Below are 57,671 nucleotides of genomic sequence, written 5' to 3'. Positions count from 1 at the left end.
ATTCATGTGGGTTATCAGCATCTAAAGTTGGCGGCTCCCATGTTTGACAAGGACTTATTGGCGGGCGTAGAGAAGATCATCAACCGTCCTATTGTGGATTGTGTGTCATTCTGATAAGGAGATAAGGGAATCTATGCGAAAGACCCCGCCGCCAAAATACTGGCAGCGGGGCCTTTATAGATAGGACGTAACGGTTCAGTAGGTTTGTGCATTTATTGCGCGTGACTGTGAAGGTACTGAACAGTTACGATAGGACAAGTATAAGATGGAGGAAATTAAGATGGTGAAGATGAAAGTTGGAGCAATAACCATTGGGCAGTCACCCAGGACGGATGTGGTTCAAGAATTGCTTCCGCTGATGGGTGAGCAGGTGGAACTAATTCAGGCAGGTGCATTAGATGGGCTCACTCGGGAGGATATCCAGGCATTTGCACCAGGACCAGAGGATTATACTTTAATCTCGCGACTTCGGGACGGAAGTTCGGTTATGTTTGCCGAACGACATATTCTGCCCCAGCTGCAGCAGTGTATCGATCGGTTGGAAGAGCAGGGCGTAAATTTGATTCTGTTTTTGTGCACGGGAGATTTTCCGGCTATGTTTCATTCGAAAGTGCCATTGATTTTTCCGTGCAAGGTGCTTAATGGGCTTGTGCCAGCCTTGTCTAATCGAGGAAAGATCGCTGTAGTGGTTCCAACACCGCAGCACGTGGATCAGACAGAGAAAAAGTGGAATCAGTATGTAAAGGAGAGTATTATTATTCCGGCTTCTCCCTACGGTAGCCAGGATGATTTGGATGCGGCGGCTAGAGCTGCAGCGAAAATGGATGTGGATCTGGTGGTAATGGACTGCATTGGCTATAATATCGGAATGAAAGAACGATTTCAGAAATTGTCTGGAAAACGGGTAATTTTATCCCGGACACTTGCAGTTCGGGTTATGATGGAGCTGTTGTCATAAGGGGGGAAATACGATGGAACTGGCGGAAATTGGAAAAAATATTTTAACAAACTGCATGAATGTCAAACCAGGAGAGAACGTACTGATAGTGACCGATGATGAGAAGTATGCCATTGGTCAGGCTTTGTATCAGGCAGCTAAACTTTTGAAAGCAGAAGCTATGTTAATGACCATGCCTGCTCGAGAGGTATCTGGTCAGGAACCACCCTCTGTAGTGGCAGCTGCCATGAAGGCGGCGGATGTGGTGATTTGCCCCATGAAAACATCGATTACGCATACACGCGCCAAAATTGAGGCAGCGGAAGCTGGAGCAAGGATTGCTACAATGCCGGGAATCACGGAGGAAATGTTTGCCATGGGTGCTATGACTGCAGATTACAGTCGTGTTATGGCACTTACAGAGCAAGTAACTGACTTGCTGACGAAGGCCAATACAGCCCGCATAGAGAAAGATGGACATGTTTTAACGCTGGATCTTCGGGGACGGCGTGGAGTATCTAGCTCTGGTGTCTATCGGGAAAAGGGGCAGGCGGGAAATCTTCCTTCCGGAGAGTCCTACATAGCTCCGATAGAGACAGGAGCAAATGGTACGATGGTAATTGATGGATCTATGGTTGGAATCGGTTTATTAGAACAGCCTTTGGAAGTGAAAGTGAAGGACGGGGTTCTTCAAAGCATCCAAGGAAAAGAAGCAGAGAAACTGGAGATTCTCTTGAGAAATAGGAACAATGCCACACTGTGTGAACTGGGCATTGGAACCAACTATGCGGCCAGACTGATCGGTGTTATTCTGGAGGATGAGAAAGCGTATCAGACTGTCCATATTGCTTTTGGTACTAATGTTGGATTTGGAGGAAATAATCAGGCAGATTGCCATATGGACGGAATTATTAAGAATCCTACATTATATTTGGATGACAAGCTAGTTATGTTAGATGGAGTTTTCCAGATTTAAGGAGAACTCCCAATTGCTGCTGGAGTACTTTCTTCATGAAATTATTTTCACGAAACAAGAGAGAAAGGACGTATAATATGAAAACATATAAAGTTGGTCTGATTCGGGTGCTGACCACAGAGGACGAGGAATTGCTGCAGCTGCATGGAAAGCTGATAGAATCGTATTTCCCTATGTTCCAGGTGGTGTCACGATGTATTCCGGATCAACCGGAGGGAATTCATGACGATGAAACATTCGCTGTAGGTGTACCTAAGGTGGTGAATCTTGCAGTGGAACTGTGGAAGGAAGGCTGTCAGGCTATTATTATCAGCTGTGCCGGTGACCCGGGAGTTCCGGAGGCAAGACAGGCCGTACCGATTCCGGTTATAGGAGCGGGATCCAGTACTGCAGCGTTGAGTCTGTTTTTTGGCAGTCATCCGGCTGTGTTGGGGATTACCGAAGATGTACCGTCAGGATATAAGCGGATATTCGGTGATCGGATTGTAGACAATGCAAAGGGAGCTGGGGTAGAAAATGTCCTGGATTTGATGACAGACAGAGGATATGAAGCCACCATGAAAGCAGCGGCTGCGCAGAAAGAGATGGGTGCCGATGTGATTGCCCTTAGCTGTACAGGAATGTCCAGTATCCGTATTGCTCCCTCCATCGAAAAGACAGTAGGAATTCCGGTTCTGGATCCTGTTTTGTGTGAGGGACTGCTGACATTGTTTGAGCTATTGAGAAGAGAAAATATGGAGGATTAGGAGTTAGAATTAGGAAGCTTCGTCTATACTAAAATATAGGCGGAGCTTTTTGTGTATAATGATTGTATCTTAAATGGAAGATCGATTATAATATAAATAGACAGAAAAACTGGCGGTTTATATAAATATTATGCTGGGTACACATACATTCCCAGCAGCTGCTGAACACAGTAAAAGGCAATGGAGGCACCGGATAACCATAGCTGCAACTGTGGTGCAGAAAGTGAATGAGTGAAATTATGAAACGAATTAACAATGTTATGCCAATTATTTCTGGACCCTGTTTTGGTTTTGCCGGAATTTTTGTACACGAATTACGGATCGTACTTGCTAAGCTTGTGCTTTCGGGTAAAAAGCAGGAAGTTGTGGAGGAATAGGATCATGTCAAAAGATGAGTATTTGATTACCGATGCGCCGCTGAAAGCGTTGACGGTTTTTGCAATGCCGATGATTCTCGGCAGTTTTTTTCAGCAGGTATACAATATGGCGGACTCCATTATCGTCGGCCAGTTTGTGGGTTCCTCCGCACTGGCGGCGGTTGGCGCCTGTGCAGCGCTGACGAATGTTTTCATTTGTGTGGCACTGGGGGCCGGTGCTGGTGCAGGTGTGCTTGTGAGCCGCTATTTCGGTGCCAAAGAGTATGGAAAAATGAAAACGATTGTGTCTACATCACTGATCAGCTTTTTGCTGCTGAGCATCATCCTTGGTGTCTTTGGCTTTTGTTTTTCCCATGCGATGATGAGCGGATTACAGACTCCTGCCGATATTCTGGAGGAAGCAGTGCTGTACCTGCGGGTCTATTTTGTGGGCTTTCCGTTTTTGTTCATGTACAATATTCTCTCTACTATGTTCACTTCCATCGGTGAATCAAAAATTCCGTTGGGACTGCTGATCTTTTCATCAATCCTGAATATTGTAATGGATCTTTGGATGGTAGCCGGTCTGGGACTTGGCGTGTTCGGTGCGGCGCTTGCAACTTTGATCGCACAGGGCATTTCGGCTGTGTTTTCACTTTTGATTTTCTTTTACCGGATGCGGCGGTATAAGAGTATCTTTGCCTGGTTTGAGGGACAGGAGCTGCGCTCGATGCTTCGGATTGCTGTTCCGTCGGTTCTTCAGCAGTCTACCGTATCCATCGGTATGATGATCGTACAGGCGGTGGTAAATCCTTTTGGCACACAGGCACTCGCCGGATACGCGGCAACGATGCGTGTGGAGAATGTTTTTTCCCTGATTTTTGTGTCCATCGGCAATGCGGTTTCCCCATTTGTTTCCCAGAATCTTGGCGCAAACAAAACCCAGCGCATCAAAAAAGGCTACCACGCAGCATTGGTGCTGGATGTGTGTTTTGCGGCGCTTGCTTTCCTTGTCATTGAAACGCTGCACACGCAGATTTCATCACTGTTCCTTGGAAAAGACGGAACCGCCCTGGCTTATCAGGTGTCGGGGGATTATATGAGATGGCTTGGTTACTTCTTTATTTTCATGGGAATTAAAATGGCGACCGATGGAGTCCTTCGCGGACTCGGAATCATGCGGCCATTCCTCGTTGCCAACATGGTAAATCTTGCGATCCGCCTGTCCGTGGCGTTGATCGGTGCACCGCGTTTTGGTATTAATTTTGTTTGGCTTGCCGTGCCGGCAGGATGGCTTGCCAACTTTCTGGTTTCCTATGCGGCACTGAGAAAATCCTGGCCGGCTGAGAAAGTGGAGCCGTCTCGATAAATTTGGATGTACGGAAACGAAATACATACGTTTGTCTTGTTTGATTTATGAATATCGATTTTGTTAAAAATATGTAATGATACCAGGGTCAAAAGGTCAGAAGTTCGACGCAAGCTTGCTTGCGGGAAAATTTTTGACCCCAACATCATGTAATTGCTTTAGGAGGAAAAAACGAATATAATAACATAAACTGACAGAAGGAGAAATTTGTGATGAAGAGACAGAAAGGTTTTACACTGGTTGAGCTTTTGATAGTGGTTGTTATTATTGGAATACTGGTATCAATTTCAATCCCGATTTTTACGGCACAGATGCACAAGGCAGAGGTGGCGGCAGACTGGGCGAATCTCAGGGCATATTATGCGGAAATACAGGCAGATTATATGTCTACCCAGCAACAGAATCCGAAAGTTAAAATTTCGGGTATAGATAAAGATTATGATTGGAATTCGGTGACTTTTTTAGATGGGCATAAGGCTGAGATGAAGGCTGGAATATGTGGAGTTTCTTTTGTTGAGAATAAAGGATATCAAATTGCGTATAATTGTAATAAAGGTCATGAAAAATGTTACTTAGGCTTAGGAGTGGAGTATACGAAACCGAAACAATGATATAGCTTGAGAATACATAAGGAATTTCCGGTTCTAATGCTGGACATCCACCCCAAAGTCAAGTATAATGAACTAGAACAGTTGTACGATTATAATAAACGGGTAATCAGAGCACAAGCGGACATCTGATTTCCCGTTTTTGTATTGCAATGTATCCGGAAGACAAACAGAAGGAGGTACCCTATCCGATGTCAAGAAAAAATCCGTTCGTCATGCCCATCCTCAAATGGGTAGGCGGCAAACGGCAGCTGCTGGACAGCATCAATCCGCTGATCCCGGAATGTTCGACCTATTATGAGCCGTTTATCGGGGGCGGTGCGGTGCTTTTTGGGAGACAGCCGAACAAGGCGGTGATCAATGACTCCAACGAAGAGCTGATCAATGTATACCGGATGATCAAGGAAGAGCCGGAAGCGTTGATTGCGGCGCTGAGCGCCCATAAGGAACAGAATTGCGAGGAGTATTATTATACGGTGCGGGCGTGGGATCGCGACAAGGAGACGTATCAGACGCGAACCAACGTCGAGCGGGCAGCGCGGATCATTTACCTGAACAAGACCTGCTACAACGGCCTGTTCCGCGTCAACAGCTCCGGCGAGTTCAATTCTCCGTGGGGCAGATATAAGAACCCGAATATCACGAACGAGGCGACGATCCATGCGCTGAATACGTATTTAAATAAAGCGAATATTACGATCAAATGCGGCGATTACCGCGAGGCGTTAAAGGGCATCCGGAAGGGCGCGTTCGTCTATTTTGACCCGCCTTATATGCCGATCAGCTCGTCGGCGTCATTCACGGGCTACACCGCGGGCGGCTTCGGGGAGGAAGAGCAGATCGCATTAAAAGAGCAGTGCGACATGTTGAATGCAAAGGGCATCAAGTTCCTGCTTTCCAATTCGTCCTGCGAATTTATCGAGGATTTATATAAAGATTACATCATCGACCACGTGGATGCCAAGCGCGCGATCAACGTGAAACCGGAGAAGCGCGGAGAGATTCAGGAAGTTCTGGTACGCAATTATGAGCTTGATTGATGATAAATGGAGAATTTTATTTGATAAATACCGAATTGAGCGGGAAATTGAGAAACATGGGCGGTTTTACATCACCGCCGACCAGATCCGCGAGGTCAAGGAACCGCGTCTGATGACGAAATTTGACACGCGGGAATCTCTGCCGCGGGTGTTTGGAAAGAAGATTTCGATTCTTCCGGTGTCGCGCGGCGGCTATGTGCTGGGCGAGTTTGACTTGTATCAGGATTTTCCGGAGATTCCGTCCGATATCAAGCGGGTGACGAGCGCGAAGATACCCGATTACTTTGAGTCGATCGACCTTCATGACATCCGCTCGGAAGCCAGCGCGATCAACGTTATGAGCATCACGGGGATTCTGGATGATTTTCTGGGCGAGGATCGCATGGTGCAGACGGTTTCGGGGCGGATGGGGTCTGGAAATTTTGAGTTTTATGTCAGCGACTATCAAAAATCAGAGCCGATTGAGAAAAAGCCGCTTATCCAGGTACATAATTCGCAGGTCGAGATCGACGGCGGATTTGAAAATGAGAATGTATTTACGCTGATCGAGGGAAAAAACGTCGTCCACAGCAATTTTCTGATCCGGCAGCTTTATTATCCGGCGAGACTCTGGGCGGAGAAGATACACAAGCCGATCCGTCCGGTGTTTATGGTGTATTCGAATAATATTTTCCGCCTTCTGGAATATGAATTTACGGACCTGCGCTACTACAATTCGCTGCGGCTGGTGCAGGAGCGAAATTACAGCTTAGAGGAAATCGAGATCACGCTGGATGATTTATACGATGTCTGGGCACGGACAAAGGTCAAGCCGGAACCGGCGGTTACCTTTATCCAGGCGGACAGCTTTTACAAGGTTATTTCACTGGTGGAACGGCTGAACGAGAATCCAATGACGGGCGGGGAGATCGCGCAGCTTTTTGGATTTAAGGAGCGACAGTCGGACTATTATTTCAACGCGTGCCGCTATCTGGGGCTGGCGGAGAAGCAGACGGATGAGGACGGCGTGAAAGTGCATATCACGGCGATAGGAAGACGGCTTTTGAAACTGCCGTATAGGGCGCGCCAGCTCGAATACGTCCGCCTGATTCTGGAACACCCGATTTTCCACGATTTATTTGAAGCTGCCCTTCAGATCGGAGATGTTCCGGACAAGGAGTATGTCGCAAAGAAAATGCGGGAATACCAGGTCTGCGGGGAGAATCTGATCGTGCGAAGGTCAAGTTCAGTGCGGGCATGGCTGTACTGGATTCTGACGCTGGTGAACGAAGGATAGGGAAATGGGAATTATTATATGTATCCGTTATCATGCTAAGGGGGTAATTTTGTCTCAGATGCGGCGGCGTCCGTGCATGTGATGCCTGACCGTTAGAAAAACAGACCATTTGGACAGAGAATAAAATATAGAAAGTTACAGGACAGCATATGGGCAGACAAGAGCAGACAAATCATCTTTTCAGCAATCGCGATCTGCGGATTCTTCTGGTTCCGCTGATCGTAGAGCAGATTTTAAACTCCCTGATGGGTACAGCGGACAGCATTATGGTCAGCAACGTGGGATCGGCGGCGATCTCGGCGGTTTCGTTGGTTGACTCCATCAATATTTTAGTGATACAGGCATTCTATGCGCTGGCGGCAGGCGGCACGATCGTCTGCTCCCAGTACATCGGACAGAAAGATAAGAAAAATGCGGAGGAATCCGCGAGACAGTTATCTTTTGTGGTGGCGTGCATCTCGTCGGCGGTCATGGCAGTCTGCCTTCTGACACGCGGACCGCTGCTGCGGCTGATTTTCGGCAGCGTCGAGGCGGATGTCATGGAGGCAGCGCAGATCTATTTCTTCTACACGGTGCTTTCGTTCCCATTTATCGCCCTCTATGATGCCGGTTCCTCGATCTACCGGGCGCAGGGAAATACAAGGCTTCCGATGACGATCGCGGTCGTCTCTAACGGGTTAAATATCGCCGGAAATGCGGTGCTTATCTGGGGCTTCCATCTTGGAGTTGCCGGTGCGGCGATTGCCACGCTTGGTTCCCGCGTTATCTCGGCAGTGGTGGTGTTCGCTTTTTTGCACAATTCCAGCCAGGAAATTGCGGTGCGTGACTATCTGCATATCCGTCCGGACGGACGCCGGATTATGCGGATTCTCTCATTGGGAATCCCAAACGGTATCGAAAATGCGATGTTCCAGTTTGGAAAGCTTGCGATTCAGTCAACCGTCTCGACCCTCGGGACGATCGCGATCGCAGCCCAGGCGATGACGAATATTCTGGAAAACTTAAACGGCATCGCGGCGATCGGTATCGGAATCGGCATGATGACGGTGGTCGGACAGTGTCTCGGCGCGGGGCGCAAGGATGAGGCGCTCTATTATATCAAAAAATTGACGGCAGTGGCGGAGATCGTCATCATCGCAAGCTGTGCGCTCGTATTTCTGGCGACGAAACCGGTCACGATTCTGGGCGGCATGGAGCCGGAGAGTGCGAAGATGTGTCTCTACATGGTCGGATGGATCACGGTGGTAAAGCCGATCGTCTGGACGCTCGCATTTATTCCGGCATATGGAATGCGGGCTGCCGGGGATGTGAGGTTTTCGATGATTCTCTCCTGCATCAGTATGTGGGCGTTCCGGGTGACGCTGTGCATTTATCTCTGCCGCGTCCACGGCTTCGGACCGATCGCGGTGTGGATCGGCATGTTTACAGACTGGACGATCCGGGGCATCGTATTCACATTCCGCTTTATGGGCCGGAGATGGCTCGCGCATAAAGTTGTGTAAAAAACAGAGGGAGCAAAATGAAAATGGAGTTACAAATACTGGATTGGATTCAGCAGATGCGGACACCGGTGGGCGATGTCTGGATGGTGTTTATTTCGCGGCTTGGAAATGCAGGAATGATTTGGATTCTGTTTACATGCCTGCTGCTTATGATTCCGCGGACGAGAAGATGGGGAGCTGCGCTGGCGGCAGCGCTCTGTCTGGATGCGATCATCTGCAATATCTTACTAAAGCCTATGGTTTGCCGGATCCGTCCGTGCGATGTGAATCAGACAGTTCAGCTGATCATTGCCCGCCCGGCGGACTATTCCTTCCCGTCGGGACATACGGCAGCTTCGTTTGCTGCGGTCGCGGCTCTGTACTTTGCCGGGGCGAAAAAATGGTGGAAAATCACGCTGCCTCTGGCGATCCTGATGGCGTTTTCAAGAATGTATTTATATGTGCATTACCCGACCGATGTTTTGGGCGGCATGATTGTGGGATGCGCGGCGGGGTATTTTGGAAACCGGCTGGCGGCGCATCTGATACGGTCCTGGAGACGGAAGATGAAAAAACCAGAGGACAGAAAAAATAGATAATTTTATGTAAGAGATGCCAGAAGTTACTGTTCACGCATACGTGTACAGTAATGCCAGAACACCTGTAATTGCCCCGTTTTTCTCTTGATATCCTTTATTTCCGATGGTATAATCTATAATCGAAATAATTTCTTTTATGATAGAAAAGGGATGATTATGATGGGGTTAGACCAGAATCAGTAATTTTATTCATTGTTAAAAGGTACGGCGTGATCTATCGACTCCAAAGCTTAGGATGATAGGAACTGCGTTTTTTGATGATGAGGTACCTGGAACGAGATCAGGGATAGCGTGATGGAGGAGAAAGACATGTTAAATTACAAGAAATATAAGAGAGTTCCGGTGGTAGATTACCCGGAGCGTGAGTGGCCGAATAAAGAGATTGAGAAAGCGCCGATCTGGTGCAGCGTTGACCTGCGCGACGGCAACCAGGCACTGGTTGAGCCGATGGTCGTAGAGGAGAAGATCGAGATGTTCAACCTCCTGGTAAAACTTGGATTTAAAGAGATCGAGATTGGCTTCCCGGCAGCTTCCCAGATTGAGTACGATTTTCTGCGCCAGTTAGTAGAGCGCAAGCTTATCCCGGACGACGTAGTTGTACAGGTTCTGACCCAGTGCCGCGAGCACCTGATCAAGAGAACCTTTGATGCCATCCAGGGTATTCCGAAGGCGATCGTACATATTTACAATTCAACTTCTACCTTACAGCGTGAGGTTGTATTCCATGCAGACCGCGAGGAAGTAAAGCAGATCGCGATCGATGGTACCCGCATGGTAAAGAAATATATGAAAGATTACGACGGAAAAGTAATCCTTGAGTACTCTCCGGAGAGCTTTACCGGAACCGAGCTTGATTTCGCATTGGATATCTGCACCGCTGTACAGGAAGAGTGGGGCGCTACACCGGACAATAAGATCATCATCAACCTTCCGGCAACGGTTGAGATGACGACTCCGAACGTATATGCAGACCAGATCGAGTGGATGAACAGGCATTTTAAGAACCGTGACAGCATTATTTTAAGTATCCATCCGCACAATGACCGTGGTACCGGCATTGCAGCGACCGAACTGGCGCTCTTAGCAGGTGCAGACCGTGTCGAGGGTACACTGCTTGGAAACGGCGAGCGTACTGGTAATATCGATGTATTAAATATCGCTTACAATATGTTCTCCCAGGGTATCAACCCGGAGTTAAATCTGGAAAATGTAAAGGAGATCACCGAGGTTTGTGAGCGCTGCACAAAGATGACCGTTGACCCGAGACATCCGTATGCAGGCAAGCTGGTATTTACCGCATTTTCCGGTTCCCATCAGGATGCGATCAGCAAGGGTATGCAGGCGCTTCAGAAGAGAACCGATGGCATCTGGGAGGTTCCGTACCTGCCGATCGATCCGAGTGATATCGGACGCGAGTACGAGCCGGTTGTCCGCATCAACAGCCAGTCCGGCAAGGGCGGCGTAGCCTTCGTCATGGATTCCTTCTACGGATTCCGTCTTCCGAAGGGAATGCACAAAGAGTTTGCTGACATTATCCAGAAGATTGCAGAGAAGCAGGGCGAGGTAGCTCCGGAGCAGATCATGGACGAGTTCCGTGCAAACTACCTGGACAGAAAAGAGCCGATGCACTTCAAAAAATGCCAGATCACAGACAAGGAGTACGAGGGCGGCGCATTCGCAACCGTTGCAACTCTTACCTTTACCGCTCATGACACCGAGCGCACCGTTGAGGGCGTAGGTAACGGACCGATCGATGCGGTACAGAGAGCGATCGAGGAGGCACTTGGCATCGAGATCCGTGTTCTGGACTACAACGAGCATGCACTTCGTTCCGGTTCCGGCGCACAGGCAGCGTCCTACATCCATCTGATGGATGTAAAGAGCGGCCGGGCACCTACGGTGTCGGCATCAGCTCCAACATTACGAGAGCATCTATCCGCGGTATCTTCAGTGCGGTAAACAGATTGTTCTACTAAAAAATAAAATGAATCAATTCAGAGTGACTGCTTGTGTGTGGACAGTCGCTGGTTTGGGCGGTATGCAGAAATGTGTGCCGCTCTTTTTCTGCCTGCCCATCTTTTTTAAAACAGGTTTCACCGGATACTCCGCATTCCAATATTGACAAGAACAAAATTCCGGTGTTACGATATAGAAAACTGAAAAACTGCGTGAAATGACGATATTCGACTGAAAATTTCATGCTTATGAAAAAGAGAAAGGAAGTCCGTGAAAATGATTCTAAGGGCGAAGTATTTAATTACCGGAGATGGCAGAACCTGTTTGCAGGATCAGGCGGTGTATCTGGATAAAGAGGGAAAAATCGGCTGGATAGGAGACGCTGCGGAAGCGGCGGGGCGCTACCCGGAAGAGATGGTAAAGGATTACGGCGAGGCGACGATCCTGCCGGGACTGTTTGATATGCATGTGCATTTCGGCTACTACTACAGCCAGCCGGATCTGGATAATTATGACGATTATATGGTGGCATACTATGCGCTGGAGCAGGCGAAACAGTCGCTGCGGCTCGGCATCACGACGGTGCGCGATCTGTCCTGCCCGCCCAATCTGATGAAGCAGCTGCGCCTGGCAGGCCAGAAGGGATATGTGACGGTCCCGCGGATCATCCATGCGGACGCAGGTATCTGCATGACCGGCGGCCACGGACATCAGGATGGGGTCGAGGAGGCGGACAGCCCGTGGGGCGTGCGCGCCGCTATCCGAAGACAGCTGCGTGCGGGAGCTGACTGGGTCAAGATCCTGACGAGCAACCGCGGCGATATCCCGGAATTTACGCAGGAAGAGCTGGATGCAGCGGTCGATGAGGCGCACCGCCAGGGGGTGAAGATCGCGGTTCATTCGGGTACACAGCCGTCGATTCAGATGTGTATTGACGCGGGATTTGACACGATCGAGCACGGAACCTTTTTAACAGAGGCGCAGGCGCGCCAGATGGCAGAAAAAGGAATCGCGTGGACGCCGACGATCACGGCGTACACGTATTTGTATGAGCAGACGAAGCAGATGATCGAGGCGGGTGTGGACATGGACAACCCGATCGCCGCCAGAGCCGTTCACGATCAGGCATTTTTCAAACCGGCGTTTGAGGCATACCGGGATAATTTTAAAAAGCTCTATGACACAGGGGTTACGGTGCTGGCAGGCAGCGATATGGTGCTTTACAAGGCACCGCCGCTTCCGATTCATCAGGAACTCGGCTATATGGTAGACTATGGAATCACGCCGATGGAGGCGATCCGCACGGCAACCTACAACGCGGCAAGCGTGCTTGGTATTGAGAACGAGACAGGCAGCCTGAAAGAAGGATTGGCTGGCGATTTGCTGATTGTAAAGGGTGATGTCTCAAAGAATATTCGTGCGCTGGATGATGTGCAGGAAGTGTATCTGGCAGGAGAAATAGTGTATACGGCGTAAAAGGTATGAAAAAGCTGTCTTTTTCAGAAATGCAGGAGTTTTTGTTTCCTGAGATGGGAAAACCAAAAAGAAAATAAAAACATCTTGAAATTCTAAAAGAGACAGCTTTTATTATGTTTCTATACCGCGCAGACTATTTAAAATACGACTTCATTCCCATGAACAAACGGATTCGGCGTGTGTACGGTCAGAATCTTAACGACACGGTTTGTGTTGTTGACCCAGTCATGCGGGGTCTGGGAGTGGATCTGGATGCTGTCGCCCGGATTCAGGCAGTATTCGCTGCCGTCCAGATATACGGTCAGGATACCCTCCAGAACGTAGATAAATTCTTCACCGTCGTGCTGATTCATCTCAAGCTGGTTTTCAGAGCTTGTGGTGGCAGACGGCATCAGGTGGAAGATACGCGGAAGACAGGCAAATCCCTGTGCATTTCCATTGACCAGGTACTGTACGATCTGGGGGTTGATCTGGGAACAGTGCATGGCAAAACTCCGGCTGACCGGGGATTTCTCCTGATCGGCGGAGGAGTCAAAGAACGAAGACAGACTGACTCCGAGGATCGTAGCAAGCTTTGCCAGAGAGTCGATTGCGATCGAAGAGAGACCGCGCTCCAACTGGGAAAGAAAGCCGATGGACAGACCGGACTCTTCGCTGAGCTGTTTCAGTGTGTATTTTTTTGCGGTACGGAAGGCTTTCACCTTGGCACCGATGGTAACATTATGATCCATAGATATATCCCCCTTGCGGCATCATTCTTTAATATAATATATCCACTATACAGGATTTTCGGTGGAACGTCAACCAAAGGGGGAGTTTTGGCGGGCAAATTTAATTCAAAATGGAACGTTTTTTTTTGAAAAGGCTGAAATGGGCGGCAGATTTGGAGAAGTGAACCAGTGAGCGGATAGAAGGGGGAGAAAATGGGATAGAGAAAACGGATGGACAGAAAATAAAAACAGGGGGAGAAACAGAATGAAGGAAATAGTACGCGCTTCGATCGAGGATTGTTCCCAGATCGAGCGCTTCCGTTTGGTGACCCGTCTGGGAAATGCGATTCTTTCCAACGGCGGGGAGGTATTCCGGGCGGAGCAGGCGATGGAGTATGCGGCGCGGGCGCTGCGTCTTGAAGCATTTAATGCGTATGTGATTGCGAATGGAATTTTTTCAAATGTGGTGATTGACGGGCGGTTTTATTCCAGCCGCATCTGTTATGTGCCGCTGGCACCTACGATTCTATGCCGGGTGGATGCCTTAAATGATCTGTCGAGAAAGATTGCGGCGGGTAAATGCGGTCCTTATGAGATGCGGATGCGCCTTGAGCAGATTGAACACATGAAAGTGCTCGAAAATCGGGGAAAGGTTCTGGCGGCAGGAATTGGAAGCGCTGGATTTTGTTACCTGTTCCAGGGCAGCCTGCGCGATACGGCGGCGGCATTTGTGGCGGGAGTGCTGCTGTATTTGTTCCTTTTATACGCAGCTCCGCGCTTTTCTTCGTCCCGGATGATGCAGACGATCATGACGAGCAGCGTGCTTGCATTGTGCTGTTGTTTGCTGTGCTGGATCGGGCTGGGAGAAAGCCTGGATCATGTCATGATCGGAGCTGTGTTCACGCTGGCGCCGGGTGTGCCGCTGACCAATTCGATCCGGAATTTTTTGGAAAATGATTATTTATCCGGTCTGATCCGTTTTGTAGACGCCTTTTTGACGGCGGGCTGTATTGCGATCGGAGTTGGTGTGGCACTGCGGTTCTGGATGTTTGCGATGGGAGGTATGCTCTGATGGAAATGGCAGGGGAAATTCTGGGGCAGCTTCTGGCGGCCTGTGTCGGAACTGCCGCCTTTTCGGCGCTGTTTGGAGTCCCGAAGAAGTATTGGCTGGACTGTGGTATCTGCGGGGCAGTCGGCTGGGGCGTGTATCTGGTGGTCATGGCAGCTTATCAGACGCCGATCATCGGGATCTTCGCGGCGAGCGCGGTTTTGACGATGCTGTCGCGCTGTCTGGCGATACAGCGGAAAGCGCCGACGATCCTCTTTCTGGTATGCGGCATCTTCCCGCTTGTGCCTGGAGCGGCGATCTACTATACCGCCTACAACTTCTTCATGGGGCAGGAAGCGCTGGCGCTCCAGTATGGCATGGATACAATCAAGATGGCGATCGCAATCGGGCTGGGGATCGGAGCGGCATATTCGCTTCCGGGACATCTGTTTGGATGGAAGCGGGAGATAGAGGTGTGGGAACCTGGGAAAGAAGGTAAAAAGTAGCCGCGGTTTACTTTTCCTTTAAAATATAGTAGAATACCCTCGTACTATTAAGGAAAATATGATCAGCTGCGGCAGGAGTGGGGTATTCTGCGGGCTTGGTGGAGGGGACAGACATCGATATGGACAGTAAATTTTATGAGCCAGAAGTTCTGAAACAGCTGCAGGGAGAGATTTTGTCGATTCTGGATGATTTTATCCGGATCTGTGAAGACTATCATCTGGAATATTTCGGGATAGCCGGAACGGGAATCGGTGCGCTGCGGCACAAGGGATTTATTCCCTGGGACGACGATATCGATATTGCGATGCCGCGGCGGGATTTTGAGCACCTGCTCCGGATCGTGGAAAAGAAGATGAGCGACCGGTATCTGGTTCTCAATGCGGAGCGATATCCCAATTATCCGCTGATGACGACCCGTCTGGTGAAGAAGGGGACGGTGTTTGTCGAGGAGGTTATGAAGGATGTGGACTGTCCGTTTGGTATCTTTCTGGATCTGTATGTGCTTGACAATGTGGCGGACAACCCGGTTCTATACCAGATTCAGTCGTGGACGGCATGGTTCTGGAGTAAGCTGATGATTCTGCGGGCGATTCCGCGTCCGACGCTGCAGCAGCGGGGCATCAAGGCGAAGCTTATCTGGGCGGTCTGCGGGATGGTCTACAAGGCGATGAAGCTGCTCCATATCTCGCCTCAGTGGCTGCGGATGCGCTGTGAGCGGGTCTGCCGCAAATACAATAAATACCGGACACGCCGGATGGCATTTCTGCCGGACACAAGCCCATACTGGAATGTCGTGGACCGGACACGCTGTTATCCGCTCCGGAAGCTGGAATTTGAGGGCAGACGCATGAATTTTCCGGGAAATATCGAGGAAATGCTGACAAATATGTACGGCGATTTCATGCAGCTTCCGCCGGTTGAGATGCGCAAAACACACACACCGAGCCGGCTGGAATTTTCAAAGGAAGAGATACTGTAGTGATAAAATATTTAGCGAACGCCCTGATTGGTGGAGACGGGCAGATTGAAAAACGAAATATGAGCTGGAATATGATAGGGAGCTTTCTCTATGCGCTGGCGTCCATGGTGCTGACGATCGCGGTCATCCAGATTGTCGGCGAGGATGAGGGCGGTATCTTCTCCTTTGCGTATTCTACATTTGGTCAGCATATGTTTATGGTGGCCTATTTTGGCATCCGCCCGTTCCAGATCACGGATACGAGGCGGCGGTTTACGTTTGGCGAATATCTGCGGCTGCGCCTGATGACCTGTGGTGCGGCGCTGGTGGCCGGGCTTTTTTATGTGACGGTGATCAACCGGGACTATGCCTTTGTCAAGGCGGCGACGGTATTTTTGATGGTAGCGTACAAGGTGATCGACGGTTTCGCGGACGCTTATGAGGCAGAATTTCAGCGTGACGGACGCCTGTATCTGACGGGCAAATCAAACGCATTCCGGACGGTTTTATCAGTCGGTGTCTTTTTGGGCTGTTTGAATGCGACCCATAACCTGGTCGGCTCCTGCCTGGCGGCAGTACTGGCGCAGCTGGCGGGCGTGTGCCTGTTTGATTTTTCGGTAATCGGTCATCTGCCGCAGGTGGACTGGGAAGTCCGCTCCGGACGTGTCGGGCTGTTGTTTAAAGAAAATGTAGTCCTGTTTTTATCGGTTATCCTGGATTTTTATATTTTTTCTGCCGCGAAATATGCGATCGAGGGCAATATGGCGGACAAGTATCAGGCGGTATTCGGTGCGATCTTCATGCCGACCAGCGTCATCAATCTGGTGGCAGGCTTCGTCATCCGCCCGTATATCACGAAACTCTCGGAACAGTGGGAGCGGAATGCGCTCCCGGAATTTGCCGGGACGATAGGCCGGCTGGCGGCAATCATCGCGGCGCTTACGGTGCTGGCAGTCGGGGGTGCCTGGATTCTCGGAATTCCGGTTCTCTCAATATTATATCCGAAAATTGCGTACATGCTGCGGGAATGCCGTCTGGCGCTGGTGTTTATCATTCTAGGCGGCGCGTTCAATGCGTATGTGAATCTGTTTTATTATGCACTCATCATTATGCAGGAGCAGAAACGTATTTTTCTGGGTTATGTCGGTGTGACGGCAGCGGCGCTCCTTATTTCTTCGCCCTGCGTACGCGCGGCAGGACTGCTGGGCGGATCGCTTTCGTATCTGCTTTTGATGGCGGCACTGACTGCCTGCTTTGGACTGACGTCGCTTGTGATGTACCGGAGACGGGCACGTGGGATATAGAACTTGTTTAGAATGTACTCTCGGAGTCTTTCTGCACTTGCTTTTGTGGCTGATTTTCCGCCAGCCGCACCCGAATTTCATCAACGTACGCACCGCGTACGCCTCAGAAATTTGGGCACAACTGACAAAAAATCATCTCACAAAATCGAGCACAGAAAGATTTCGAGAGTACATTAGATAGATTTGGAGGAAATGTATGATTAATTTTGCGGTAGGACCGGTTCAGATGGACGAGGAAATCCGGGCGATCGGGGCGGAAGAAGTACCATATTTCCGCACGCCGGAATTTTCTGCAATTATGAAGGAAAATGAGCGCCTGATGAAGCAGTTCACCGGGGCGCCTGAGGATGCACGGGCGGTTTTTCTGACAGGTTCGGGCACGGCGGCGATGGAAGCGGCAGTCATGAACCTTTTTACAGAGCGCGACCGCGTGCTGGTCGTAAACGGCGGCAGTTTTGGCGCGCGGTTTGCGAAAATTTGTGATATCCATGAAGTTCCTCACGAGGAGATCCGGCTGGAGAGCGGACGGGCGCTTCGGGCAGAAGACCTGGCGCCGTATGAGGGAAAAGAATTTACCGGATTTTTAGTCAATGTCCATGAGACTTCCACGGGCGTTCTCTATGATATGGAGCTGATTTCTGACTTTTGCAGACGAAACCAGCTGATTCTGGCGGTTGACGCGGTCAGCTCGTTTCTTGCCGATCCATTTAGGATGGAAAGATGGGGAGTTGATCTGGTGCTGACCGGCTCGCAGAAAGCACTGGCACTTCCGCCGGGACTCTCGATTCTGGTGCTGGGGGCGCGTGCGATCGCGAGAGTGCAGGAGACGGCGGTCCGTTCGATGTATTTTGATCTGCGCGACTATCTGAAAAATGGCGAGCGGGGGCAGACACCGTTTACACCAGCGGTCGGAGTGCTTTTACAGCTTCATAAACGGCTGACAATGATCGAGGAAAAAGGGCTTGCGACAGAACAGGCGCGGATCCGCTGTCAGGCGGAAGATTTCCGAAGCAAAATTAAAGATCTGCCGTTTGAGATTGTTTCCAATTCTCTCTCGGCTGCATTGACGCCGCTTCACCCGACGGGTGTGGATAAAGATGGAAAACCGGTCTCGGCGCATCGGATTTTTGAGATTTTGAAGGATGAATACGGCATCTGGATCTGTCCGAACGGCGGCGCGCTTGCCGACACGGTGTTCCGCGTCGGTCATATCGGCGCATTGACGCCGGAAGACAATGACAGCCTGATTGCGGCGTGGAAAGATATGCAAAGGAGGGGGCTTCTGTGAAAGTATTGATTCTGGCAGCGGGACGGGGAACCCGGATCTCACGTTATCTGTCGGGAAAACCAAAATGTACGGTGGATATCGGCGGCGGACAGTGCCTGATCGAGTACACGATCGACCTGCTTCATTCCCGCGGTATCCAGGACATCGGTATCGTGCTGGGCTATGAGGCGCAGGTGATCCGCGAGGTTTTGGCAGATAAGGGAGTATCCTTTTTTTACAACCCGTTTTACGATGTGACAAACAGCATTGCGTCTGCATGGTTTGCGAAGGAGTTCTTGATGGGGGACGATCTGCTGATCATGAACGGCGACGTATATCTGGAGGAAAAATTGCTTGACCGGATCCTCGCGCAGGGCAGGAGCCCGGTGATGTTTGCGGACGAGAGCCGCCGGGAGACAGCGGATTATAAGTTCTTCTATGAAGATGGAATTTTGAAAAAATATGGAAAAGAGCTGACCGGGGATGATGTGACGGGCGAGTACATCGGAATCGGACGGTTTTCAGCGGCATTTATGCCGGAATTTATCTGCCGGATGGAGGAGATGATCGACCGCCAGGAGCACGGCGTCTGGTGGGAAAATGTTGTTTACAGCATGACCGGGCAGCAGCCGGTCTATGTCGAGGACGTCAGCGGGCATTTCTGGGCGGAGGTTGATTATATTGAGGATTATGAGCGCATCCTGGAACATAGAGGTGTGGAGAAGATAGTGCGCTAGATTTGATTTGAAGCGTGGAACAGGCGAGACTTTGTGGCGCTTGGAACGGATGAAGTGAATTGAATTGTTTCGAACGTGATGGATTATGATGGATTTGCTTGTTGCTTACGGACAGATTTTTGAAACTGAAAGTGCTGTATAATGACGGAATTGCAGTGGATTTTGCCGATTCAAAGCAGGAAGAGAAATAAGGGAGAAGTACAGATGCAGTTTAACAGGCATTTTATGAATCGAATAGAGAAAAAAGATGTGCTCCGGCTGCTTCTGGCGCTTGTGGCAGTCCTTGTGATGGGCGTTCTGGGCGAGTTTGTCTGCAATCTCCCGGCGCTTCGGGCAAGTGGATGGACGCGGCAGGCGACGCGGACGCTTGCTCTGGACGAGGTGCAGGCGAGTGGATTTGAGCGGTTAGAGACAGAAAAAACAGAGGTGCTGCAGCTTTCGGATGCAAGCGGTTATCTCCACATTCCGCTGGACGGCAGCTATGTCAGCCAGTTTCTCTACCACTATGATTACGATGGTCTGTTAAATGCCACCGTCCGCCTCGGTTACCGCAACATCTACGGCGAGCAGCGGGAGCACGACGCAAAGATGGTCATGGACCGCAACTGCCGGGTGCTGAAATTTTCTTCGATTCCGGTGAATGGAAAGCTGGACTACGTGGATCTTCTGATCACGCGGGAGGATCTAGACGAAGAAGGGCTTTCCTACATGAATTTTGGCGGGATGCCGCTTGCACTGACCGGATTTGCGACGGTGGCGCGGGCAGGTATCAACTGGTACCGGCTGGGACTGTTCTGGTGTGCGGCGGCGGTTTTGATCGCACTTCTCTGTTTCCGGGATTTCGTGGCAAAGCGCATCGAGGTTGGATTTCTGCTGATCTCCCTGACGTTTGGAACAATATTTTCACTGTCGCTCCCGGCAAATAAGGTGAGCTGGGATGAGGAAGTGCATTTCGCGCAGGCGTTCTGGATGGCAAATTACCGGACGCCGGTGCAGGCGGAACCGGCGCTTATACAGGAGTTTACGGCGGGCGCAGATACCTGGCCGTACAATCAGCCGGAGAGTCGGGACGAGCAGGCGGCGCTCACTTCGTATCTGAATCAGAATGCGGGTTACCGGCACGGTGAACATCTCTGGAGTACGGATCTCAACAAAACGACGATGACCGGATATGTGGGCTCGGCGCTGGTGCTGAAAGCGGGTGGGCTGCTTCATATCCCATTTGGAATCCTGTATAGCTGGGGCGGCTGGGAAATCTCTATGTCTATGCGGCAGTTTTGTATTTTGCCATCAAAAAAACACCGGTCGGCAAGGCAATCCTGGCATTTCTGGCGCTGATGCCTGAGCCGATGATGCTGGCGGGGGCATATTCCTATGACCCGACCGTCACAGCGTTTTTGTGGCTGTCTTTTGCGGGCATTCTGGAAGCGGCGCTTGGCGGGCGGAAAATGGACTGGAAAGCGTATGCGCTCATCGTGCTTACCTTTGTCTGGGGCTGCCGCGTCAAGGCGGTATATGCGCCGCTCATTCTGCTGGGACTGATGATTCCGGCAGAAAAGTTCCGTTCTAAACGGGAAATGTACCTGATGAAGGGCGGATTTATCGTGATCTGCGGTCTGATGATGCTATCCTTCATCCTGCCGGTTCTGATCGCGCCGCGCGATATCGGGGATACGAGAGGCGACAACACCAGCGAGAAAGGGCAGATGGCATACATTCTGGGACAGCCGCTTGCCTATGCATGGGTGCTGATGTGCAACCTGTTCCGGACGCTTCCGTCCTATGTGCTGGGCGAAAATTCCCTGGGGCTTCTGGGACACACGGGAACGATGTCATTTCCGTGGGCGCTGTATGCTGGTTCGGCGGCCGTTATCCTCACAGCCGGGCAGTCATCCTGTGGAAAACGTCTGTCAAAAAAACAGAAGCTGTGGATATTTATACTCTGCGTGGGAACGGCGGTGCTGGTCTGGACTTCGATGTACATCGCATTTACCAGACCGGGTAATACCTATATCGACGGCGTACAGGGGCGCTATTATCTGCCATTTCTGCCGCTTGTCTGGCTGGGATTAAACCCGGAGCGGGTGATGGTGCGGATGGAGAATAAAAACTATCATGCGCTGGTGTTAGGGGCGGCGGCGCTGATTCTGGCGGCAACGGTTTATCTGGATATCTGGATGAAGTTCTGCCGATAAGCATAAGCAAGCCAGAAGCAGGAAAAGATGTTTGAAACGTTAAAATCGATCATAAGTCTGGTAAAAATAAATTCAAGCAGGTACCGCTCTTGAAAAACGAGAAGGCAGAAGTGCGGCATGAAAGAGCGAGAGAGAAAGGGAAACGAGATGCAGCAGGAAATCATTCATACATTTGCGGTCTGTGCATACAAGGATTCGCCGTATCTGGAAGAATGTCTGCGTTCGGTGACGAGCCAGACGGTCAAATCGGAGGTGATCTGCTGTACCTCGACGCCGAGCAGCTATATCCGGGAGCTGACAGCGCGGTATCAGGTGCCGCTCTATGTGCGGGACGGGGCGAGCAATATCCGTGAGGACTGGATGTTTGCCTATGGAAAAGCGCAGGGGCGTTTCGTCACGATCGCGCATCAGGACGACCGATACCGCAGCGATTATGCCGAAAAGCTTTTAAAAGCATGGAAGAAATATCCGGATCTGCTGCTGTTTGCGAGCGATTATCTCACGATCCGCATGACGGAGAAAGAGGGGGAAATGAAAGCCATTCCGGAGTCATTTAACATGGTCTGGCTGGTAAAAAAGATACTGCGCCTGCCGCTGCGTTTCCATTTTCTGGCGGACCGCACCTGGATCAAGTGGAGCAGTGTCTGGTTTGGCAATTCGATCTGCTGTCCGTCCTGCACGTACAATAAAGAACAGATTGGGGACGATATGTTCCATTCGGAGTATGATTTTGCGCTGGACTGGGACAACCTTTACGAGCTGGCGGGCAAAAAAGGGCGTTTTATCTGTTCGGAAAAACCGCTGATTGCCTACCGCGTCCATGCGGCGGCGACGACGAAAGCCTGCATCGAGGACAACCGGCGCCCGGCGGATGAGATGGCGATGTTCCGGAAAATGTGGCCGGACTGGATGGTAAAGATTCTGATGCATTTTTACAGAAAAGCCTATAAGGAGTACGAAAAATGAGAAAAGCCGATGTGATTATACCTACGTTCAAACCGGGGGATAAGCTGGAAAAACTTCTGCGGCGGCTGTTGGAACAGAGTGTGCCGGTGGACCGTGTGATCATCATGAATACGGAAGAAAAGTACTGGGATGCTGAGCGGTTTGAGTCCTTATTTGAGGGGGAAGATACGAAGCTGACCGTGTGCCATATCCGCCAGTCGGAATTTGACCATGGAAGGACGCGCCATGAGGGAATTTTGAAATCAGATGCGGATGTCTGCATCTGCATGACGCACGACTGCGTGCCGTATGACCGGAATCTGGTGAAAGAGCTTCTGGAGGCGCTGGATGCTTCGGAACGTGTGGCGGCAGCATATGCGAGACAGCTTCCGGCGGCGGACTGCGGTGTGATTGAACGGTATACGAGGGACTTTAATTATCCGGCGGTGAGCGTCTGAAAGGGAAAGAGGACGAGGACGAGCTGGGAATCAAGACGTATTTTTGTTCCAATGTCTGCGCGGCATACCGGCGGGATATTTACCTGAAGCTTGGCGGATTTACGAAGAAAACCATTTTCAACGAGGATATGATTTTTGCCGGACACGCGGTGGAAGCCGGGTATCAGATTGCCTACGCGGCGGACGCGCAGGTCATCCATTCCCACAATTATACGGCGATGCAGCAGCTGCACCGGAATTTCGACCTCGGCGTATCGCAGGCGGATCACCCCGAGGTGTTTGGGCGACTTCATTCGGAGGGCGAGGGAATCCGTCTGGTAAAGAAAACAGCAAAATGGCTGGTGGAAAATGGTCATGTGCTTCTTCTGCCGCAGCTTGTGATGGCGAGCGGAAGTAAATATGCCGGGTACTGGCTGGGAAAGCATTATAAAAAGCTGCCGGAGGGGCTGATTCGAAGCCTGACGATGAATCCGGCATACTGGGAAGGAGAAGCGGGCGATGGAAGATAAGGCGTTATTGTCCACAGAAGAAGCTTCTGGGGCGGAAAAAGCCGAACTTTTAATAGTCATACCGGCGTACAACGAAGCGAAAATATAGAGCGGGTTGTGAACCATCTGACTGCTAATTTTCCGCAGTATGATTATGTGGTCGTCAATGACGGATCGCGCGATGAGACGGCGGCGATCTGCCAGAGAAATGGATATAATCTGTTGAACCTTCCGGTCAATCTGGGACTGGCGGGGGCATTTCAGGCGGGACTTAAATATGCCGACAAGTACGGATATCAATATGCGGTCCAGCTCGATGGAGACGGACAGCACCGTCCGGAGTATCTGGAATCCATGATCAAGAAAATGGAAGAAGGTTACGATATCGTCATCGGTTCCCGGTTTGTCGGGGAGAAAAAGCCATTTACGATGCGGATGCTTGGAAGTAATCTGATCGAGATGGCGATCCGCTTCACAACGGGTGTCAATATCAAGGATCCGACCTCGGGAATGCGGATGTTCAGCAAGCGCATGATCCGCGAATTTGCATCGGGGCTTAACTACGGTCCGGAGCCGGACACCGTTTCCTACCTGATCCGCCAGGGCGCGCGGGTGGCGGAGGTGCCGGTCATCATGGATGAACGGATTCTGGGAGTCAGTTACCTGACACCGGTCAATGCGATGCGGTATATGCTTAAAATGCTGATTTCGATTCTGTTAATCCAGAATTTCAGAAAGAGGAGGTAGCGCCATGACGCCAACACTCAGAGTTGTCCTGATCGTCGTGTCGATCCTGACAACCTTTATGATTATGCGGAAGATCCGGCAGTCAAAACTCCAGATCGAGGATTCGATTTTCTGGCTGGGATTCTCGTCCATTCTCATTGTGTTCAGTATCTTTCCGGGGCTGCCGGATCTTTTGGCGGAGCTGGCGGGAACGTACACGACTGCCAATTTTATCTATCTGGCGGTTATTTTCCTCCTGATTGTGAAAATGTTCCATATGTCGATCAAACAGTCGCAGCTGGAGACGAAGATCAAGGATCTGGCGCAGAAGATTGCGCTGGATGAAAATGAGCGGGGGAAAGAGGCACAAACATCTGTAAAAAAGGTTGTCAGCCAGAAAAACGAATGATATAGTTAAAGATGGCACAGCCGAAAAGGATGATGCCAGTTACGTATTGAAAAATGAATTGAAATACCTGCATAAGAAGGAGATAGAAAAATGGGAAAGATTAAAGTAACACCATGTGACATCAAGGGACTTTATGTAATTGAACCGACTGTTTTCAAGGACGAGCGCGGTTATTTTATGGAGACATACAATCAGAACGATTTCCATGAGGCGGGACTCGACATGGTATTTGTACAGGACAACCAGTCCATGTCTGTCAAGGGCGTTCTGCGCGGACTTCATTACCAGAAACAGTATCCGCAGGGCAAGCTGGTGCGTGCAGTGCGCGGTACCGTATTTGATGTGGCGGTAGACCTTCGTACCGGTTCTGAGACCTACGGAAAATGGTTTGGCGTGGTTCTTTCCGCGGAGAACAAGAAGCAGTTCTACATTCCGGAAGGATTTGCACACGGCTTCCTGGTACTGTCCGATGAGGCAGAATTTGCATACAAATGTACCGATTTTTATCATCCTGGCGATGAGGGCGGTATGGCATGGAACGATCCGGAGATTGGCGTTGAGTGGCCGATCGAGGAAGGCATGGAGTTGATTATTTCGGAGAAAGACCAGAAATGGGGCGGCTTCCGGGATGCATTCAAATTTTAAGAATGGAGTTAGGATAGAATGCGGGAACTGATTTCCCTGTTTCGGGAACTGATAGGAAAAAGAAAATTGGTCACCGAGCTTGCCAAGGCGGATTTCCGCAAGCGCTTTGTCGGCTCGTACTTTGGAATTGTCTGGATGTTTATCCAGCCGATGGTTACGATCGCGATCTATGCGTTCATCTTCGGTGAACATGGCATGAAAAATGCGCCGCCGGTTCCGGGGGCGACCTATGTCATCTGGCTGACGCCGGGTATCATCCCGTGGTTTTATTTCAGCGAGATTTTAAATACGGGCACAAACTGCCTGCAGGAGTACCATTATCTGGTTAAAAAGGTAGTATTCCAGGTGGAGATGCTTCCGGTTATCAAGCTTATCTCCTGTTTCCTGGTACATGCCTGCTTCCTGATCATTATGGCGGGGCTGTACCTGATTGACGGGCGTATGCCGTCTGCAACCTGGATTCAGGTGTTATACTATTCCTTTGCGGCGTCGATGCTTGGACTGGCGTTTACCTATTTTACCAGCGCCGTGCAGGTATTCTTTAAAGATATGGCGCAGATCGTCGGCATCTGCCTCCAGTTCGGCATGTGGCTGACCCCGATCATGTACGACGAGGCAATCTTTACCAGCCGCGCATCCTGGCTGGAGTGGGTATTCAAGCTTAACCCATTCTACTACATCGCCGCAGGCTACCGCGACAGCATGCTTACGGGAAGCTGGTTCTTCGAGCGGCCGACGATGACGATTTATTTCTGGGTGGTAACATTTATTTTGATGATAATAGGACTGAAGGTATTCAAAAAACTTCGTCCCCATTTCTCAGACGTACTGTAGAAGGGAAGGGAGCTGCTGTAGATGGTGTTGATGGCTATTAGATTATCGAGATGCGAACAACGATAATCTGAGAAGCTGCCAGTGCCGCCTCCGGCAGCTCCCTTCTGCGACAACTTATCAATAGGAGTTTACATAAAATGGTTTTCAGCTCAATCATCTTCCTATGGGTTCTTCTCCCCTGCATCCTGCTCCTCTACTACGTGAGCCCCAAACCGTTCAAAAACTGCATCCTGACCGTATTCAGCCTCTTTTTCTATGCCTGGGGCGAACCGCGGTATGTGGTGCTCATGATTTCTTCGGTTTTGCTCAACTACGGTTTCGGGCGTCTGGTGGAGAAATTCGGGAAAAAGAGATGGCTTTTGGCGCTCTGCGTGACGCTCAATCTTCTGATCCTCGGCTATTTTAAATATTACAATTTCCTCGCCGAGGTGCTGAATCCGCTGCTTCGCGGGTTTGATATAGCGCTTCCGGCGATTCAGGTGACGCTGCCGATCGGAATTTCCTTCTATACCTTCCAGGCGCTTTCCTACGTGGTGGATGTGTACCGGGGCGAAAATCAGGCACAGAAAAATCCGCTCAACATGATGCTTTATATTTCCTTCTTCCCGCAGCTCATAGCGGGACCCATCGTGAAATACCATGACATCGAGGAGCAGATCGAAAACCGGACCGTCACGCTGGAGGGCTTTTCTTACGGCGTGAAACGCTTTATTTTCGGTCTGGGAAAGAAGGTAATCCTGGCAAATACCTTTGCCGAGGTGGTGGACGCGGTCTACGCGTATCAGGCGGCGGATGTGAGCCAGGCGATGCTCTGGCTGACGGCGCTTCTCTATATGCTGCAGATTTATTTCGATTTTTCTGGCTATTCGGACATGGCGATTGGGCTTGGAAAAATGTTTGGCTTTACATTTATTGAAAACTTCCGGCTGCCGTACACAGCGACTTCGATCCAGGATTTCTGGCGGAAATGGCATATTTCCCTCTCCAGCTGGTTTAAAGAGTACGTGTACATTCCGCTCGGCGGAAACAGGAGGGGCACGGCGCGGACGTATGTCAACCTTTGGACGGTCTTTCTGCTGACCGGCATCTGGCACGGAGCGGGCTGGACGTTCATTTTCTGGGGCATTTACCATGGCTTTTTCAACGTGCTGGAGCGCTGTTTTCTGGGAAAATGGCTGAAGCAGGAGAAATTCCGGCCGTTGGCGCATATCTATGCGGTGTTTGTCGTGCTGATCGGCTGGATTTTCTTCCGCGCGGACACGATCGGGCAGGCATTTTCCTTTATCCGGTATATGTTTGTGCCGCACAGCGCAGTCGTTTTGATGGAACGCTACATGAACCGGAAACTCTGGATGTTTCTGGCGGCGGCGCTGCTGGCATGCGGTCCGGTACAGTGGTTCTGGATGAAATGGAAAGGGCGCGTGCTGGCGCAGGATGGCTCGGTGACGGTCACAAGCTGGATCGGCTACATGGCGATCCTGTGGTTTTCCATTTTGCTGCTTGTCAACAATACATATAATCCATTTATTTATTTCCGTTTTTAAAAGCGCTGTAGAAAGTATGTTTGTCTGTGCGATGAGAACATAAAAATGAAAGCATGGGCGGCAGGGCGTGAAAGTACAGAAAGATGGATTCATGCAGGGAGAAGAAAACGAGAGATATGAATCGAGAGACAGGGACAAAAATACTTCTGATTGGTTCCTTTGCGGCGAGCCTGGTGCTGCCGACGCTTGTCTATCCGGCGGTCAGGAGCCATCTGGACCAGCAGAATTATGAAAACAGGGAATTGGCATCCTTTCCGGAACTGTCGGCTGCCAATTTTGACAATATTCCGACGGAATTTGAAGCGTATTACAACGACCATGTTCCGTTTAAAAATCTGTTTGTCAAGGCGAAGACAAAGCTGGATCTGGAGCTTTTAAATGAAAGCTCGATTTCGGATGTGACGGTCGGAAAAGAAAACTGGCTGTTTTACACCGTTTCGGAGGACGGCGAGGATGCGCTGGCGGATTATCAGCGGACAAATCTCTATACGGCGGATGAGAAAACAGCGCTGGCGGACGCGATTACCTCGGTAAACGAGAAAATGAAAGAGCGCGGCATCCGGTTTGTGATGTTTGAGGCACCCAACAAGGAAAGTGTCTATGCGGAATATATGCCGGATTCGGTCCGGGTATACGGAAGTGAGTCGCGTCTGGATGCGGCGCTCCCGGAGCTTGCGGCGCAGGGACTTCCGGTGTATGACATGAAGCCGGAGCTTCTGAAAGAGGCGGACACGTATCAGCTTTATTACAAATATGATACGCACTGGAACCAGATCGGCTCTTTTATCGGAAGCCAGCAGATTGCACAGACTTTGCTTGGAACCTCTACACCGCTCAGTGCAGTCTCGATTGAGGCGGCAGGACCGGCGTCCGGAGACCTGGCGCGGATGCTTAACATGGCAGCAGAGTACAGCGACGATACCGAATATGTGATTCAGAATTATCTGCCGGAGGTGACGGCTACGACGGTGGATATGAACGAGGACAACAGCTTTGCAGTATTTGAGTCGGATTCGCCGAATGATAAAACACTTCTGGTGGTAGGCGATTCCTTTAGCCAGAACCTTAAATATTTTATGCCGAAGCTATACCGGAAAACGGTGTTTGCGACCTTTGACACATACACGGAGGCGCTTCTGGATGAATACCAGCCGGATGATTTTGTCTATCTGACGGTCGAGCGCAACCAGGAGCTGTTTGAGGATGTGGAGACGGTTGTCTGGCGGGATGAGGTGCCGGAGAAGGACGGGTAAGGTGCCGGATGTCCGGGCGGAAGGGGGATGCAAAGTTTTTTTAAAACTAAATAAAAAGAATCACTCGTAAAGTGCTAGTTCGGGTGATTCTTTTTTTATGCCTCTTGATTCCATATTTTGTTGCGCGAGGGTTATTATAAAAAAATGGAAGAGGATGTAAAGAGGGAAATTTTGAAAAGCGAGGTAGAAGGCTTGAAAATCAGGGTGGATAGATTAAAATAAATGGATAATATATTATACAAAACAAATAAAAAATAGCATTAATGGATAATATATTATCCATGATTTAAATGGAAAAAATTAAAATAGAATTTCCCTAAAGTTTGTGTTTATGGGATAATAAAGGAGAAAGGATAGGGCGGATGGAGACAGGAAAGAAACTTCAGGTTATGTATGAAGACAGACTGGTAGGAACTCTTGCATTAACAGTGAATCACAAGGTGGCATTTGAGTATGATGATGCATGGCTGGAAGAGGGATTTTCGATCAGTCCGTTTTCACTGCCTTTGAAAAAGCAGGTGTTTATTCCAAATAAGGATTATTTTGAAGGTTTGTTTGGGGTGTTTGCGGATAGCCTGCCAGATGCGTGGGGGCGCCTGCTTTTGCGGCGTCTTTTGCTGGCGCATAAGCAGCAGCCAGACGATTGGACAGTGTTAGACCGGCTGGCGGTTGTGGGAAGATCTGGGATGGGGGCGTTGACCTATCGTCCGCAGCGGGAACTTTCGGTTGAGGAGAAAAATGATAATCTGGACGAACTTGCGGAGGCCTGCCAGAAAATATTAAATACCGAATACTCGGACAAATTGGATGAACTGTACCGGCTGGGCGGTACAAGCGGAGGTGCGCGCCCGAAAATTATGACGCAGATTCAGGGAGAGGACTGGCTGATTAAATTTCCGGCACATATAGATGGAAAAGATGCAGGGAAGATGGAGTATGACTATGCGTGCTGTGCAAAACAGTGCGGAATTGTCATGAGTGAATCGAGATTGTTTCCCTCAAGGCGATGCAAAGGATATTTTGGAACCAGACGATTTGATCGGGAAATAGAAAATGGGATGGTAAAGCGGGTTCATATGCTGACGGCAGCGGCGTTATTAGAACTGGATTTTGAACAGCCAAGTCTGGATTACCATCAATTGATGAAATTAACGAAAATATTGACGAACGGGAAGGCAGAAGATATAGAAAACATGTTCCGCCGTATGTGTTTTAATGTGTTTGCCCACAACCGGGATGATCATTCAAAGAATTTTACTTATATATATCGGGAGGAGGAAGAGCAATGGCGCCTGGGACCAGCGTATGATCTGACGTACAGCAACACATATTATGGGGAACATACGACCAGCGTAGATGGAAATGGACGAAATCCGGGTGAGAAGGAGCTGCTTGCAGTTGGGCTTGCAGCCGGAATGAAAAAAACGAGATGCATGGAAATGATAAAACAGATTCGTACATGTGTGCAGGACATGTTAGGTCATTATCTTTAGAGAGGCAGGAGAGCAATATGGAAGCACTTATCTGGGAAACTGCAGATGAACTGGATCAGAAACTGGCATCACGGCTGCGTAACATCCGGAAACGCCGCGCTATTTCACAGCAGAGACTGGCGGACATGAGTGGGGTGAGTTATGGCTCAATTAAGCGATTTGAGGCGACGGGGCAGATTTCCCTTTTGTCACTCACAAAAATCGCGATGGCACTGGATTTGGCGGAAGAGCTGCGGGGGCTTTTTACGCGGGTTCCGTACAAAAATATTGAGGAGGTAATCCGCGAATCCCGTTAAGCCACCGTTCACGCATTGTGTAGGCAGCACCCATCCGCGTAGCCCTGCCAGAACCGTTCGCAGGCGACCGCGCGAGACGCCCGAATAAGCCAAGGTACATTCTTTTTTAGGCGGGGTGCACAAATCCGCAAATCGCCGCCGGACGTTTTTGTTTATATTTCAAGTATGGCTGTTTTTGTAACTTTTGTACATAGTCAGGGTGTCAAAATTGGTACTTATTACATATATTAACTTATGTTTATATAATTGCAAATGACTTATAAGTTTATACACTTCCGGGGATGGTACTTTTTGTTTGACAGTGTTATATTATTGCCATCGAAAGAAACAAGAGATTTTCACAGACGGATATCGTAATAGTATCATAAGAATATTGCAATGGATTTCCGCCTATCATATGAAAAAATATAATTTTATTTGATGGAGGTAATTATCATGATGAAAGCAACAAGAACATTCAATAACGGTTTATATCAGGAGAATTTATATCAGGCATATTACAACACACCAGCAGAAAAGCATGTAGTTTCCGAGTCCTTAGAGCAGGAAGCAATGCCGGTACTGGTACATCGTTTAGCTGCACAGTTAGGTTATACCGAGTCTGAGGCAGAAGTAGAAAAAGAGTTTCTGTGCGAAATGTAATGGATAATCTGCTCGCAAGCTTATAACCATCCGGCAGAATTGGATGAGTTACCACCAACCTAAAGCATTTACGACAGAACAAGGCTTCTGAAGCCAGAAAAAGAAAACCGTCTGAGAAAGAATGAAAGATTCTTTTACAGACGGTTTTCTTTTTTTACCGAATCGCATTTTTCATGGATTTCACGTATTCTGCCACATACGGCACACGGGATATCGCTTTCTTCTTTTATCAGATTTACCATCGCGCGATATCGGTCGGGATCTCACTCCGGACGCCGGTGACACCTTGATTCATGGAGTGATTCCATGCGCTTTGCGAGATACCTGCATATCTCCGGCAACTAACGTATGCCCTACGTCGCAGAGTACTAGGCTGAAAATATATCCAGCTTTTGGCTGCGCCCTCAGCGGTCCATTTGGCAGCCTGCATCTCGACCCGGTTCTCAGCCTCCCGGACTCTCTGTGCGCGCATATGCTGCTTTGATCTCCGCTTCAACGGTTTTGGTGTGTTCGATTTTTCGTCAATATACTACGCATGGTATAAAATATCAAATATTTTTTGAAAAAAATTAATTTTTTTTAAAATTATGTGATTCTTTGGAAGTATGTTCCAACCTTGCCAGCAGCAAAATAGCGAAGAAAGTGATCATTCCGACGCCAGGAAAGACAGCCAGACACCGTTCAGCCCAAACAGGCGCGCCAGTGTGACAGCGCAGGGGATGATAGCGACGGCCCCGCGCAGCAGAGAACCGGCGATGGCTGGTTTTGGCTGCGCGACGGCGGAAAAATAGGCAACCAGCAGGATGTTGATGCCAGCAAAGAGAAAGCCCAGGAAATACAGCCGGAGTCCGCTGTAGGCGTAATGCAGAAGTTCGGCGTTCTGCTCTTGATTGAAGATCTGGATCAGTGGATCGGTCATGCTCCAGGTCAGCACCAGAATGAGCGCTTCCACGATCAGGCAGGCGATGACGCCCCAGGTCAGGAACTGGCGGCTCTGCGTGTGATCGCCTTTTCCGTAGCTTTCGCTGATGAGCGGCTGCGTGCCCTGCGCGAGTCCGTTGAACAGGCACATGGCAACGACGGAGAGATTGGCAGTGACGCCGTAAGCGGCGACACCGACATTTCCGGCGAGCCCCAGAAGCAGGAAATTAAAGACGATCGCGATCACGGCGGAGGATATTTCGCCGACAAAGGCGGATACGCCGAGCTGGCAGCAGGCGATCAGGTGGCGCAGGGATGGAGCGCGAAAACGGAATCCGACCTGATTGTGTTTTCCCAGGTAGTGCGTGCTGCAGATGCTCATCGTCACAAGCGGGCAGAATGCAGTCGCTAACGCCGCGCCGGTCAGTCCCAGACCTGCCGGAAACATGAAGATGTAGTCAAACACGATGTTGAACATACTTCCGGCGATGGAGCCGAGCATCGCGATCGCCGGAGCGCTGTCATTGCGTGCAAACGCCGTGAATGCGTAGTTGGACATAAAAAACGGCGAGGCAGCCAGAATAATGCGGAGATACTGCTTTCCGAGCGCGGTCAGCCCTGCGTCTGCGCCGAGAAGCTGCAAGATTTTATCCGGGATGAAGATGCCTGCCAGCACCAGCGGAATGCTGATGAGAATATCCCAGGTTACGGCGGAGAGAAAATAGAAGCTGGCGTTTTTGCCCTGCGCACGGTCGATGGCATAACGGGTCGCCGATCCGATCCCGATCATTGCTCCAATCGCATAGATCAGCCCGTAAACTGGTAAAATCAGGTTTAAAACCGCCAGACCATCTGCACCGGAGTAGACCGAGATAAAATAGGTGTCTGCGAGGATGTAGACGGAAATTCCCAGCATGCCCGCCATGCTTTGGAAAATGTATTTAAAAAATTTCTGTAACATAAAAAATCTCCCTTGTATGTATTCTCATAAACGGTAACGACCATTGTACCGAAGAATGAGAATAAATACAAGGGAGAATATGTTTTTTACAGCTTCTTGGCCCGCTCTTTAATATTCTGATGGAAGTTGATGATGTCATGCTCATACTCTTCATCCATCAGCGGCGAGGTAATCATAAAATCGGCAGTCGCTTTATTGTTGGCGATCGGGATATCGTAAACCTGGGCGATTCGAAGAAGCGCCTTGACATCCGGATCGTGCGGCTGGGCGGTCAGGGGATCAGAGAAGAAGATGATAAAATCAACCTGTCCCTCGACGACTTTTGCACCGATCTGCTGGTCGCCGCCCAGAGGACCGCTGTTATAGCCCTTGACCGGAAGCCCGGTATATTCTGTAATCATGCGGGCGGTTGTGCCGGTTCCGCATAAGAAATGTTTTTTGAGGATCTCTTTGTTCGCCTCACACCAGTCGATGAGTTCACGTTTTTTATTGTCGTGTGCGATGAGTGCAATATTTTTTTGTTTTCGAATTGTCATTGTTAAAAAATCCATAGAATCATCCTCCTTTGCCATGATTTTTGCATAGCATCTGGATATTGTCAAGAAAATACAAAACATTTCACAAAAAAATACGAATGTTTTTCGTGAGTACATAGAAAGAGGTGTGTTTTTCTGCGTACAGGAATTGCAAGAAACATAGAAAACATGCTATACTACGAGAATAGTGGAACAGGAGGAACGAAAAAGATATATGTCTGCTGAAAATACAACAAACACAGGGGCACAAGAGGCGGAGAACGCAGAGAAGTACGCGGTCGAAGTGAAAAATGTGACCAAGATATACAGGCTGTATGATAAACCGATCGACCGGCTGAAAGAATCGCTGAGCGTCAGCCATAAAGAATACCACAAGGATTTCTACGCGTTGAGCGATCTTTCCTTTACGGTTGAAAAAGGTCAGACGGTCGGAATCATCGGTACGAATGGTTCGGGTAAATCGACGATCCTTAAGATCATTACCGGCGTTCTCACTCCGACGACCGGCGAGGTGACGGTGCGCGGCAAAATTTCGGCGCTGCTGGAGCTGGGAGCCGGATTTAACCAGGACTACACCGGTATCGAAAATATCTATATGAACGGTACGATGATGGGATATACCAAAAAAGAGATGGATGCAAAGCTACCGGAGATTCTCGATTTTGCCGAGATTGGCGATTTCGTCTATCAGCCGGTCAAGACGTACTCGAGCGGTATGTTCGTGCGTCTGGCATTTGCGCTTGCGATCAACGTCGAGCCGGAGATCCTGATCGTTGATGAGGCGCTCTCGGTCGGGGACGTCTTTTTCCAGTCCAAGTGCTACCGCCGCATGGAGGAGATCCGCAAAAACGGCACGACTATCATCATGGTAACCCACGATATGGGAAGTATCATCAAATACTGCGATAAGGTAGTGCTGCTCAATAAGGGCGAATTTATCGCACAGGGTTCGGCGGGCAAGATGGTCGATCTCTACAAAAAGATTCTGGCAGGACAGATGGACGCGCTGCGCGCCGAGCTGGAAGTGATGAACGATTTTTCCGGGGACAAGGTAGTAAAAGCGGAGAAATCAGGAGCCGCAAGTGCGGAGAAGGGTGCATCTGGAAATGAGGATGGAAATAACGATGCCGGAAATGTAAACGGCTCCGAGGCAGTGGATGGCACCGCAGAAAATGGAGTCGCTTCAGCATCGGACGGCACCGGAAATCCGGCTGCTTTGAACGGAGAAACGGCGAAAAAGCCGGGCTTAATGCGCGACAAGCTGACGATCAACGCAAACCGCGAGGAGTACGGCGACGGCAGGGCGCAGATCTTCGATCTGGGACTGGTGGACGCGCGCGGCAATATCACTAACCTGCTCTTAAAAGGCGAAGAGTTTACCATCCGCGAGCGCATCCGTTTCAATGCACCGATTCAGGCACCGATCTTTACTTATACGATCAAGGATAAGAAAGGAACCGACCTGACCGGCACGAACACCCTGTTTGAGGGAACGGATGTCCATCCGGTCAAGGAGGGCGATATTTACGATGTCGCGTTTACGCAGAAGATGACCCTGCAGGGCGGCGAATACCTGCTGTCCATGAGCTGTACCGGATTTGAAGGCGGCGAGCACGTGGTTTACCACCGTCTCTACGATGTGGCAAATATTACCGTTATTTCCAATAAGAACACGGTCGGTGTCTACGACATGGAGCCGGATGTAGCGGTCAGGTTATCGCCGGCCGGAGAGGCAGCGAAGCAGGCGGAGTCGCTTAGTGCGGATGAGGCGGCACAGGAAGATCTGCAGGCATGATAAAAGGAGAAATAAGATGAAAAAAATCAATCAGGAGCTGATTGCTCTGTTTGATAAATACGGCAGTGACCGGCGCCAGGCGCTGCGGGAAAATAAGAAGCTTTCCTATCTGTACGCACTGGCAGATTTGCGGGAAAACCTGTTGGACTGGTGCCAATTTGACCCGGAACAGCAGGCACTGCAGATCGGGGCGGACGCGGGCGCGCTGACAGGGCTGCTTGCCAGACGTTTATCGTCGGTAACGGTGCTGGATGCTTCCGAAGAAAATCTGGAGGTAGTACGCCGCCGCTTCCAGACAGAGCCCGAGCTGGCGGCGAAGATCCGCTATGTCTGTGCGGATGTGGAGACGTATGCGAGGGAAGCGGAAAAGCGTGGCGGGACATATGGATATGTAGTGCTGATCGGGGATTTGACGGCGGCAGATAGGGCTGGACGCGCGGCGCAGATGACAGCCGCAAAACAGCTTCTTTCTGCTCATGGAACCTTGATTGCGGCGGCGTCCAACTGGTTTGGCGTGAAATACATGGCAGGCGCAGAGCGGGAGAAAGGTGCACTTTCCTGGAACGAAATGAAGCAGCTGCTTCCGGGCGGGGAATTTTACTATCCGATGCCGGATTACCGGACGGCGGGAGAGATTTTTTCAGATGCCTATCTGCCGAAAAAAGGCGATCTGACCGGTGTGTTACCGGTCTATGACTGTCCGCAGTATATGCTGATGGATATGGGGGCGGCGCTCGATGCAGCCTGCGAGGACGGACGGTTCCCGGAATTTGCGAATGCATTTCTGGTGTTTTGGCAGAGACAGGCTGCGCCGGAAGCTGAGAATGCTTCACAGGACGTTATCTATGTGAAATACAACCGCACCCGCGAAGACCGCTTCCAGATCCGGACAGAGATCCGTGAAAAGAATGGAACCCGCGAGGTCTGGAAGACGGCGCTCTATCCGGAGGGAAAGGCGCACATTCAGTCCTTCGAAGAAAAATATCAGGTGCTTGACCGTCAGAATCCGTCCCTGAAACTGGCAAAACCGGAGCTTCAGGACGAGGGGATGACAGCGGTCTTTCCGTATTTAGAGGGAAAAACGCGGGCGGAACTTCTGGGAGAAATTCTGACTGCCCAGGGCGCGGATGCGGAGGTTTCCGCGATCCGGGCTGCGATGGATGAGATCTACAACATCCGCCCGGAGGAACGCAAACCATTTGCGGTGACACCGGAATTTATCAAGGTATTTAATGCGCTGGGCGAGCTGGATTCCTATCGGGATAAAGAGACAGAAAATGGCGGCGGATGGGCTTCTTTAGGGGCAGTTCTTGCGGACGAGAGCTACAGCGCCTCCAACATTGACGCCCTTTTTGAAAATATGCTGGTGACGGCGGACGGAACCTATGCGATCGACTATGAGTGGGTCTTCTTATTCCCGGTTCCGGCTGGCTTTGTGAAATACAGGACACTGGTTTATTTCTACCGCCGTTATAAGAGTCTGTTGGGCGGTCAGGCCGAGCGGGAATTTATCGGACAGTTCCCGGAGTATGTGAAGGCGGATGAGAAGCTGCTTTCGCTTTACGAGGCGATGGAACGCGGCTTCCAGGAGTACGTGCACGGGGAAAACCAGCGCACCTACCAGGAAGATTACATGGTAAAGACGAAGACATTAGCCGATCTTTCCCATGTGGACGGAGAACTTGCAAGGGCAAACGAACGTCTGGATGCGCTCCGGGCAGAAAATTCGGAAAAAGATACGGCACTCCGCAAAGTGCAGGAGGTACAGCGCCTGACGAATAACCACGTGGCGAATCTGGACGTTATCATTTCTGATCTGCGCCATGAAAATGCAGAGCTTGGCAAGACGCTGACCTACTTAAATGGTCATGAGGCGGTCATTTTCAAGGTGCGCCGCAAGCTCGGACAGGCATTTAACCGGTGCTATCCAAAGGGCACGGTACGCCGCAAGAAGCTCGGCTACTGGAAACGCACAATTCTTCATCCGGGCAAAATGATGAAGATGTACACCACCGAGGAAGGAAAGAACCTTATCAAAGGTGATTTTGAGATAGGTGAGGAGTATCTGACTTACGGAAAAATCCACCTTCCGAAGGAAGAAAATCCGACGGTTTCCATCGTAATTCCGGTATACAACCAGATTCACTATACTTATCTATGCCTGCAGTCGATTCTGGAGCATACGAAGTATGTGAGCTATGAGGTTATCATCGCAGATGACGTTTCAACCGATGCCACCGAGCATCTGGCAGAGTTTGCCGATAACCTGGTGATCTGCCGTAACCAGACGAACCAGGGCTTCTTGCGCAACTGCAACCAGGCGGCGAAGGCGGCGCGCGGCAAATACGTGATGTTTTTAAACAACGATACCCAGGTAACAGAAGGCTGGCTAAGCTCCCTGGTAAATCTCATTGAATCTGACTCCACCATCGGTATGGTAGGGTCTAAGCTGGTATATCCGGATGGACGTTTACAGGAGGCAGGCGGCATCATCTGGAGCGATGGTTCCGGCTGGAATTACGGCCGCCTCGACGATCCGGACAAGGCAGAATATAACTACGTCAAGGATGTAGACTATATTTCCGGCGCAGCGATCCTTTTATCCACCGCACTCTGGAAGCAGATCGGCGGTTTCGACGAGCGGTTTGCCCCGGCGTACTGCGAAGATTCGGATCTGGCATTTGAGGTACGGAAAGCGGGCTACCGCGTCGTTTACCAGCCAAAATCCAAGGTCATCCATTTCGAAGGCATTTCCAACGGAACGGATGTCAACGGAACCGGTCTGAAACGGTATCAGGTGGAAAACAGCGAGAAGCTCAAAGAAAAATGGAAAGAAGAGTTTAAGAACCAGTGCGTCAACAACGGCAATCCGAATCCATTCCGCGCACGCGAGCGCAGCATGGGCAAAAAGATCATTGTCGTGATCGATCACTATGTGCCGACCTTTGACAAAGACGCTGGTTCCAAGACAACGTTCCAGTACCTGAAAATGTTCCTGAAAAAGGGGTATGTTGTTAAATTTATCGGAGATAATTACCTCCATGAGGAACCGTATACGTCTACGCTGCAGCAGATGGGAATCGAGGTCCTCTACGGACAGGAATACCTGACCGGTATCTGGGACTGGCTGGTGAAAAATGGAAAAGATATCCACGTGGCATATCTGAACCGTCCGCATATCGCGACAAAATATGTGGATTTTATCAAAGAACACACGGATATCAAGATGATTTATTACGGTCACGACCTTCATTTTATGCGTGAGTTCCGCGAGTATGAGCTGACCGGCGATGTGAAGAAGCGTCAGGAATCCGAATATTGGAAATCGATCGAGTTTTCACTCTTCCACAAAGTGGCGGTGTCTTATTATCCGTCCTACGTCGAAGAAGAGGCGATCCACGCCGTTGATGAGACGATTCCGGTCAAGGCGATCACGGCATATGTCTATGAGGAGTTTTTACAGAATCTGAACAAAGACTTCGCCAAACGGGAAGGACTCCTGTTTGTCGGCGGCTTTGCGCATCCGCCGAACGCAGACGCGGTGCTCTGGTTCGCGAAAGAAGTATTCCCGAAGATCCGGGAACAGATCAAGGTCAACTTCTACATCGTAGGTTCCAAAGTAACCGACGAGATCAAAGCATTGGAACAGCCTGGAAACGGCATCATCGTCAAAGGCTTTGTAAGTGAAGAAGAACTGGCAGACCTGTACCGGAACTGCCGGATTGTAGTGGTACCGCTCCGCTACGGCGCAGGTGTTAAGGGCAAGGTGGTAGAAGCCATCTATAACGGTGCCCCCATCGTCACTACCTCCGTCGGCAGCGAGGGAATCCCGGATGTAGAAAAAGTTCTCCTCGTCAAGGATCAGCCGGACGAATTTGCCGAGACAGTCGTAGAGCTCTACAAAGACGAAAAACGTCTGGAAGACCTGGCCGAAAAAACACAGGTATATATCCGCGAGCATTTCAGTATCGATGCGGCGTGGGATGTGATTAAGGAAGATTTTGAATAAAAAATAGTAAAAGATAGAAAATTATATATAATAAAGAAAACGATCAGGGGAATGTGCTTCTGATCGTTTTCTTGCGTAAGGGTAATTTAAAGTTATCCAAGGAAGGAAAGAGCCAGCTACGCCGGTATGCTGCAGGCTCTTTCCTGTACTACCGGGTAGAGCACTCTATATTACCGATCGTTCTTCCGCAGCGCTTCCACCCGTCCATACCTCCGATACATCAAAAGCTCAAATACCACCATACAAGCCCATCCAATCGTCGTACCAATCGCTACAGCCTGAATTCCCAGCCGTCCAAACAGCGCATAACTGATCACAACGCGGATCGGAATCTGCACCAGAGTCGCGAACAGGGTGATCAGCAGGTGCCCGATTCCCCGGTAATATCCCTGAAAGGTATTGGTGATACCACTGATGAAGTAAAAGCTAGCCATCGGCACCAGATAGGACATGCCCTGACGCAGCGCCTCCGTTTCATTCGGCTTCAAGAAAATGCCGAGCAGCGGGTGACGGCAGAACAGCACGACCACCGCTGTCAAAATAATATAAATTTCTGCAATCACCAGCATTTTCCGAAGCCCTTTCGGAATCCGGTCATACTCTTTCGCGCCGAGGTTCTGTGCGGAGAACGTCGTGATAGATGCCGCGAGGCTGTCGCCCGGGGCGAGCACGTAGCTGTCGATGATGGAGACGGCATTAAAAGCGGCAACTGCATCGACACCGAGCGCATTGACGCCGGACTGGACGAGCAGGCGGCCGACGTAGAGAATCGTCTGCTGGACGGCGGAAATGGAGCTGAAATCGATCGTTTTTTTGAGCATCGAGGTTTTCGGTTTCAGATCCCGGATGCCGAGCCGTAAGAGCGGCACCTTCGACCAGATATAGACAAAGAGGGCGAGCGCAGAGACTGCCTGCGAGATGATTGTAGCGATTGCCGCACCGGGAACACCGAGGCGGCAGATGCCAACCAGGAATACATCCAGAAATACATTGACAATGGTCGTCAGGATCAGGACATAGAGCGGCGCTCTGGAATCTCCGATCGCGCGCAGGGCGGCGGAGAAAATATTGTAAAAAAAGGTAAAAATAAGACCCAGCGAGATAATCTGCAAATACAAGGATGCCTGCGCCGATATCTCTTCCGGCGTCTGCGTCAGGCGGATAAACAGGCGGCTTCCGGCCAGTGAGATTCCGGAGAGCACGATGGTCAAAAGCAGTCCGGAGAGTACAGAGGTCGCAAATTCATCCTTCAAATCCTGGTAATCTTTTGCACCAAAGTAGCTTGCCATTAAAATCGATGCGCCGAGTGACAGTCCCACAATCAGAAAAGTCAGGATATTCATGATCGGACCTGCCGCACCGACTGCCGCCAATGCTTCTTTTCCGTAAAATTGTCCGACAACCACCGAATCGACCGTGTGGTAGAGCTGTTGAAATAAATTTCCAAAAACAAGCGGAACCGCGTAGGCAATCAGGTGTCCGGTTATATTTCCTTTTGTCATATCACGTGCCATAAGCATTCCTCCAAATCCCAATTTATAACTAAGATTGTAGCACGGAACAGAGTGTCTGCCAAATAAAAAAATTCGTCGAATCATGCCAAAAAATCAACAAATCGTTGCAAGTTCCGCAAATATCTGCGATGAAAGGGAAAAGCTTCATGCGTTCAATGAGGTTGAGACGGCATTTTTCTTCTTCTGACGATATTCAGAGGGAGATAAGCCGTACATTTTACGGAATGCTTTGCCAAAATAGCTGATACTGCTAAATCCACATTGAAAAGAAATGTCGGAGATACTGGCAGTACTGCCAGAGAGTTTCTGGGCTGCATTCTGAAGGCGGTAGCGGTTCAGGTACTCAATGGGCGAAACCTGACAGAAACCGGAAAAGCATCGGAAACATTCGCTGCGGCTGATACTGGCGGCACCGGCGATATCGTCAATGGTAAGGGGCTGTTCAAAGTGCGATTGGATATAGCTCACCATTTTTCTCATGCGGTGTTCGCGTATGAATTCATCATTGTCAGTAGGAACCGGGAAGGACCGATGCAATAGAACCAGAAGATTACGCCATATGTGTAAAATGTCTTCCATGCACAGAAGCTCATAGGCGTATTTATCTGGATCGGAGCGGTGGATGTGCATAAGGCGTTCAAGAATTTCACTTCCTTCTTCATTTTCAGGGAGGATTTTCCAGCTGCCCATTTTTTTCAGGGAAGATGGGTTGAAATAGTTCTGGTACAGAAATGAGGTACCAATCGTATGAAAGAGCGAAGCAGGAAATTCGATATTGAAAATGATGGATCCTGGAATTAATTGTCGGGCAGAATGAAGGGCCCGTGAAGTAATAAAGATTCCCTCTCCCTGATGCAGGCGGAAAACCTGCTGATCTACCTGATATTCAATCCCGCCTTTTAAAATAATTGCTAATTCAAATTCTGGGTGCCAGTGACAGAGAAATTCCCCATCTACAAAATAATCCATTTCGTCGATAAAACGGGCAAGCGGAAAGTCCGGATTATCATAGTGAATACGTTCCTGAAGCTGCTGATTTACAATTACTTCCTGATTGATCATAATTCAAAATCTCCTTTCATCAGGTGTTGAATGGGATAATTCTTGCTTTCTCATGGAAGATGAAATTATATTACCAAAACATGAGAGAATTGAGATTGCAGCATGCAACCTGCTTAGGGTAAAATAATGCCAGAAATAAAAAATGGTTTGTGAATCAGTATAAGCTGAATATAGACAAAATGTCAATATGGTCCTTGAAAATACAATATAAATTGGTTGTTTTTGTGTAGAATGACAATGGAATTGCTTGTGACTGGAAAAAATGAAGGACGAAATACCGAAAAGGTAAAAATGATAGGCCAGATTCATAAGAGTTCTATCGGGGACTATTCTATCAAAATCAAGAGACTATTTTACTATTATTGAAAATGGGGATGGAAAAATGAAAGAGATACAGATTTTGGGGAAAATCTGGAAACGGGGAAGGAGATTTAAAATTGGAGGAGAAAAAATTATCATTTAAAACCCGATTGTCGTATTCATTCGGAGATCTGGCGTGCAACATATTATTTGCAGCAACTGCGAATATGGCGTCCTATTTTTATACCAACATTGTGGGAATGTCAGCGGCGGTTGTTGGAACGATTCTTTTGCTTTCCAGAATGTTTGATGGATTCAGCGATGCAATTATGGGAGTAATTGTAGACAGGACGAAATCAAAATATGGAAAAGCAAGAGTCTGGGTGCTGCGGATGATTATTCCGTTTGGCGCTGCAGCGGTGCTGATGTTTATGGTTCCGGCGCATGCAAGCGCGATGGCACAGGCTATATATGTATTTATTACATATAATTTTGCTGTAACGATCGTTTATACAGCTTTGAACTTACCATATGGTGCAATGGCCGTGCTGATGACAACCAGCCAGAATGAACGTACCGTTCTGAATATGTACCGTATGTGTATCGCACCGATAGGTGCAGTTGTTGTAACGGCCTTTACACTTCCGATGGCAAATCGTCTGGGGGGCGATCAGAGAGCATGGATTATGATTTCCATTGGATATGCAATTATTTCAATGATTCTTTTATTCATCTGCTTTCTGAACTGTAAGGAACAGGTATCCGAGGATCCGACAGCGGTAGCAGATACGGCGGTGCCGGTTGGAAAGAGCATCGGAGCGTTATTTAAAAACCGTTATTGGCTGATTATTGCAGGAGTATTCATTCTCTGGGGAATGTATTTCTCGCTGAATGGAATGATGGTTTCCTATTATGCACAGTACGCGCTGGGAAATAATGAGAGGGTAACACTTTTGACACTGGCAGAAAAGATTCCACTTATTTTATCGGTTGTTTTAGTGGCTCCATTCGTAAAGAAGTTGGGAAAGAGAAACTGTTCAATAGCAGGAAGTGTATTATTTTTAGCCGGTGCGGCGATTATGGCAGCACAGCCGTACAATCTGACGACCCTGACGGTTGGACTGATTGTACGGGGATTAGGCGGAGGAACTGTAGGCGCACTGATTTATGGACTTCTGGCAGATACGGTTGAATACGGACACTGGTATACAGGTATCCGGAATGAAGGACTTTGCTATTGTGCATCAGCAGTTGGTTATAAGCTGGGTGGTGGCCTGACAAATGCGGTTTGTGGATTTGTAATGTCACATGCAGGATTTGATGGGCTGGCGGCAAGCGTGCCGGAGTCGGCAGTGGCGGCAATTCAGAATCTGTATCTGATGGTTCCGTTTATTGCCTGGGGAGGGATTGCAGTATTGCTTTTCTTCTATCATCTGGATAAAGAATATGCTTATGTAGAAAGCGAGCTGGCAGAAGGACGCTGGCGCCTTGGTTCGACCAGACAGGAAGCAGCGGAACTGTAGGAAAATGGAAGAAGAAACGGAGAGATGGGACATGGATTTATTTATCGATACAGCAAAAGTAGAGGAGATACGGGAAGCAAATGACATGGGAATTATCTGTGGGGTTACGACTAATCCGTCCCTGATAGCAAAAGAAGGACGAGATTTTAATGAAGTAATTCGTGAGATTGTTTCGATTGTAGATGGTCCGATCAGTGGTGAAGTAAAAGCAACCACAACGCAGGCAGCAGAAATGGTTAAAGAAGGCCGGGCGATAGCAGCGATTCATCCGAATATGGTCGTAAAAATTCCGATGACAGGAGAGGGATTAAAAGCGGTGAAGACGTTAGCGGCAGAAGGCATCAAGACGAACGTGACGCTTGTGTTTACTGCGAATCAGGCGCTTCTGGCGGCAAAAGCGGGGGCAACTTATGTATCTCCGTTCTTAGGACGCTTGGATGATATTTCGGAGCACGGAACGGAACTGATCCGGACGATTGCAGAAATGTTTAAAAATTATCCGGAAATACGCACCAGAATCATTGCGGCAAGCATCCGTAACCCGATTCATGTGACAGAATGCGCGCTGGCAGGCGCGGACATTGCAACTGTACCGTATGGTGTGCTGAAGCAGATGCTGGCACATCCGCTGACAGATGCAGGAATTATCAAATTTCAGAAAGATTATCAGGCTGTGTTTGGAGAGTAAAAGCAGCGGATGGAAAGGAGAGAAATATGATTACATATGCAGCAAATATAGAACCGCTTTTTCCGGGAAAGGATATTTATGAGAAAATTCCGCTGATTCGTAAAGCAGGGATTTCCGGAATTGAGTTCTGGAGCTGGGCAGACCGTGATGTGAAGCGGATTCGTGAACTATGCGAAGATCAGGGAGTAAAGGTGACTGCTTTCAGTGGTCAGCAGGATTATTCTCTTTGCGACGGAAGGAAACGCAGCGAGTATATTGAGTGGGTAAAACGTTCCATCGAAACGGCTCATTATCTGGAGTGTGATTCCCTGATTGCATTCTCCAATCATTTTGAAAATGGGAAAAGCTCAGATTTGAGAAATATATACAGCTGGCAGGAGGAAGTTGCCAATATCAAGGAAACACTGGGACTGCTGGCACCGATTCTCAAAAAAGAAGGCATTACACTTCTGCTGGAGCCGCTCCATAACCATGGAGCGGATGGCGGAATGGCCATTACGGATACAAGCCAGGGAGCAGAGATTGTAAGAACCGTAAATTCCCCGAAGATCCGTCTGCTGTGCGACTTCTTCCATATGCAGCTGATGCATGGAGATTTACTTGAAAATGTAATTCGGAATCTGGATATTGTACCGTATGTACATATTGCAGATGCACCGGACCGCCATGAACCGGGAACCGGGGAGATTAATTATAGTTATCTGATGAATGAACTGAGGGAAAGAGGTTTTCAGGGAACTGCGTGTCTTGAATTTTTCCCAGAGAAAAATACATTTGCAGCGGTTGAGCAGGCAATGAAAATTTGTGGATTTGAATATGCGGGAGAAGAGAAGCACGGAGCACCGGCATGGGGATCCGGCAGGAAAAAACCGATGAAAAAGAGCTGATCTTAATGCTCTGAAAATATAAATGAAAGAAAGAGAGGATGAGAACATGAAACAGGTTCAGTATGGAATGGTAGGTGGCGATCTGAAAGCACTGATTGGTGAAGTGCATCGTAAGGGACTGGCGTTTGATCCGAGAGCAGAGCTGGTGTGCGGATGTTTTTCAGCGATTGATGAGCTGAACGTAGAATGCGCGGATTATTATAACGTGGACAAATCGCGAATCTATTTCGATTACAAAAAAATGGCAGAGGCAGAGGCCGGTAAAATTGATTTTGTGGCAATTTGTACGCCGAATTTTGTGCATTATGAAATTGCAAAGTGCTTTCTGGAGCATGGAATCGGCGTTATGTGCGAAAAACCGCTGTGCTTTGAAGTGGCAGAAGCAGAGGAACTGGCTGCATTGGCAAAAGAGAAAGACCTTCTTTTTGCAGTGAACTACTGCTATTCGGGTTATCCGATGGTAAAGGTAATGAAAGAAATGGTAGCGAGAGGCGAACTGGGAGATATCGTTTCTATCAATGCAGAGTACACGGCGGGCTGTTTCTTAAATGTGCTTCATGAAGATTCCCAGATTAACAGTAAGATCTGGCGTTCGGATCCGAAACTTTCCGGCATTTCCAACACCTGTGCGGATGACGGTACCCACATTGAACATCTGGTTCATTATGTTACAGGACTGAAAATTAAAAAAGTAGCAGCTACGGTTGACCGTTTTGGAAAAAAATTGGATTTCAATGACAATATTCTGGTGGAATATGAGAATGGTGTCCATGGTTCCTATTGGTTCTGCCAGGTGGCATGTGGTAAATCTAATGAAATGGTATTCCGTGTATATGGAACAAAGGGGGGCTTAGAGTGGCAGCAGATTCGCCCGGATGAGGTTATCTTCCATAAATATGGAGAGGCAACACAGGTTTTGACACGTGGAGGTAGTTATTTCTCAGATGAAGAAAAACGTCATTTCCGTCTCCCGTTCGGACATCCGGAAGGATACTACGTTGCGGAAGCTAATATTTATAAAAATATTATCAATTATCTGATCAAACGTAAAAATGGTGAACCGCTTACAGCGGACGATCTGGACTTCCCGGATGTTGAAACTGGTGTATCGGGCGTTAAATTCGTTCATGCAGTTATGAAGAGCGGCGACAATGATTCGAAATGGGTAGAAGTAGAATAAGAAAAGGAGGCAGGAGCATATGCAGTCAATTATCTATAAAGGACCTGGAAAATTTGCGATTGAAGATAGACCGAAACCAATCATCAAAAAAGCAGATGATGTGATGATCAAAGTGCTGGGAGTGTGTATCTGTGGTACAGATATTAACATTTTTGCAACTCCGCAGAAACATCCGTCCCGTCCGGGAATTATCTTTGGACATGAATTTTGCGGACAGGTTGTAGAGGTAGGAGAAGCGGTTACAAGCTTAAAACCGGGCGATAAAGTAATCGTAGACCCGCATGGACCGTGTGGTTACTGTGATGCCTGCCGTGCCGGACTTCCGGAAATGTGTAAGAATCTGTATCTGGATGAGCCGGGACTGGAAGGCCAGGCGAATGCGATGGGCGTATTTAAGGATGGCGGATTAACCAGCTATACACTGGTTCCGGAAAAGTTTGCGTATAAAATCGCAGCTGATACACCGGCAGAACTGATGGCGCTGGCAGAGCCGCTGGCATGCTGTGGATATTCCCTTGAAAAGCTGAATATCCATGTGGGAGATACCGTCTGCATCCTGGGTGGCGGTCCGATTGGACAGCTTTATCTGGCACTGGCGAAGGCAAGCGGAGCAAGAAAGATTATTCTTTCTGAGCCGATCGAGTACCGCAGAAATAAGGCGCTGGAATTAGGTGCAACCAGAGTTGTGGATCCGAATGTTGAGGATATCAAACAGGTGTGCATGGAAGAAACAAACGGTGAAGGTGTCGATCATTGTATTGAAGCGGTTGCCGCAATGTTGATGGATTGTATCGACTGTGTACGCCCGAGAGGAAAAGTGCTTCAGTGCGGACATGATGAGACTGCATTAGCTCCGATCAAGGTTGGAGAGGTTCTGAAAAAAGAAGTAGAAATTCATGGCGTATTCCTTGGAAAATATTACATGGAAAAGACAGCCCGTATCATCGAAAGCGGTGTGCTTCCGCTGGAAAAGATTGTAACACATACATTCCCGCTGTCCCGTTACGGCGAGGCACTTGATCTGGCACGCAGCGTCAGTGCATTAAAGTTTGTGTCATTCCAGAAGAATAAGAAATAAAGAAAAATGGGCAGAGAGGCTGGAACAGCTGCCTCTCTGCCAAAATGAAAATACTTAAAAAAATAGGCGTTCAGAGCAGGAGTGATGAATATGAAATTGGAAAATTATCATGTAAAGGGTGAAGAAAAGATTGTAAGCCCGGCGTTGATTTATTATAGAGATGCGATTGTGAAGAATACACAGAGAACCATTGAACTGGCGGGGGGAGCAAACCGGCTCTGGTATCATGTAAAAACACATAAAACCAGAGAACTGGTTAAGATGCAGATGGAGATGGGATTTACACATTTTATGTGCGCTACTATTTCCGAGGCAGAGATGGCAGCGTCGGTAGGGGCAGAAGATGTATTGGTTGCCTATGCGCTGGTAGGACCGAATATCGAACGGTTTATTGACCTGACGCTCGGAATGCCGGGTACCCAGTTCTGGGCGCTTGGAGATGACTACGATACGCTTCTTCAACTTTCGGCAGCGGCGAGGGAAAAAGGTATTACAATTCCGGTTCTTCTGGATGTCAATGTGGGACAGGATCGGACAGGAGTTTTGCTGTCTGAAACAGCCGATTATTATGAGAGATGCAGTCGTCTGCCGAATCTTCAGATGCGTGGACTTCACTGTTATGACGGACATAACCATCAGGTGGATGTGGAAGAACGACAGAAAGCGGTAGATGAGATGGATCGGAAGATTGAAGAGGTCCGTCAAGATATTCTCGGACGCGGAATTGTCTGCGATACAGTGATTGTAGGCGGAACACCGTCATTTCCGTGCCATGCAAAGGTAAGCGATTATTTCCTTTCTCCGGGAACTTCCTTTGTCATGGATGCCAGATACGGAAAAGATGCCCCGGATTTGAAGCTCTGGGAAGCGGGAGCGATTATGACGCGGGTTGTCAGTCATCCGGCATCAAATACATTTACACTGGATCTGGGAAGCAAAGGAATTTCCTGTGACCAGCCGGTTCGGGGCGAACTGGTAGGAGTGGCGGCGAAAGCAATGTTCCAGAGTGAGGAACACTGGCTCTGGAAGATGGAGGAAGGCCATGAGGCGGAACGCCCTCAGATTGGCGACATTTTATATGTGATACCAAGCCATATTTGCCCGACTACGGTTTTATATCCATCGATTCTTGTGGCAGAAAACGGAAAGATTGTAGATGAATGGGAGACGGTAGCAAGGGTTAGAATGTTGACGTATTAGGCAGAGTGGGAGGAAATTGTTATGAAGACGATAGGACTGATAGGATTTGGCCTGATTGGCCGGTATATAAAAGAACGTTTAGGTGAGCTTGGCGATGTGAAGCTTGGGTTCATATATGATATGAACCCAGAGGCGACAGCCAGTCTTCCGCCAGAACTTGTGATCAGTACACCGGAGCAGCTGGTAGAAAAAATGAAGGAGCTTTCCGTGGATCTGGTAGTAGAAGCAGCTACTTATCAGGCGGTACAGCAGCTTGCACCGTTAATTCTGCCATATGCGGATATGATGACATTTTCATCCTGTGCATTTGCAGAAGAAAAGTTTGAAAAACTGGCGAAGCACCTCTGCAGTGAATGGGGAAGAAAGATCTATATTCCGCATGGCGCTGTGCTTGGATATGATGGCATTTTTGACGGCAGGGAAGTACTGGAAGAGGTATGCATCACAACAACAAAAAAACCGGCGAATCTGGGGAGCAGCGTAACAGAGAAAACAGTTCTTTTTGAAGGAAGCACCAGAGAAGCTTGTAAGAAGTTCCCGCGCAATGTAAATGTGCATGCTGGAATTGCGATTGCGGGGCTTGGATTTGACAAGACGCGCTCCAGAATTGTGGCGGATCCGGATGTAAAGGGAAATACCCATAAAATCGAAGTGACCGCAGATGGAGTTCAGTTTGATATTGAAGTATGCAGCATTCCGAAAGGACTGGTGACAGGGGCATATACACCATTATCTGCTTTTTTTACATTGAAACGTGTGATAGGCGGAGAGAACGGATTGACAATTTCGTAAAAAGGAGGAGAAGGATATGGCAGATAAACAGGAAGTAAGACGCCTGGAAGAAATGGCGTACCAGCTTCGGACTAAACTCTGCAAGCTTTGTGGCAGTTATCAGGGAAACATTCATATGGGCGGGGATATGTCGATGGCAGATATTCTGACCTGTCTGTTCCACCATACAATGAAGATTGATCCGAATAATATCCGGATGCCGGAGCGGGATCGGTTTATTTTGAGCAAAGGACATGGCGCGGTATGTATGTACATAACCATGGCGCTGCGTGGATTTTTTGACTATGACGAGATAGTAAGGACGTACGGAAAACTGGATAGTGCATATGGACAGCATCCGTGTAAAGTGCGTCTTCCAGGCGTAGAGGCGTCAACCGGTTCCCTGGGGCACGGACTGGCTATCTGTGTCGGAATGGCAGCCCATGCGCGTTATAAAGGAGAAAAACACCGGGTATTCTGCATGATGGGAGACGGAGAAACCTGCGAAGGTTCTGTTTGGGAGGCAGCAATTAATGGTCACGCACAGGAACTTGGAAACTTGATAGCGATTGTGGATCGGAACCGTCAGCTGATGACCAGCTTTAGTGAAGACTCAGTAAAGTTGGAGCCATATGCAGACAAATGGAGAGCTTTTGGCTGGAATGTAGTAGAGATCGATGGAAATGATATGAACGCAGTTGTGGATGCACTGGATCAATTACCGGCACCGGATAGCAAGGTACCGACGGTAATTGTGGCAAACACAGTAAAAGGTCATGGAGTTTCCTTTATGGAAAAACAGATTAAGTGGCATTGTGGAAGCCTGAATGAAGAAGATTTAAAACGGGCACTGGCGGATCTGGATGCAGGGCTTGCCCGGGAAATGGAGGGATAGTTATGCAGGAATCGTATACACTGGAAAAATTCAATTCTGGGCGGACGGTAGTTGGAGATGCGATTACAGAATTGGCAAAAACAGATGACCGTATCTGGCTTCTGACACCGGATATTGGCTGGGGGTGTGCAGATTTTAAGGCAGCTTATTCGGGCAGATTTATCGATACGGGAATTGCAGAGCAGTGTGTAGTGGGAGTTTCTGCCGGTCTGGCACTGGAAGGAAGCATTCCGTTTATTATCGGTATGATGCCGTTTATGAGTATGCGGGATCTGGAACAGGTCCGCACGGATCTGTGTTATCAGAATCTCCCGGTTCGTATTATTGCAAATTACTCGGGGTTGACAGGTAACGGCGGTTCTACCCATTATGCAATGGAAGATATGGCATTATTTTCATCTCTGGTAAATATGACAGTGTGCGCACCGGCTGATCCGGAGCAGCTCCGTCAGATAATTTTAAAGAGCGTGGATTGGGCAGGACCGATGGCAATCCGCATGGATCCGGGCAAAAACAATGCGGTTTTATATCCGGAAGATGCTCAGTTTGAAATCGGAAAGGCATATACCGCATGCGAGGGCTCGGATATTACCATTATTGCCTGTGGAGAGATGGTAGCAGAAGCGATCAAGATTTCAAAGGAATTAAAAAAAGAGGGAATCAGTGTCCGTGTGCTGGATATGTTTACAGTGAAACCGCTGGATCGGGAAGCGGTTATCAGGGCAGCAGAGGAAACAGGAAGAATTATCACTTGGGAGGATCATTTGATGAACAATGGTCTGAGCAGTGCAGTCAGCGATGTGCTTACGGATAACTGTATCGCACTTGAATCCTTTAAGCGTTTTGGAATCCCGCAGGTATATCCGGGGTTTGGAGATGCAAAGGAACTTTATAAAAAGTATGGTTATGACAAAGAGAGCGTCCAGAATTATATTCGCAGCCTCTTTTAAGCGGTCATGATTTTGTTTCATGAGGGAAGGAGTGGGGAAACAGATGTTTAAACAGTATATTGGTGGAGAACTGGTGGAAGGAAAGGGGACAATGCTCCGCGTTATGAACCCGGCAAACGGCACCGATTTCGAATCGTTTAAGGCAGCTACCGGGGCACAGGCAGAAGAAGCGCTGGAGGCGGCTAAAAAAGCATTTTCGACATGGTCCTGGACGCCGCTGGATGAGCGTGTGGAATGGCTGAGAAAGTATACGAAAGAACTTTTGTCAGAGCGGGAATACATTGTAGATTTGTTATCACAGGAATCCGGCAAACCATATGCGGAAGCATGCTATGATTTTGATTGGGGGATTTCCAGTCTTCGGTTTTTCGCAGAAGAGATCCGCAGGGTGACAGGTACTACGTTTTCAGATAACGCAGGCCGCCGGGGAAATTTCTATCATCTGGTGGATCGCCGCCCGCTTGGCGTTGTGGTAGGACATCTTGCATGGAATTATCCACTTGGAAATGCAGCGCTTAAAATTGGGCCGACAATCGCTTCTGGCTGCTGCTGCGTTTTAAAACCATCCAGCCAGACACCGCTGGCAACCCTTTATCTGGGGGAGATTCTGCATCGGATCGGGCTTCCAGCTGGCGTGGTGAATATTATTTCAGGTCCGGCGGGAGAACTTGGAGATGTATTGAATAAGAGCCGGATTCCGAAAATGATTACCTTAATCGGTTCGACGGAAACAGGCCGCCAGGTTATGGCGCAAGGCTCGTCTTCAGTTAAAACATATTCACTTGAGCTGGGAGGCAATGCACCGGCGATTTTGATGGAAGATGCAGATGTGGATCTGGCAGCGGATCTGATTGTAAAAAGCCAGGTGTGCAATACCGGACAGACCTGTATCGGTTATAACCGTATTTATGTACATGAAAAACGTTATGAGGAGTTCTGCCAGAAAGTATTGGATCGCCTGAAAAAAGTAACGATTGGAGCGGGACGTGACGACGGGGAAATGGTCATGGGACCGATGATCAGTTTCCGCGAGCGGGATCGGGTACTGGATTTAATCGCAGATGCAAAAGCGCGCGGCGCAAAGGTACTTTGTGGCGGAGATGTTCCTGCAGGCTTTGAAAAGGGCGCTTATATCAGTCCGACAGTCGTAGCAGATGTGAATGAGGATATGAAGATATCCAGAGAAGAAATTTTTGGACCGGTTATTTCAGTACGCCCGTATACAGATTTTGAGGATGTATTGAAAAAAGCGAATGATACGGAAGCCGGACTGACTTCTTATTTATTCGGACATGATGCAAGGGCGATTGCCAGAGCATATGAAGTTTTGGAATTTGGAGAATTGTATGTAAATGGATTTAGTACCGGACCGATGCTTCCGCATTGCGGGGTTCGTGAATCCGGCGTCGGATGCGACGCTTCCGGTTGGGGTCTTGAGGAGTATTTCAGTCTGAAGAGATTGAGTATGCATCCATAAATAACAAAAGAAGGAGGAGAGAAAATGCGCAAATTAATTTCAGATGTCGGTCTTGCAAATGTAGCAGAGTCAATCGACCGGCTGATGAATGTGGATATTGGTGCGCGTGGTACGGCACAGGTGCTGTTTGATGCAGCCAGAGAGCTTTTAAATGGAAAGCCTATGACGCTGGCGGCGGTAGAATTAATGCAAAAGTCGATTAAGCCCGGCGATTATGTGTTTATCACAACCGGATGGGCGGATCAGCCAGCCAATATCCCGACGAAGAGTGAGACGGATGGACCGCCAGGTACGGCGGCTCTTGCAAGAGCTATCCGCTTGACATTAAAAGGTCTGCCGATTGTCATTACAGATGATTATCTGGTAGAAGATATGAAGAAGGTTATGTCAAGCTGTGGTTTTTCAATTACAGAGCCGGAAAAACTTTCAACATCTCTTTCGGATGAATTGGGATTTGAAATGGTTCCTACGATTGCGGTAATTGGTATGCCGATTGATCAGGAAGCCTGCCGGGTTCGTTCCGAAGAACTGCTGGAGCACTATAAACCATCCCTTTGTCTGGCGATTGAACGTGGAGGTATGAATAAGCATGGCAGGATCCACGGAATGGGAGGCTTTGACTTCTCTGCCAGCCAGGCGAAGATGGATTATCTCTTTACCGGCGCCGGTGAACGCGGGATCGCGACAATCGGTATCGGCGATGGCGGTAATGAGATTGGCATGGCAAATATTGAAAAAACAGTGCGAGAAAAGGTAAAGAACGGAAATATGTGTAAATGCCCGTGTCATTCCGGCATTGCACTGGATGTAGCAAAGGTGGATGTTCTGCTTTCGGCGGCTATCTCAAACTGGGCTGGTTATGGAATTGCCTGCCTGCTTGGACTGGCAGAAGGAAATCTGGACGCCATGTGCAGCGAGGAGATAGAAAAGAGAGTGCTGGACAGCTGCTGGCGCGTTGAATTCCATGATTCGATTGGTTCCAGAGTTGCACCGAGCGTAGACGGATGCCCGGAACCGGTACATCTGGCAATTATACGTCTCTTTAGGGAGATTGTTACAATGGGAATCAAGAGATTCCCGGCAGAATAGAACGAATCACATTGCAACTAAATATGATCAATCCCCATTGATACAAACAAAAATGCAGTCGGTTTCCCCAAACCGGCTGTATTTTTTGTTATATAGAGAGGATAAGGTTAAAAAGGTGTTCTGGCGGTAGAAATCGCGAGTAAACTGTGGTAGAATATATAAGTTAAACTGGGTTTACCAGCTGTTGACGAACGGCTTAGATACCAGAAGTGAAAACAAGGAATAATCTAGTCGGAATGCGATCAAAATTAAACGTTAAAGTTTAAGAATAGAAGTAGAGATAATTAAACGAAAAACAACAGACAGAAAGGAAGTACAGTATGCAGGCAATCATTCTGGCTGGCGGACTGGGGACGCGGCTTCGCAGTGTGGTAAGCGACCGTCCGAAACCGATGGCGCTGGTTGAGGGTAAGCCGTTTCTGGAGTATGTGCTTCAGGGGCTGAAAAAGAGCGGAATTGACGATATTATTTTTGCCGTTGGTTATAAGGGCGGCATGGTGGAAGAATATTTTGGAGACGGAGCGCGGTTTGGCATCCGGGCGCGGTATGCGTATGAGGAAGAGCTGCTCGGCACGGCGGGCGCGATCAAGAATGCCGGGAAATATGTGACGGACGAGCAGTTTTTTGTCCTGAACGGCGATACATTTTATCAGATGGATTTTGGCGATTTGAGCCGGATTCAGCAGGAAAAAAATCTGGAGATGGCGCTGGTTCTGCGTGGCGTGCCGGATATTTCCCGCTATGGGGCGGCACGCCTGACCGACGGGCTGCTGACCGCTTTTAATGAGAAAAACGGCAATACCGGGGCGGGCACGATCAACGGCGGTGTGTACCTGATGAAGCGGGCGCTGCTGGATGAGATTCCGGAGGGAAAAGTTTCGCTGGAAAATGAGTGTATCCCCAGGTGGATGCAGGAGGGAAGACGTCTCGGCGGCATCGTAAATGACGGCTATTTTATTGATATCGGTGTGCCGGAGGATTATTTCCGGTTTCAGGAGGACGTAAGAAAAGGAGACATTACATGGTAATCAGAGGAAGAGCGCCGCTGCGCGTGAGCTTTGGCGGCGGCGGTACGGATGTAGAACCATTCTGTGTAGAACAGGGCGGTGCCATTATCGGAAGTACCATCAATAAATATGCATATTGTTCGATCATTCCGAGAGATGATGACCAGATCACGGTTCATTCCCTGGATTTTGATATGACAGTCAAGTACAATGCGAAGGAAAATTACGTCTGCGATGGACGGCTGGATCTTGTCACGGCAGCGCTGCGGGCGATGGATATTAAGCAGGGCTGTGAGGTTTATTTACAGTGCGATGCTCCGGCTGGTTCGGGACTTGGAACCTCCTCGACCGTCATGGTAAGTCTTCTGACTGCGATGGCGCGCTGGAAAGGAATCACGCTGGATAATTATGCGATGGCGGATCTGGCTTACGGCGTGGAGCGGATCGATCTGGGAATTTCCGGCGGTTATCAGGATCAGTATGCGGCGACCTTCGGCGGCTTTAACTTTATTGAATTTCACGGACGCAACAACGTCGTGGTAAACCCGCTCCGTATCCGCCGCGATATTATCAATGAGCTGCAGTATAACCTGTTGTTATGCTACACGGGCAATATCCATGTATCCGCGAATATTATCAAGGATCAGGTAAGCAACTATAAGAAACCGGACGCATTTCAGGCGATGTGTGAGGTAAAGGCGCTTTCCTATGCGATGAAGGACGAGCTTTTAAAGGGAAATCTCCACAATTTCGGCCGCCTTCTGGACTACGGCTGGGAGAGCAAGAAGCGGATGAGCAGCAAGATCACGAATCCACAGATTGATATGCTCTATGACGAGGCGAAAAAAGCGGGCGCTCTCGGCGGAAAGCTTCTGGGCGCTGGCGGAGGCGGCTTCCTTCTTGTGTACTGCCCATACAACGTCAAACATCAGGTGGCGCACCGTCTGGAAGCGGCAGGCGGACAGCTGATGGACTGGAATTTCGAACTGCGCGGCGCACAGAGCTGGATCTGCGATGAAGACCGCTGGGACTACCGCGATATTCAGGTGCAGATGCCGGATAAGGAGTATACATTCCATGTGTAAAAATAACTGTAAAGTAGTATTCCTTGACCGTGATGGCACGATGAACGTGGAGGTCAATTATCTTCATCGAAAAGAAGATTTGAAGCTGATTGACGGCACCGCAGAGGCAGTCCGTCTCCTGAACGAGGCCGGATATAAGGTGATCGTCATTACCAACCAGGCGGGCGTGGCGAGGGGTTACTATACCGAGGCGGATGTAAAAATCCTTCATGATTATATGAATGAGGTGCTGGGGCGTGACGGAGCACACGTAGATGCGTTCTACTATTGCCCGCACCACCCGGAGCATGGGATTGGACTTTATAAGAAAAAATGCCATTGCCGCAAGCCGGAGACAGGAATGTTTGAGATGGCAGAGCGCGATCTGCGGGGGGCATTGATAAAGCACATTCCTATATGATCGGGGACAAGCGCATCGACGCGCAGGCAGGAAAAAACTTCGGCGTGACCGGAGTCCTTGTAGGAACCGGCTATGGGGCAAAAGAACATGCGGAAGATAGGGCGGCTGGACTTATAAAAGAGGACGGAAGCTGCCCGGTGGGCGGTTATGACGCGTATGTCGATACGCTGCTGGATGCGGTGCGCGGGATTTTAGACGGGCGTATATAGAATGCTGCTCACAAAAAGATTCCGGGAGTACATAAACTAGAAAGAGAGGAACCATCGACATGCAGAATCAGAGAAAAAACGGACGACCAGACGCAGCCGTGCGCATGGCTGGTCTTTTTCTGGTGCTGTTCTGCGTGGCGGCGGTTCTGATTCCGGCGAAAACGCTGTTTACGGGAAATGGTTTTTTCGCAGATTACATTCATTTCACGGAATCGAAGCGGATGTATGTGGAGATTGCGATTCTGGCAGTCTTGATCTTTGGGGGGCTGGCGCTTTTGAAGCGCGGACGCAGCCGGATGTACTGGCTGACGGCGGTTGTGCTGGTGTTTTCCTGGATTCATGTGGTATTTCTGCCGATGGTGGTGTCGGCGATGTATCTGATTAGCCTGTTGGCGATCGGGCGGTTTTTGAGAAAACGGGTGTTTTTCAGGGGAAGGGTCTGGGAGCGGCCTTATTTTTCTTTTTATATGGACTTCCTTTTTGGAACCTCCTTTGCAATCGTTGTGTATTGTCTGCTTTCTACCCTTGGCGTTGGAAAAATCGCCTGGATGCGCCTTATCGTCTATGCTCTGGGTGTGGCGGCGCTGGGCTTTGATTTTTCCTCGATTTCCTGCCAGTGCATCAGGGGATGGCAGACGCTTTCCTGGATGCTGGATGGCAGGGACAAGGTGTCGGTTCAGGTGATTGAGGCAGGGAAACAGGCGTTACTGTTCACAGGTAGGCACTTTTGGAACCGAAAGTGCCGTAGAAAACGTGGTGGCAGCAGGAATTTGCCGTATTTAAATGCGAAGCCACGGCAAATTCCGTTACTGGGCACGTATGCGTGAACAGTAACAAACCCTTTATTTTACGGGA

52 protein-coding genes and 3 pseudogenes (1 of these 55 running past the window's edge) are annotated in these 57,671 nt (G+C 49.2%); 50 read left to right on the top strand and 5 right to left on the bottom strand.

Annotated features, from left to right (window positions below; all coding sequences use genetic code 11):
* From DWZ16_RS01780 to DWZ16_RS01725, 13 genes and pseudogenes are all read left to right on the top strand, one after another.
* A protein-coding gene (locus DWZ16_RS01780) for a DUF917 domain-containing protein (RefSeq protein WP_118469235.1) crosses the window boundary here: on the top strand, positions 1–114 show its 3' portion. 972 nt of this gene lie to the left of the window's left edge; only the last 114 of its 1,086 coding nucleotides appear in the window; its start codon lies beyond the left edge, outside the window; it ends in the stop codon at positions 112–114.
* Positions 115–280: 166 nt separating this feature from the next.
* A complete protein-coding gene (locus DWZ16_RS01775; protein ID WP_243021885.1) occupies positions 281–958 on the top strand; it encodes an AroM family protein in 678 nt (225 codons plus the stop codon).
* A gap of 13 nt (positions 959–971) precedes the next feature.
* Positions 972–1,913: an aminopeptidase gene (locus DWZ16_RS01770; RefSeq protein WP_118522191.1), complete on the top strand. Its 942-nt coding sequence runs from the start codon at positions 972–974 to the stop codon at positions 1,911–1,913.
* A 77-nt stretch (positions 1,914–1,990) separates the two neighbouring features.
* A complete protein-coding gene (locus tag DWZ16_RS01765) occupies positions 1,991–2,659 on the top strand; it encodes an aspartate/glutamate racemase family protein (protein WP_118522253.1) in 669 nt (222 codons plus the stop codon).
* 239 nt (positions 2,660–2,898) lie between these two features.
* Positions 2,899–3,036 carry a hypothetical protein gene (locus DWZ16_RS15370; RefSeq protein WP_181357196.1) on the top strand — a complete coding sequence of 46 codons (138 nt, stop codon included), beginning with the start codon at positions 2,899–2,901 and terminating at the stop codon, positions 3,034–3,036.
* Positions 3,037–3,040: 4 nt separating this feature from the next.
* Positions 3,041–4,384 carry an MATE family efflux transporter gene (locus DWZ16_RS01760; RefSeq protein ID WP_118471470.1) on the top strand — a complete coding sequence of 448 codons (1,344 nt, stop codon included), beginning with the start codon at positions 3,041–3,043 and terminating at the stop codon, positions 4,382–4,384.
* A 212-nt stretch (positions 4,385–4,596) separates the two neighbouring features.
* A complete protein-coding gene (locus tag DWZ16_RS01755) occupies positions 4,597–4,995 on the top strand; it encodes a prepilin-type N-terminal cleavage/methylation domain-containing protein (protein WP_118493353.1) in 399 nt (132 codons plus the stop codon).
* A 188-nt stretch (positions 4,996–5,183) separates the two neighbouring features.
* Entirely contained in the window at positions 5,184–6,032 is an 849-nt protein-coding gene (locus DWZ16_RS01750) for a DNA adenine methylase (RefSeq protein WP_118522190.1), read from the top strand.
* Positions 6,019–7,308, top strand: coding sequence for a type II restriction enzyme (locus DWZ16_RS01745; RefSeq protein ID WP_118522189.1), 1,290 nt, complete (start codon positions 6,019–6,021; stop codon positions 7,306–7,308). Before DWZ16_RS01750 ends, DWZ16_RS01745 begins: the two co-directional genes overlap by 14 nt.
* A gap of 149 nt (positions 7,309–7,457) precedes the next feature.
* A complete protein-coding gene (locus DWZ16_RS01740; protein WP_118522188.1) occupies positions 7,458–8,810 on the top strand; it encodes an MATE family efflux transporter in 1,353 nt (450 codons plus the stop codon).
* A gap of 23 nt (positions 8,811–8,833) precedes the next feature.
* A complete protein-coding gene (locus DWZ16_RS01735; protein WP_412694266.1) occupies positions 8,834–9,388 on the top strand; it encodes a phosphatase PAP2 family protein in 555 nt (184 codons plus the stop codon).
* 309 nt (positions 9,389–9,697) lie between these two features.
* Positions 9,698–11,364: pseudogene (gene leuA, locus DWZ16_RS01730) on the top strand (2-isopropylmalate synthase).
* A gap of 256 nt (positions 11,365–11,620) precedes the next feature.
* The gene (locus DWZ16_RS01725) at positions 11,621–12,820 is read left to right on the top strand and encodes an amidohydrolase family protein (protein ID WP_118522186.1); all 1,200 of its coding nucleotides are present in this window, start codon (positions 11,621–11,623) and stop codon (positions 12,818–12,820) included.
* Between the two features lie 137 nt (positions 12,821–12,957).
* Here the strand turns inward: DWZ16_RS01725 and DWZ16_RS01720 are convergent, their stop codons facing one another.
* Complete coding sequence (locus DWZ16_RS01720) at positions 12,958–13,551, bottom strand: cupin domain-containing protein (RefSeq protein ID WP_022360036.1); 594 nt, start codon at positions 13,549–13,551, stop codon at positions 12,958–12,960.
* Positions 13,552–13,795: 244 nt separating this feature from the next.
* Between DWZ16_RS01720 and DWZ16_RS01715 the strand changes: the two genes are divergently transcribed.
* From DWZ16_RS01715 to DWZ16_RS01625, 19 genes and pseudogenes are all read left to right on the top strand, one after another.
* On the top strand, positions 13,796–14,602 hold the full coding sequence (locus DWZ16_RS01715; RefSeq protein WP_022360037.1) for a threonine/serine exporter family protein: 807 nt from the start codon (positions 13,796–13,798) through the stop codon (positions 14,600–14,602).
* Positions 14,602–15,084 (top strand): threonine/serine exporter family protein, encoded by a 483-nt coding sequence (locus tag DWZ16_RS01710; RefSeq protein WP_243021884.1) that lies wholly within the window; start codon positions 14,602–14,604, stop codon positions 15,082–15,084. The genes DWZ16_RS01715 and DWZ16_RS01710 overlap by 1 nt, the downstream gene beginning before the upstream one ends.
* A 119-nt stretch (positions 15,085–15,203) precedes the next feature.
* Positions 15,204–16,064, top strand: a complete 861-nt coding sequence (locus DWZ16_RS01705; RefSeq protein ID WP_118522185.1) for a LicD family protein — start codon at positions 15,204–15,206, stop codon at positions 16,062–16,064.
* The gene (locus DWZ16_RS01700; RefSeq protein ID WP_337377321.1) at positions 16,064–17,347 is read left to right on the top strand and encodes a lipopolysaccharide biosynthesis protein; all 1,284 of its coding nucleotides are present in this window, start codon (positions 16,064–16,066) and stop codon (positions 17,345–17,347) included. Before DWZ16_RS01705 ends, DWZ16_RS01700 begins: the two co-directional genes overlap by 1 nt.
* Before the next feature lie 196 nt (positions 17,348–17,543).
* Positions 17,544–18,635 (top strand): pyridoxal-phosphate-dependent aminotransferase family protein, encoded by a 1,092-nt coding sequence (locus DWZ16_RS01690; protein ID WP_118522183.1) that lies wholly within the window; start codon positions 17,544–17,546, stop codon positions 18,633–18,635.
* On the top strand, positions 18,632–19,351 hold the full coding sequence (locus DWZ16_RS01685) for an NTP transferase domain-containing protein (RefSeq protein WP_118469213.1): 720 nt from the start codon (positions 18,632–18,634) through the stop codon (positions 19,349–19,351). The genes DWZ16_RS01690 and DWZ16_RS01685 overlap by 4 nt, the downstream gene beginning before the upstream one ends.
* Positions 19,352–19,576: 225 nt before the next feature.
* The gene (locus tag DWZ16_RS15755; protein WP_243021883.1) at positions 19,577–20,689 is read left to right on the top strand and encodes a hypothetical protein; all 1,113 of its coding nucleotides are present in this window, start codon (positions 19,577–19,579) and stop codon (positions 20,687–20,689) included.
* On the top strand, positions 20,629–21,546 hold the full coding sequence (locus tag DWZ16_RS15750; RefSeq protein ID WP_243021882.1) for a DUF2142 domain-containing protein: 918 nt from the start codon (positions 20,629–20,631) through the stop codon (positions 21,544–21,546). Before DWZ16_RS15755 ends, DWZ16_RS15750 begins: the two co-directional genes overlap by 61 nt.
* A gap of 117 nt (positions 21,547–21,663) precedes the next feature.
* Positions 21,664–22,512 carry a glycosyltransferase family A protein gene (locus DWZ16_RS01675; protein ID WP_118522182.1) on the top strand — a complete coding sequence of 283 codons (849 nt, stop codon included), beginning with the start codon at positions 21,664–21,666 and terminating at the stop codon, positions 22,510–22,512.
* Positions 22,509–23,458: pseudogene (locus DWZ16_RS01670) on the top strand (glycosyltransferase). Before DWZ16_RS01675 ends, DWZ16_RS01670 begins: the two are co-directional and overlap by 4 nt.
* Positions 23,448–24,184: pseudogene (locus tag DWZ16_RS01665) on the top strand (glycosyltransferase family 2 protein). Before DWZ16_RS01670 ends, DWZ16_RS01665 begins: the two co-directional pseudogenes overlap by 11 nt.
* A gap of 4 nt (positions 24,185–24,188) precedes the next feature.
* Positions 24,189–24,572: a DUF2304 domain-containing protein gene (locus tag DWZ16_RS01660; RefSeq protein WP_022360047.1), complete on the top strand. Its 384-nt coding sequence runs from the start codon at positions 24,189–24,191 to the stop codon at positions 24,570–24,572.
* A 90-nt stretch (positions 24,573–24,662) separates the two neighbouring features.
* Entirely contained in the window at positions 24,663–25,217 is a 555-nt protein-coding gene (gene rfbC, locus DWZ16_RS01655; RefSeq protein ID WP_022360048.1) for a dTDP-4-dehydrorhamnose 3,5-epimerase, read from the top strand.
* An 18-nt stretch (positions 25,218–25,235) separates the two neighbouring features.
* Positions 25,236–26,051, top strand: a complete 816-nt coding sequence (locus DWZ16_RS01650) for an ABC transporter permease (protein ID WP_117796856.1) — start codon at positions 25,236–25,238, stop codon at positions 26,049–26,051.
* 137 nt (positions 26,052–26,188) lie between these two features.
* Complete coding sequence (locus tag DWZ16_RS01645) at positions 26,189–27,595, top strand: MBOAT family O-acyltransferase (RefSeq protein WP_118522181.1); 1,407 nt, start codon at positions 26,189–26,191, stop codon at positions 27,593–27,595.
* 116 nt (positions 27,596–27,711) lie between these two features.
* Positions 27,712–28,848 carry an alginate O-acetyltransferase AlgX-related protein gene (locus tag DWZ16_RS01640; RefSeq protein WP_181357195.1) on the top strand — a complete coding sequence of 379 codons (1,137 nt, stop codon included), beginning with the start codon at positions 27,712–27,714 and terminating at the stop codon, positions 28,846–28,848.
* A gap of 362 nt (positions 28,849–29,210) precedes the next feature.
* Positions 29,211–30,341, top strand: coding sequence for a type II toxin-antitoxin system HipA family toxin (locus DWZ16_RS01635; RefSeq protein WP_118522180.1), 1,131 nt, complete (start codon positions 29,211–29,213; stop codon positions 30,339–30,341).
* Positions 30,342–30,358: 17 nt separating this feature from the next.
* A complete protein-coding gene (locus tag DWZ16_RS01630) occupies positions 30,359–30,637 on the top strand; it encodes a helix-turn-helix domain-containing protein (protein ID WP_107000705.1) in 279 nt (92 codons plus the stop codon).
* A gap of 435 nt (positions 30,638–31,072) precedes the next feature.
* Positions 31,073–31,279 carry a hypothetical protein gene (locus DWZ16_RS01625; protein ID WP_107000704.1) on the top strand — a complete coding sequence of 69 codons (207 nt, stop codon included), beginning with the start codon at positions 31,073–31,075 and terminating at the stop codon, positions 31,277–31,279.
* Positions 31,280–31,925: 646 nt separating this feature from the next.
* On the opposite strand, the gene DWZ16_RS01615 is transcribed toward DWZ16_RS01625, so the two are convergent.
* On the bottom strand, positions 31,926–33,161 hold the full coding sequence (locus tag DWZ16_RS01615) for an MATE family efflux transporter (RefSeq protein WP_243021881.1): 1,236 nt from the start codon (positions 33,159–33,161) through the stop codon (positions 31,926–31,928).
* A gap of 86 nt (positions 33,162–33,247) precedes the next feature.
* Positions 33,248–33,712: a methylglyoxal synthase gene (locus DWZ16_RS01610; protein ID WP_117796860.1), complete on the bottom strand. Its 465-nt coding sequence runs from the start codon at positions 33,710–33,712 to the stop codon at positions 33,248–33,250.
* A gap of 199 nt (positions 33,713–33,911) precedes the next feature.
* On the opposite strand from DWZ16_RS01610, the gene DWZ16_RS01605 reads away from it, so the two are divergent.
* Together DWZ16_RS01605 and DWZ16_RS01600 are read left to right on the top strand one after the other, a co-directional pair.
* A complete protein-coding gene (locus DWZ16_RS01605; protein WP_118522179.1) occupies positions 33,912–35,492 on the top strand; it encodes an ABC transporter ATP-binding protein in 1,581 nt (526 codons plus the stop codon).
* A gap of 16 nt (positions 35,493–35,508) precedes the next feature.
* Positions 35,509–39,501 carry a glycosyltransferase gene (locus DWZ16_RS01600; protein ID WP_118522178.1) on the top strand — a complete coding sequence of 1,331 codons (3,993 nt, stop codon included), beginning with the start codon at positions 35,509–35,511 and terminating at the stop codon, positions 39,499–39,501.
* A 170-nt stretch (positions 39,502–39,671) separates the two neighbouring features.
* Here DWZ16_RS01600 and DWZ16_RS01595 read toward each other — a convergent pair whose 3' ends face one another.
* Together DWZ16_RS01595 and DWZ16_RS01590 are read right to left on the bottom strand one after the other, a co-directional pair.
* Positions 39,672–41,015, bottom strand: a complete 1,344-nt coding sequence (locus tag DWZ16_RS01595) for an MATE family efflux transporter (protein WP_118522177.1) — start codon at positions 41,013–41,015, stop codon at positions 39,672–39,674.
* A gap of 144 nt (positions 41,016–41,159) precedes the next feature.
* Positions 41,160–42,077: a helix-turn-helix transcriptional regulator gene (locus DWZ16_RS01590; protein ID WP_118522176.1), complete on the bottom strand. Its 918-nt coding sequence runs from the start codon at positions 42,075–42,077 to the stop codon at positions 41,160–41,162.
* Between the two features lie 437 nt (positions 42,078–42,514).
* Between DWZ16_RS01590 and DWZ16_RS01585 the strand changes: the two genes are divergently transcribed.
* The 16 genes from DWZ16_RS01585 to DWZ16_RS01515 all read left to right on the top strand — a co-directional run bounded on the left by DWZ16_RS01585 (position 42,515) and on the right by DWZ16_RS01515 (position 57,643).
* Positions 42,515–43,900 carry an MFS transporter gene (locus DWZ16_RS01585; protein ID WP_118522175.1) on the top strand — a complete coding sequence of 462 codons (1,386 nt, stop codon included), beginning with the start codon at positions 42,515–42,517 and terminating at the stop codon, positions 43,898–43,900.
* Positions 43,901–43,931: 31 nt separating this feature from the next.
* Positions 43,932–44,588, top strand: coding sequence for a fructose-6-phosphate aldolase (fsa, locus tag DWZ16_RS01580; protein WP_118522250.1), 657 nt, complete (start codon positions 43,932–43,934; stop codon positions 44,586–44,588).
* 26 nt (positions 44,589–44,614) lie between these two features.
* Complete coding sequence (locus DWZ16_RS01575; RefSeq protein WP_118522174.1) at positions 44,615–45,475, top strand: sugar phosphate isomerase/epimerase family protein; 861 nt, start codon at positions 44,615–44,617, stop codon at positions 45,473–45,475.
* 46 nt (positions 45,476–45,521) lie between these two features.
* Positions 45,522–46,655, top strand: a complete 1,134-nt coding sequence (locus DWZ16_RS01570; protein ID WP_118522173.1) for a Gfo/Idh/MocA family protein — start codon at positions 45,522–45,524, stop codon at positions 46,653–46,655.
* Between the two features lie 19 nt (positions 46,656–46,674).
* Positions 46,675–47,733, top strand: a complete 1,059-nt coding sequence (locus DWZ16_RS01565; protein ID WP_118522172.1) for a zinc-dependent alcohol dehydrogenase — start codon at positions 46,675–46,677, stop codon at positions 47,731–47,733.
* 90 nt (positions 47,734–47,823) lie between these two features.
* Positions 47,824–48,933: a D-TA family PLP-dependent enzyme gene (locus tag DWZ16_RS01560; RefSeq protein ID WP_118522171.1), complete on the top strand. Its 1,110-nt coding sequence runs from the start codon at positions 47,824–47,826 to the stop codon at positions 48,931–48,933.
* A 21-nt stretch (positions 48,934–48,954) separates the two neighbouring features.
* Complete coding sequence (locus DWZ16_RS01555; RefSeq protein ID WP_118522170.1) at positions 48,955–49,725, top strand: aspartate dehydrogenase domain-containing protein; 771 nt, start codon at positions 48,955–48,957, stop codon at positions 49,723–49,725.
* A 16-nt stretch (positions 49,726–49,741) separates the two neighbouring features.
* A complete protein-coding gene (locus DWZ16_RS01550; protein WP_118522169.1) occupies positions 49,742–50,599 on the top strand; it encodes a transketolase in 858 nt (285 codons plus the stop codon).
* 2 nt (positions 50,600–50,601) lie between these two features.
* Positions 50,602–51,549, top strand: coding sequence for a transketolase family protein (locus DWZ16_RS01545; protein WP_118522168.1), 948 nt, complete (start codon positions 50,602–50,604; stop codon positions 51,547–51,549).
* 43 nt (positions 51,550–51,592) lie between these two features.
* Complete coding sequence (locus tag DWZ16_RS01540; RefSeq protein ID WP_182427282.1) at positions 51,593–53,026, top strand: aldehyde dehydrogenase family protein; 1,434 nt, start codon at positions 51,593–51,595, stop codon at positions 53,024–53,026.
* Positions 53,027–53,050: 24 nt separating this feature from the next.
* A complete protein-coding gene (locus DWZ16_RS01535) occupies positions 53,051–54,115 on the top strand; it encodes a glutamate cyclase domain-containing protein (RefSeq protein ID WP_118522166.1) in 1,065 nt (354 codons plus the stop codon).
* Positions 54,116–54,435: 320 nt separating this feature from the next.
* Positions 54,436–55,143, top strand: a complete 708-nt coding sequence (locus DWZ16_RS01530; RefSeq protein WP_118522165.1) for a nucleotidyltransferase family protein — start codon at positions 54,436–54,438, stop codon at positions 55,141–55,143.
* Positions 55,137–56,207 carry a GHMP kinase gene (locus DWZ16_RS01525; protein WP_118522164.1) on the top strand — a complete coding sequence of 357 codons (1,071 nt, stop codon included), beginning with the start codon at positions 55,137–55,139 and terminating at the stop codon, positions 56,205–56,207. The genes DWZ16_RS01530 and DWZ16_RS01525 overlap by 7 nt, the downstream gene beginning before the upstream one ends.
* Positions 56,200–56,607 (top strand): HAD family hydrolase, encoded by a 408-nt coding sequence (locus DWZ16_RS01520; protein ID WP_412694265.1) that lies wholly within the window; start codon positions 56,200–56,202, stop codon positions 56,605–56,607. Before DWZ16_RS01525 ends, DWZ16_RS01520 begins: the two co-directional genes overlap by 8 nt.
* Positions 56,604–56,816: an HAD hydrolase-like protein gene (locus tag DWZ16_RS16435; RefSeq protein WP_412694264.1), complete on the top strand. Its 213-nt coding sequence runs from the start codon at positions 56,604–56,606 to the stop codon at positions 56,814–56,816. The genes DWZ16_RS01520 and DWZ16_RS16435 overlap by 4 nt, the downstream gene beginning before the upstream one ends.
* A 59-nt stretch (positions 56,817–56,875) precedes the next feature.
* Positions 56,876–57,643, top strand: coding sequence for a hypothetical protein (locus DWZ16_RS01515; protein WP_118522163.1), 768 nt, complete (start codon positions 56,876–56,878; stop codon positions 57,641–57,643).
* Positions 57,644–57,671: the final 28 nt, after the last annotated feature.

It is taken from the genome of Clostridium sp. AF29-8BH, assembly GCF_003478145.1.
Classification (GTDB): domain Bacteria; phylum Bacillota; class Clostridia; order Lachnospirales; family Lachnospiraceae; genus Otoolea; species Otoolea fessa.
The sequence above is the reverse complement of the archived record's forward strand: the minus strand, read 5'-3'. Positions and strand labels throughout refer to the sequence as shown.

Coding starts and splice junctions, on each gene's coding strand:
- DWZ16_RS01600 (WP_118522178.1), top strand. CDS start 35,509: ATGAAAAAAATCAATCAGGAGCTGATTGCTCTGTTTGATAAATACGGC.
- DWZ16_RS01740 (WP_118522188.1), top strand. CDS start 7,458: ATGGGCAGACAAGAGCAGACAAATCATCTTTTCAGCAATCGCGATCTG.
- DWZ16_RS01545 (WP_118522168.1), top strand. CDS start 50,602: ATGCAGGAATCGTATACACTGGAAAAATTCAATTCTGGGCGGACGGTA.
- DWZ16_RS01530 (WP_118522165.1), top strand. CDS start 54,436: ATGCAGGCAATCATTCTGGCTGGCGGACTGGGGACGCGGCTTCGCAGT.
- DWZ16_RS16435 (WP_412694264.1), top strand. CDS start 56,604: ATGATCGGGGACAAGCGCATCGACGCGCAGGCAGGAAAAAACTTCGGC.
- DWZ16_RS01520 (WP_412694265.1), top strand. CDS start 56,200: ATGTGTAAAAATAACTGTAAAGTAGTATTCCTTGACCGTGATGGCACG.
- DWZ16_RS01630 (WP_107000705.1), top strand. CDS start 30,359: ATGGAAGCACTTATCTGGGAAACTGCAGATGAACTGGATCAGAAACTG.
- DWZ16_RS01640 (WP_181357195.1), top strand. CDS start 27,712: ATGAATCGAGAGACAGGGACAAAAATACTTCTGATTGGTTCCTTTGCG.
- DWZ16_RS01595 (WP_118522177.1), bottom strand. CDS start 41,015: ATGGCACGTGATATGACAAAAGGAAATATAACCGGACACCTGATTGCC.
- DWZ16_RS01675 (WP_118522182.1), top strand. CDS start 21,664: ATGAAAGAGCGAGAGAGAAAGGGAAACGAGATGCAGCAGGAAATCATT.
- DWZ16_RS15755 (WP_243021883.1), top strand. CDS start 19,577: ATGAATCGAATAGAGAAAAAAGATGTGCTCCGGCTGCTTCTGGCGCTT.
- DWZ16_RS01550 (WP_118522169.1), top strand. CDS start 49,742: ATGGCAGATAAACAGGAAGTAAGACGCCTGGAAGAAATGGCGTACCAG.
- DWZ16_RS01645 (WP_118522181.1), top strand. CDS start 26,189: ATGGTTTTCAGCTCAATCATCTTCCTATGGGTTCTTCTCCCCTGCATC.
- DWZ16_RS01765 (WP_118522253.1), top strand. CDS start 1,991: ATGAAAACATATAAAGTTGGTCTGATTCGGGTGCTGACCACAGAGGAC.
- DWZ16_RS01775 (WP_243021885.1), top strand. CDS start 281: ATGGTGAAGATGAAAGTTGGAGCAATAACCATTGGGCAGTCACCCAGG.
- DWZ16_RS01535 (WP_118522166.1), top strand. CDS start 53,051: ATGCGCAAATTAATTTCAGATGTCGGTCTTGCAAATGTAGCAGAGTCA.
- fsa (WP_118522250.1), top strand. CDS start 43,932: ATGGATTTATTTATCGATACAGCAAAAGTAGAGGAGATACGGGAAGCA.
- DWZ16_RS01705 (WP_118522185.1), top strand. CDS start 15,204: ATGGACAGTAAATTTTATGAGCCAGAAGTTCTGAAACAGCTGCAGGGA.
- DWZ16_RS01745 (WP_118522189.1), top strand. CDS start 6,019: ATGAGCTTGATTGATGATAAATGGAGAATTTTATTTGATAAATACCGA.
- DWZ16_RS01755 (WP_118493353.1), top strand. CDS start 4,597: ATGAAGAGACAGAAAGGTTTTACACTGGTTGAGCTTTTGATAGTGGTT.
- DWZ16_RS01565 (WP_118522172.1), top strand. CDS start 46,675: ATGCAGTCAATTATCTATAAAGGACCTGGAAAATTTGCGATTGAAGAT.
- DWZ16_RS01635 (WP_118522180.1), top strand. CDS start 29,211: ATGGAGACAGGAAAGAAACTTCAGGTTATGTATGAAGACAGACTGGTA.
- DWZ16_RS01615 (WP_243021881.1), bottom strand. CDS start 33,161: ATGTTACAGAAATTTTTTAAATACATTTTCCAAAGCATGGCGGGCATG.
- DWZ16_RS01575 (WP_118522174.1), top strand. CDS start 44,615: ATGATTACATATGCAGCAAATATAGAACCGCTTTTTCCGGGAAAGGAT.
- DWZ16_RS01690 (WP_118522183.1), top strand. CDS start 17,544: ATGATTAATTTTGCGGTAGGACCGGTTCAGATGGACGAGGAAATCCGG.
- DWZ16_RS01570 (WP_118522173.1), top strand. CDS start 45,522: ATGAAACAGGTTCAGTATGGAATGGTAGGTGGCGATCTGAAAGCACTG.
- DWZ16_RS01760 (WP_118471470.1), top strand. CDS start 3,041: ATGTCAAAAGATGAGTATTTGATTACCGATGCGCCGCTGAAAGCGTTG.
- DWZ16_RS01720 (WP_022360036.1), bottom strand. CDS start 13,551: ATGGATCATAATGTTACCATCGGTGCCAAGGTGAAAGCCTTCCGTACC.
- DWZ16_RS01540 (WP_182427282.1), top strand. CDS start 51,593: ATGTTTAAACAGTATATTGGTGGAGAACTGGTGGAAGGAAAGGGGACA.
- DWZ16_RS01650 (WP_117796856.1), top strand. CDS start 25,236: ATGCGGGAACTGATTTCCCTGTTTCGGGAACTGATAGGAAAAAGAAAA.
- DWZ16_RS01515 (WP_118522163.1), top strand. CDS start 56,876: ATGCAGAATCAGAGAAAAAACGGACGACCAGACGCAGCCGTGCGCATG.
- DWZ16_RS01725 (WP_118522186.1), top strand. CDS start 11,621: ATGATTCTAAGGGCGAAGTATTTAATTACCGGAGATGGCAGAACCTGT.
- DWZ16_RS01610 (WP_117796860.1), bottom strand. CDS start 33,712: ATGGATTTTTTAACAATGACAATTCGAAAACAAAAAAATATTGCACTC.
- DWZ16_RS01750 (WP_118522190.1), top strand. CDS start 5,184: ATGTCAAGAAAAAATCCGTTCGTCATGCCCATCCTCAAATGGGTAGGC.
- DWZ16_RS01525 (WP_118522164.1), top strand. CDS start 55,137: ATGGTAATCAGAGGAAGAGCGCCGCTGCGCGTGAGCTTTGGCGGCGGC.
- DWZ16_RS01590 (WP_118522176.1), bottom strand. CDS start 42,077: ATGATCAATCAGGAAGTAATTGTAAATCAGCAGCTTCAGGAACGTATT.
- DWZ16_RS01715 (WP_022360037.1), top strand. CDS start 13,796: ATGAAGGAAATAGTACGCGCTTCGATCGAGGATTGTTCCCAGATCGAG.
- rfbC (WP_022360048.1), top strand. CDS start 24,663: ATGGGAAAGATTAAAGTAACACCATGTGACATCAAGGGACTTTATGTA.
- DWZ16_RS01625 (WP_107000704.1), top strand. CDS start 31,073: ATGATGAAAGCAACAAGAACATTCAATAACGGTTTATATCAGGAGAAT.
- DWZ16_RS01560 (WP_118522171.1), top strand. CDS start 47,824: ATGAAATTGGAAAATTATCATGTAAAGGGTGAAGAAAAGATTGTAAGC.
- DWZ16_RS15370 (WP_181357196.1), top strand. CDS start 2,899: ATGAAACGAATTAACAATGTTATGCCAATTATTTCTGGACCCTGTTTT.
- DWZ16_RS01660 (WP_022360047.1), top strand. CDS start 24,189: ATGACGCCAACACTCAGAGTTGTCCTGATCGTCGTGTCGATCCTGACA.
- DWZ16_RS01770 (WP_118522191.1), top strand. CDS start 972: ATGGAACTGGCGGAAATTGGAAAAAATATTTTAACAAACTGCATGAAT.
- DWZ16_RS01735 (WP_412694266.1), top strand. CDS start 8,834: ATGGAGTTACAAATACTGGATTGGATTCAGCAGATGCGGACACCGGTG.
- DWZ16_RS01710 (WP_243021884.1), top strand. CDS start 14,602: ATGGAAATGGCAGGGGAAATTCTGGGGCAGCTTCTGGCGGCCTGTGTC.
- DWZ16_RS01555 (WP_118522170.1), top strand. CDS start 48,955: ATGAAGACGATAGGACTGATAGGATTTGGCCTGATTGGCCGGTATATA.
- DWZ16_RS01605 (WP_118522179.1), top strand. CDS start 33,912: ATGTCTGCTGAAAATACAACAAACACAGGGGCACAAGAGGCGGAGAAC.